Below are 57,060 nucleotides of genomic sequence, written 5' to 3'. Positions count from 1 at the left end.
TGAAGATGGTGCACAACGGTATCGAGTACGGCCTGATGCAGGCCTACGCCGAAGGCTTCGAGCTGATGCAGAGCAAGGGCTCCGAGGACCTTCCGGAAGACCAGCGCTTCGACCTCAACCTGGCCGACATCGCGGAAGTCTGGCGTCGTGGCAGCGTCGTCTCCTCCTGGCTGCTCGACCTGACCGCCCAGGCGCTCGCCGGCGATGCGCGCCTGGATCACTACAGCGGTGCCGTCTCCGACAGTGGCGAAGGCCGCTGGACCGTCGATGCCGCCGTCGAGCAGGGCGTTGCCGTGCCGGTGCTGGCAAACGCGCTGTTCTCGCGCTTCAGCTCGCGCAAGGAAAACACCTACGCCAACCGTCTGCTGTCCGCGATGCGCTTCGGCTTCGGTGGCCATGTCGAGCCGCCCAAGCAGGACTGATCTTCCGCTGACGCGTCAGACGTGAAACGCCCCGCTCATGGTCTCCCATGAGCGGGGCGTTTCGTTGGCGAGACCATCGTTGGCAAGACAGCATGAGCATCAGAACCTGTCAGTCTGACTATCTGGCCGGCCTCTCCTGCCCGGCAGTCTCGTCAGCCGCCACGCCCCGCAACCGGCGTGAGTGTCATCTGCTGCCCCCGCATGTTGATATCGAACTCCCCCAGAAAGCTCATTCCCAGCAGCACCACCTCATCATGCATGCCCGGCACGATGGCCCCGCGCACCTCGCGCTGGTTGAGCCCCGCCAGACTGACGACATCCAGCGTGGTCAGTGCGCCATGGCTCACCCCATTGGCGGTGGTGAAGCGGGCATCGCGCCCGCGCGGCAACGCCAGACGCTCGGCCAGTGATTCGGACACCGAGACATAGGTGGCGCCGGTATCCAGCAGGAAGGTCACCGGCTCACCATTGATCTCGCCGGGGGCCACGAAGTGCCCTGAGCGGTTGCGCGTCAGGGTCAGCGGCTCCCCCTGGGACAATGCCTGACCGGCCAGCGAGGCATTCGGGCGGGTACGCTCCTCGAGCTGCCCCTGGAACCACCACACCAGCATGCCAAGTATCAGCCCCCAGCACAGCACCAGCATGCCGATACCGTAACGCCGGGTTGTCCCCTGGCCTTCAGAATCCTTCATTCACCCTCACCTCTGACAGCCGGTTGCCAACATGCGCCCCCCTCCATGCCACCGGCCCTCTTAATGCTACCGGTCTTATTCATGCTACCGGCCCTCTCAACAACAGACGCAGCGCCACCAGACACAGCGCGACCCCCAGCGCCAATGGGACGCCGATCAACCAGCCGCGCGTGCCAGGCAGACTGGCCTCGTGAGGCGCACTGCGTCGATAGTTCACGGCCACGGTCTCGCCGACCGCAGGCGTCGGCGTCTGCACCGCCAGCGGTGATACATATTCATGCCAACCGCCACGCCTGTCCTGATAACGCACGATGGGCGCGTACTGGATCGACTCGACATTGAAGCGCCCCCCCGGCGGCAAGCCTGCCATCGCCAGGGCCTCGTCCTCACTCAACTCACCGCCCTTGGGCAGATGGATGCGGCCGCGCCCTTCCACGTTCAGGGCGCGATCATGACTGATCACCTCTCCCATCACCTGGACGCTTTCCCGTGCGAGTGATTGTGCGTACTGCCAGCGAAGCGCACCCAGCAACAGCAGCGCTACGCCGATGATCAACAGCCCCCAGGGTAATACCATGCGCTGCCTCCTGCGTAGGTTGGCCATCATGTCTGGCGAGAACTCGCCGAGCGGGCTGCCTGAAGCGTCTCGTCCGACACGACATGCGCCACGCCCTGCTCCCGACCACCAGCCGCTTCCAGCATGTCACTCAAGGTCTCGAACTTGCGCCAGCGGGCGTGCGCCAGAGGTGTCACTCCCTCGGCATCCGCGAGATTGACGTCAGCGCCGTGATCCAGCAGCTGCTTGACCACCTGTTGATAGGCATCCCCGCCGTCCCCCAGCAATACGGCTTCGATCAGCGCCGTCCAGCCAAGGCGATTCTGATGATCAGGCGGCACGTCCGTCTGCTCCAGCAACACGCGACAGATATCCGCATGGCCGCGCTCGCTGGCGGACATCAGGGCCGTGGAGGAGAAACGATTGAGCACCGTGGCCGAGGCACCGTGCTCAAGCAGGCAAGTCAGGCAATTGCCATATCCCAGCGCCGCGGCAGCCAGCAAAGGCGTGTCATGCAGGGCGTCGGTCTGCTCGCTGTCAGCTCCCGCGGCCAACAGCACCGCCACCGCTTCGGGCTGATTGGCCTGCACGGCCACCATCAACGGCGAGCGTCCGCGATAATCGACATCATTGAGGCGCTCACGCGCCCCGGGCTCGGCAAGCGCTTCCCTGAGCCCTTCCAGATCCCCACGCTGAGCGCACATCGTCATGTCCTTCATGCCCACCTCCTGACGCCTGAGAATTCACACGACTCCTGTCTGACAGCCTATGCGATCCTGAAGACGACCGTTAGCCTCCCTGCGTTCAATCTCCGCCTTGCACACCCGTCAACCCTCTCCCGGGGTCACTGACAGGCGCGCATCTCGCTGCCGGAACAGGGAGATAGCAGGCATAAAAAAAGCGCCCCCGAAGGAGCGCCAGTTCGTCATCACCGCAGGGCGCGGCAGACGAGACTCAGAAACGAAGCCCGTCCGGCTGCCAGCCGAACCCACTCAGAATACGGTGCGGCCGGCGTGACGCCCAATCGTCTCTCGGGATCGAGATGATAGCCAAGCCCTATGAATTGATATCTTTCAATAGACTTATGTCAAAGGACTGCAGGACACCCCACTTCCCATCAGGCCGTGGGCTTGGTCCCCACCAGCGGTGAGCTGGGCAGCCAGACATGCGCCGCCAGGCCGCCCAGAGCGGAGCGCTCCAGCCTCAGCTCGCCGCCATACAGCGCCATCAGGTCGTCCACGATCGCAAGCCCGAGCCCTGAACCGGAGCGCCCCTCATCGAGACGTGCACCACGCCCCAGCGCGGCGGCGCTCTGCTCGTCGCTCATGCCCGGGCCATCATCCTCGATGACCAGCAGCACACCGCCATCGCGGGACTCGCTGGTCACACGTACCTGCTGCTGCGCCCATTGCAGCGCGTTCTCGAGCAGATTGCCGACCATCTCCTGCAGGTCCTGCGGGTCGACGCGCACACCGGCATCATCCTCCAGCGCGAGACTGAGGGTGATGCCACGCCGGCTCGCCAGGCGCCCAAGGCCATCGAACACCGGCCCGGCGGCCTCGCGCAGACTGACTCGCCCACTGAGATGCGCACCGCCCGCGGCACTCGCCCGCGCCAGATGGTGACGCACGGCCTCATCGATACGTCGCAATTCGGCATCGATGCGGGCGCGGTCCTCGCCATCAAAGCGCTCGGACTGGGCCTTGAGCACACTGACTGGCGTCTTGAGCGCATGCGCCAGATTGCCCGCCGCGGCACGCCCACGCTCGATCAGGCGTTGATCTCGCTCCAGCACTGCATTGATCGCGCGCGTCAGCTCTGTCAGTTCAGGCGGCAGGCGTGTTTCCTCCAGCCTGTCCGCCTCCCCCTCCGCGACCCGCTTGAGGCGTGCCCGCAACCGCCGAAGCGGTGCCAACCCCCAGCTGATCTGCGCGGCGGAGCCACACACCAACAACGACGCCAGCGCGACAAGCGCTCCCGCCAGCAACCATTCGAAACGCGCGACCTCGGCGTCCACCTCGCTGCGACTCGCCGCCACCATCACATGCAGTGGCTGGCTGCGGCCCGGCAGGCGAATATCACGCTCGATGGCGCGCAACGACTGATGACGCGGCCCGTCGAGATCCCGGCTCAGGAACCCGTCGGCACTGATCTCATCGCGAATCGGCAGGCGTTGATCCCACAGCGAGCGCGAGGTCAGCACATTGCCGTGGCGATCGGAAATCTGCCAATACCAGCCGGAGTAGGCCTGATCGAAACGCGGATCACCCAACGAGCGCGTAAGCCCCGGGCGGCCCTTCTCGCGATCGAACTGGATCGCGGCGATCAACACCTTCGACAGCGACAGCAGCCGCTGGTCAAAGGCCGTCGTCACCGCATCCCGAAAGCTCCACGCCAGCCCCAGACCGGTCAACGGCATGACGATCAAGGCGATGACCAGCGAGCCACCCAGCAGTCGCCGGCCGACGGACAATGGCTTCATGCGTCGCGGCCGTCCGCTCCCGCTGCGCCGGCCCCGTCTGCGCCACCCGATTCGGCATCCGGGTCGCGCAGGCGATAACCGCGACCGCGCAGCGTCTCGATACGCTCAGCCCCCAGCTTGCGACGCAGGCGGCTGATCTGGACATCGATGACATTCGAGTCGGGTTCGTGGTCGCGGTCATAGACATGCTCGACCAGCTCCGAACGGCTCACCACGCCGGGCACGGCATGCATCAGGTGCATCAGCAACCGCGTCTCCTGTGCCGTCAGTGACACGGGGCGCCCCGCCAGGCTGACAGTGCCGCCATGCGTATCACAGGCCAGATCCCCCAGCTTGAGCACCGGATGGGCATGCCCGCGCGAGCGACGCACCAGCGCGCGCAGGCGGAAGATGACCTCGGCCGTCTCGAAGGGCTTGGTCACGTAATCATCCGCACCGGCAGAGAAGCCGGCCGCCTTGTCCGACCAGCGCTCACGCGCCGTCAGCACCAGCACCGGGACTTCGATGCCGGCCTCACGCCACTGGGCCAGCCAGCGGGTGCCATCACCATCCGGCAGGCCAAGGTCCAGCACCACCGCATCATAGCGCTCGGTCTGCACCAGAAAATCGGCATCGGCACCATTGACGGCATGCTCGACCAGCACATCTGCCTCACTGAGGCGTGCCATCAGCGCTTCGGCCAACGGCATGTCATCTTCCACCAACAATATCTTCATGAATTCTGGGCACTCCTGGGCAGTCGCTATCCGGTGACGGATACCGCGTCACGGCATCACACGAGGACACTGCTGCAAGCATAACGGTCCTCAGGGGTCTTCGGCACCCTCAAGACCGCCCGTTGGCTGACGCTCGCTCAGGGATGGCGACGGGCCTGCCGGGCTCTCGGGAGCATGACGGCGCATCGCGTCCAGATTGACGCCACGCACCTCACGCAGCTCTCCATCCGCGGCCCGTACGGTGAACTTGGCCATCTGACCCTGCGGCCCGAGCATCTCGACCTCGTAGATCAACTCGCCATGGATGTCTTCAAGCTCCACCTCGACCACCTGCCCCAGCCAGTCACGCTCGAGACTGTCCAGCAGTTCAGACAGTGAAATGACACGGCCGGCAGCCACCTCATCGTGCAGGCTACGCCAGCGCTCACTGTCACACAGCGCATGCGGCGGCATGGCCAGGACACCGATCAGCAAGCCGCCCAGCCCCAGGCACAACCATCCATAGCGTTGCCGCCATTGGCTGACGCGGGATGCGCTGGCGCCTGTCTGGGCCTTGCGGGGAGTCGGCATGACGGAAAACCTCTTGAATTGCGGCGGGTCTGGTGCGCCGCGACGGGCGCTGATGCTCGACAAGCATCCTGGCAATGGAATGTGCAAGCAAACCTGCGTTGGAACAGCGCGGACGCCAGCGGATGCGCACGGATGACCGCATGCCGCAAAGACTGACAGGCAGCAATGAACCTCAGATGAATCCCCCTCTCAGTGTCATGCAAGGTCGCATGTCTCACAGTGAGGCCATGTTCCACTGCCTTGAGGAGGCGTCCATGCCGTCATCTCCTGCCTCTACCAGTGTGAAGGAGGCTCGCTCTCGGGCCATCAGCATCCGGCTGGCGGGGCGCTCCATCGTGAACCTTCGCCAGCGTCTGGGAGCGGGCGCTCTCGGCCTGATGCTGGGCTCGGTGCCCGCCTATGCCAATGGCATCGAGGATCTCCCTCCCCAGCATCGACTGAGTGCTTCCACGCTGGGCACGGGGTTGGATGACACTCGTCGCGAGGTGGCCGCGCTCGCCACGGCGAGCGGGCACAGTCCCGACAGCTCTGGCAGTCCTGACAGCTCTGGCAGTCCTGGCAGCCCTGACAGGCGTGCTGCGGGGATGGGCAATGACAATGGCGATGCCACGTCAGGGCAAGCGGCACCGGACTCGCAGCGCGATCACGGAGGCTCTCGCCTCCTGTCCACGGGGCTGGCCCCGGAACTGCTGACCCAGCTGATGATGCGAGCCAGCCACAGCGGGATGCGTCAATTCAGTGGCATGGACATCGTGGCGAATCAGGTCCGTTTCACCGGCTGGGGGCGAGACGGCTGGGAGATGGAACTGTCCATCAATCGCGCGGATGGCGAGCTGATCGATGAGGCGCTACGCCGCCAGACCCGCCAGACGGAGGAAGGGGCAATGGGGAGAAACAGCCTGCGTCAGACCTTGAATTTTGCCGCCAGCGACGGCATTGAAAGAATACGCAGTGTCGACGTGGAGGCGCATGCCATCCGAATCGTCGGACTGGACGGGCAAGGCCGACAGCAGACCCTGTCCTTGAGCCTGCCCACCCTTGCCAGCACGATGCCGGGCGGATGACGCTCGGACCTGACGGCCTCCACCGCGCCCCTGCGGACACGACAATCGCCTTGACGACAACGCTGCCAACCTCGATGCTGAGATCATGAGGCAGCCAAAGGCATGACGAATCTCGCAGGGGCCTGCAGTACCGCCCTGGCTCAGGTGCTTCAGGCGCTGACAGCCAAATGAGACACCCCACTTTCCAGACCCGATACCCCCGACCATCCACCTTCACACATCGGGTCTTCCCTGCCCGGCCCATCGGCCCGGCAACCATTGCGGAGAATCAACATGCAAGGCCAACAGCACAACACTCTCTGGAACCAGGCTCGCCAATGGCAGGCCAACGCCGGCAACCAGCGTCCTTCTCAAGGCCTGTCCGGCCTCAAGCTGGTCGCTGCCTGGCTGATCGGCGGTGTCGTCATGATCTTCAGCCTGTTCGCGGCACTGATCATGATGGTACTGGGCATCATCATGCTGCCCTTCATCCGCCGGCGCATGAAGAAGCGCATGAGCGAGATGCAACAGCGCATGCAGGAAGCCCAGGACAAGGCCAACGGCCGTCAGAACTATTCGCGGGATGCGACACGCGAAGACGGCACCAGCACCGCGACGCTGGATGGTGAGTACCAGGTCAAGGAATAAGCCCCGACACCGATGACCGATGACCGATTCAGGGTCACACGACGCAAGAAGGCCGCCCCACGGGGCGGCCTTCTTCGTTTCAGCGACCTGACGCTACACAGGCAAGCTCAGGTGCCTGACCCTCACACGCGATAGACGCTGGCGGTCATCACCTTGGACATCAGCCGCATGGCGCTCTTCAGCGGCCCCGGGAAGCGATGTCCTCCGGCCTCCAGCGCCCATTGCTCATGATGCGCTTCATCGATCTCCATCTGCCGCAGCACCGCGCGTGAACGCTGATCGCCCTCGGGCAGTGTCTGCTGGTGCTTCGACAGATGCTCGCCTACCAGCTCCTCGGTCGCGGCCACGAACCCGAGGCTGACCTTGTCGTTGATGGCGCCGGCCGCTGCCCCGAGCGCAAAGCTCGTCATGTAGAACAGTGGATTGAGCAGGCTGGTATTGGCATCCAGCTCGACGAGACGTGCATCGCACCAGGCGAGATGGTCGATCTCCTCCTGAGCGGCAAGCTCCATCTGGCTGCGCGTTTCCGGCAGACGCGCCGTGAACCCCTGGCCCTGGTACAGCGCCTGGGCGCAGACTTCACCGGTGTGATTGATGCGCATCAGACCGGCAGCATGCTGACGCTCCGCATCACTGATCTCGCTGTCCACGATATCGCCTGCCGGGGTAGGTCGTGACGGCTGAGCCGCATGAGGGACCAGCGTGCGCAGAATGGTATCGAACTGATGGATCAACTGGTCGGCGCGACTGTGGTGACGTTGTGCCTGACTGGCGGTGGGGTGCGTCATGTAAGAACTCCTGCACGGCGTGAGCAATGCCACCATCTTACGCAAGGCCCCCACTCACGGTAAGGGGCAGAGTGACGCTGTCGTCGTCGGCACGTCTGAATCTCGCATCGCTCCGACATCTCCTGCCTGCAGCCTGCAGAACAAGACCGGGCATGACGCTTTCACGTCATGCCCGGTATGCGCCCGTGTGCCGCACGCTTGTATATCGCTAGCCGCTACCTGCCCGCAAACCGCCGGTACAGGCGCCTGCTCTACGCCGGCTCAGCCAGCCGGCCAGGTGAAGCGGCGACCACCCATCAGGTGCATGTGAATATGATAGACCGTCTGGCCGCCATCTTCATTGCAGTTCATCACCACACGGTAGCCATCGTCGGCGAAGCCGTATTTTTTCGCCAGTCTGGCGGCGGTGTACTGCAGGCGTCCCACCGTGGCCAGCTGGCTTTCCTCGATATCATTGAGCGTGGCGATGTGCTGCTTGGGAATGATCAGCACATGGGTCGGCGCCTGAGGGTTGATGTCATTGAAGGCCAGCACCTCCTCATCCTCATAGACGATATCGGCGGGAATCTCGCGATTGATGATCTTGCAGAACAGACAGTCCATGACACCTTCTCCCTCGACAATGACGTCGCCGCCAACGGCAGCGCAAGGTGCAAGCGTAGCGTCAGCACCGCAATGGGCCAAGCCCCGAGACAATGATCACCGAGACAATGATCACCGAGACGTCCCCGATACCGACAGGCGCCTGCGCATGAGACGAGTGTCGCTGGATGGGCAACAGAATGATTCACTCACGACGGTGGGCGGACTCGCTAAATGATAGGATAATCATTGTTACCTCGCTAACAAGAAGCCTGCCGTCATGCGCCTGCAAACCTCCTTGATCCCCTCCCTGCACAAGGCGACTCACGAGCTGGACGCCTCCGGCAGGGCCACCACGGGTACAGTGACACCCAAGGCATCAGTGGCCACGCCTGACGCGGACACTGCCGGGACGCTGTCACGCGAACCGGCGGCAGAGGACTTTCTGCAGCGCGCCAAGGGCTTTCTCAAGGCGGAAGTCTATCTCACGCACCTCGATGGCCAGACGGTGGTATGCAAGGACTACCGTCGTTATGCCGGCACCCCTGCGGCACTGGTCGCGCGCTGGCTGGTCCGTCGAGAACTGAAGATGCTGAGCCGCCTGGCCGGCTGGACGCATGCACCGCGCGCCATTGCACGCGTCTCCCCGCTGGCACTGGCCATGGAATACATTCCCGGCCCTCTGCTGAGCGATGCACAGCTGGATCCCGCGGCGCATCCAGGACTCTGCCAGCAGCTGATTCTCGTCGTGCAGCAGCTGCATCAGCGCCGCATGGCACACAACGACATCCGCGGCTCCAACGTCATACTGCGCGATGGCATACCGGTACTGATCGATTTCACCTCGGCGGTGCGGCTGCCGCGACTGCCGGGCACGGCCGGTGTGATGCGCATGATGCGTCGCTTCGACCTGCGCCACTCCCTCAAACTCAAGCAACGTACGCTGGGGCTGCCGCTGCGGCGACGCGAGGCTCGCCTGCTGATGCGCAGCGGTCGCCTGAATCAGGTATTGCGCCTGTGGAAGAAACGCATCCTGCCGCGTCTCAAGGGCCGGTGACGCGTCCTGCTCTCGCCGACTTCACGTCTCAGCGGAAACGGCGCTGGGCCAGCAGACTCCTGACCAGCGGCGTGATGATCAGCTCGATGGCCAGTGCCATCAGGGCACCCGGCACCACCAGCGTGTGCGGGCGCGACATGAAGGAGCCCTGGATCATCGCCAGCAGATAGGGGAAATCGACGCTGCCCGGATCACGGAAGTGCACGACGACCATCGACTCGGCATCGGTGGGAATGTCCTGCGGCTCGAAGGGGTTGGAGGTATCCACCGTCGGTACGCGCTGGAAGTTGATATGGGTACGCGAGAACTGCGGCTGGATATAGCGGACGTAGTCATCCATGCGGCTCAGGATGGTATCAACCACCGCTTCCTGGGAGTGCCCGCGCAGCTTGGTGTCCCGGTCGATCTTCTGGATCCACTCGAGGTTCATGGTCGGTGCCACGCCGATCAGCAGATCCACATGACGCGCGATGTCATGCTCGGGCGTCACCAGCCCGCCATGCAGGCCCTCGTAGAACAGCAGGTCCGTGCAATCCGGCAGCGACTGCCATTCGGTGAAGGTCCCGACCTTGTAGCCCGCCTCGATCATGCGCTTGTCTTCGGCATGGATATAGTGGCGATGCGTGCCGGAGCCCTGCTCGCCATACTCCAGAAACAGCGCTTCCAATCGATCGAGCTGGTTGGCCTCGACCGCGAAGTGTGACAGCTCGCGCTTGCGCTCCGGCGCCTCCTGGAACATGCGTACCAGTTCATCGCGGGTATAGCGGTGAAAGGCATCACCATCCACATAGGCGGCATGGATCGACTCACGCGAGAACATGCGCTCGAAGGTCCGCATGACCGTGGTCGTCCCCGCACCGGAGGAGCCCGTCACGGCGATGATCGGATACTCCCGCGACATCAGCGCGCCACCTCGCAGGCCAGCGCCGCGACCGTGCGCTCGATCTCGTCACTGACACGTGCACTCGGCACGGCCAGTCCGTCGGGGCCGGCAAACACCAGCCCGACCCTGACGGTGGCCAGAACGCTGCCGTCACCGACCCGCACCAGACGATGATGGACACCCAGTCCCTTGCCGGACACGGGGTCCATGGCGGTCTCCACCACCAGCGCATCGCCCAGCTTGCCTTCCCCCTGATACTGCACGGCCAGATCGGAGACGATGCTCATGAGGCCATCGACATCCCATTCCGGGAAGCCGAGTGCCTGCCAGGCCTGGCCGCGTGCCTCGTGCGCCAGGCTGACCACGCTATCGTGACCGAGATGCTGGCCATAATTGATATCGCTGACACGAATCGTCATCGCATGACGATGCACCAGGCGCTGCTCTGGGAACTCGAGCCGAATACGCTCCATGAGGACTCCTCGTCGGCGAGACGGAAATGGACGATGACGGCGGAGTCGCCATGCTTCCCCGATGCCATGCTCAAGGCCGGGGAGACCCATGGGCCGCCGTTCATGCGTGAACAAGTGATGATGAAGGTTATCGCACGGCCGACACCGACATGACCAGACTCTCGACACGATGGTCGTAGAATGGCCGACGCGAGAATCACGGTGCGATAACGACAAGACCCGGCCAGAGGCCGGGTCTTGCAGACAATGCGCTGATGCCGGACAGGCTCAGGCGTCGCCACGCTCACGGGCGATGGCACGCCAGGCGATGTCACGTCGCACCAGCACGTCCTGCCAGTCGATGGCGTCCACACCCTCGTAGGCACGCTCGGTGGCAGCGGCCACGCTGTCGCCCAGCGCGGTGACGCACAGCACGCGACCGCCACTGGTGACCACCTGCCCGTCCTTTTCGGCGGTGCCGGCGTGGAAGACCTTGCAACCGGTAGCCTCGGCAGCATCGAACCCGGTGATGACATCGCCCTTGCGGTAGCTGGCCGGATAGCCGCCTGCCGCCAGCACCACGCCGACCGCCGCGCGGGAATCCCACTCGCAGGTCTGGGTATCGAGGCGCCCGTCTTCGGCGGCCAGACACAGCGCCACCAGGTCGGACTTCAGACGTACCATGATCGGCTGGGTCTCCGGATCACCGAAGCGGCAATTGTATTCGATGATCTTCGGCGCGCCCTGGGCATCGATCATCAGGCCGGCGTACAGGAAGCCGGTGTAGGGATGTCCCTCTGCCGCCATGCCACGCACGGTGGGCAGAATGATCTCGTCCATCACGCGCTGGTGCACATCGGCGGTGACCACCGGTGCCGGAGAATAGGCCCCCATGCCACCGGTGTTGGGGCCGGTATCGCCTTCACCGACCCGCTTGTGGTCCTGACTGGTGGCCATCGGCAGCACGTTCTCGCCATCGACCATCACGATGAAGCTGGCTTCCTCGCCGTCGAGGAACTCCTCGATCACCACGCGTGCACCGGCATCACCGAAGGCGTTGTCCTCGAGCATGTCACGCACGGCGGCGCGAGCTTCCTCGTCGGTCATCGCGACCACCACTCCCTTGCCCGCCGCCAGGCCATCGGCCTTGATGACGATCGGTGCCGGGTGGGCGGCCAGGTACTCAAGCGCCGCATCGACCTCGGCGAAGGTGGCGTAATCGCCGGTCGGGATGGCATGACGCGCCAGGAAGTCCTTGGTGAAGGCCTTGGAGCCTTCCAGCTGGGCAGCGCCGGCCGTCGGACCGAAGCACTTGAGCCCCGCCTCGCGGAAGCGATCGACCACGCCGATCACCAGCGGCGCTTCCGGGCCGACGATGGTCAGCTCGATGGCGTTGTCCCGCGCGAAGGCGACCAGAGCATCGAGATCGTCAGCGGCAATCGCCAGATTGGTCAGCTTGGACTCGCGCGCCGTGCCCGCATTGCCGGGGGCCACGAAGACCTCCTCGACACGGGAGGACTGGGCGGCTTTCCAGGCCAGCGCATGTTCGCGGCCACCGCCGCCGATGATCAGGACCTTCATCTTTTCAACCTTCATGAGCCAGTGAGGATCAAGGCTGCCCGCAAGACACGGGCGACCGAGGAAATGTCAGGCTGCGCATTATGGCAGAAAGGGGCTCCCCTCGGGACGCCCCTTTTCACATCAACGCGATTTCATGTGATTTTCATGCCGGCCGACCAGGCATCACTCAGCGTGTGCCCTCGGGGTCGTGAGCCTCGCCGTCGTCGTTCGTCCCGCCCTCCTGGGCATCATCGGCAGAGCGTGAGCTCGTCCGGCCCCGGTTGATGCCGCCCCCCATGGCCTGCTGCCAGAAGCGCAGATTCTCTTCGGCGACTTCGCGCATCATCTCCATGGGCGAGTGGCGCATGGCCTGGGACCATTGCTCCTGCATGCGCTGCTGTTGCTCCATCATCAGCCGCGTGCCCTGCTCCAGATACCCCGCCAGCGGCAATGGCTTGGCCATCGCATAGATGCGGATGAACTGCTCCAGCAGCTCGTTGGAGAAGACTTCGGCCTCACCATCGCCCTGCTCCTGCTCGATAATGATGGTCAGCAGGATGGTACGCGTGAGGTCCTCGCCGCTCTTGGCGTCCTCGACCTTGAAGACCTCTTCCGCCAGCACCAGGCTGCGCAGGTCCTCGAGGGTCACATAACGGCTCTGCTCGGTATCGTAGAGACGCCGATTGGCGTATTTGCGGATGACTCTCACGGATCAAGCTCCTGTCGATTTTTCTTCATTGTGCACTCAAGGGGGGGCACTGCAAGGAAAGCCGCTTCCACGCGCCTGATCCACTCCCGCCACGCCCCGGGCAATCGCCCCCTTCGCTGTCATTTCGCCGGAGCCGAGCCATCTGGCGTCCATGCTAGAATGCCGCCTCTTTTCCTCCTGTCTGTCTACGGTATCGCCATGAACCTTATCCTGCTCGGCGCTGATGACCTGCTCGCCTCCGACCATGCACGCGTGACGGACCCGCGCAGACTGCGCCATCTGCGCGAGGTGCATCGTGCCGCTGTCGGTGACGAGATGACCCTGGGAATCGAAGGCGGGCTGATCGGTCGTGGACGCCTGGAGCGACTGGACGCCGAGGTGGCCGAATTCAGTCTGCGTCTGGAGCGTCAGCCGCCGGCACCACTCGATGTCCATCTGCTGCTGGCGCTGCCACGCCCACGCATGCTGGCGCGCTCGCTGGAACACGTCACGGCGCTGGGCGTGAAGCACATCACCCTGCTGCATACGCGGCGCGTGGAGAAGAGCTACTGGCAGTCGCCGGAGCTGAAAGAGGATAAGATTCGCCAGCATCTGGTGCTGGGACTGGAGCAGGCGCGCGACACCATCATGCCGACGGTCACGCAGGAGACATTGTTCAAGCCATTCGTGGAGGACAGACTGCCGGGCCTGATGGCCCCGGAGAGCGCCGTGAAGCCGCGCGGCATCATCGCGCACCCGGGCATGCCGCAGGAGTGCCCGCGCGCGGTGAGTGAGCCGGTGATCCTGGCCATCGGCCCGGAGGGTGGATTCGTGGACTATGAGGTAGAGCAGTTCATGAAGGCCGGCTTCGAGGGCGTGCACCTCGGCGAGCGCATCCTGCGCGTCGAGACGGCAGTCACGGCGCTGCTGGCGCGACTGGGCTGAGACCTCACACCGGCTGACCCGCCAGATGCCGCCACTCCCCCCAGTGGACGGCGGCATCGAAATCCAGCAGACAGTGCTCGAACCAGCGCGCCCCGAGTCGCCAGTCTCCCCCGGCGGCAAGCCATGCACGGGCCAGATGCTGGCGCTCATCCAACGGCAGCCAGCCTTCCCGGGTCAGCCTGTGCATGGCCCGGTCCACCCGTGCGTCGCCCGTGCGCCCTTCGCGCCAGCGCTGGAATGCCACATCGCAGGCCGCCTCCTTCTCAAGCGCCTCGCCATACCAGCCCATCAGCGATTCCTCGGGCTGCGCTTGCAGGACCCGCTGCCAGTACTCGCGCTGGAGCAGCACGGCCATCAGCTGATGCGCCGCGAGAGACTCCCCCATTTCCCGTCGATGTTCCGCCAGTGCCTGCAGGATGCGCCGCGGACTGATGCAGCCCTGCGCCAACCAGGCGGACAGGCGCCAGGCAGCCTGCACCTCGGCATCCTCTGATTCCGGACGCGACCAGACGAGGGAAGACAGCTGCTCGCGCGCCGGCTCCTCTCCGCCTTGAAGCGTGGCGATCTCCCCCACCGGTTGCCAGGCGCTGGCCGTGGCGCACACTGCCTCCAGCGGCGGGAAACCGCGTGATGCCGATTCCGGCCATGGCGGCAAGGAACACGGCAGCCCCTGCAAGGGATTTCGCGAGGCATGGCGCGTCCACCACTGGGCATCATCGAGACGCAGAGACATCGCCCCGCATGACGCCAGCGCTGGCGAGAGCCGCGAGGAAGCGGGCAATTCCGGGGCGGCGAGAGACATCGCCTTCGCACCATGGGCCGGGCTTTCCATCACCTGCGGAGGCGTCCACAGGGCCGTGGGCTCCTGCGCCGCATCCCGCTCGTCCAGCGGCTCCAGCACGAGCCCTTCACGTGGGTGGCAATGCAGCCGGGTACTGGCAGGAAGTTGCGCGGCAAGACGCTGAAGATTGCCGGCATCATCCGGGGTGCGGGAATGACTGACTTCCAGGCAGTCCACGTCATGCTGGCGGACCTGGGCCAGCACCTCGCTGACGGGATCCCCCACTCGCACCAGCAGATCGCTGCCGCGGCGCAGCAACATGCCACGCAGGTTCATCAGGCTCTGCCAGAGGAGGCGAAGGCGGGCAGGTCCCAGGCGAGGCAGACCCTCGACAGGCGTCAACCAGCGCTGGTCCAGCACGTACATGACCAGAAGTTGATAGGGGCGACGGACACTGGGCAGCGCGAATACCGGGTTGTCTTCCAGACGCAGGTCATGACGCAGCCAGACAAGTGACGTCTCCGGTGGGCCGCCCGAATTCGTGCTGATGGCCTCTCGCATGCGAGCTCCAAAGCGTTATCGGCGTATAATATTTGTACAATAAATAGCCCGCTCTGTACAACACGCTGTCCGATCAGGGACCTCATCCGACCTGCCGCCCGTGCGCTGGCGAGGGGTGCAAGTGCGTGATACATTCGAGAGGTTAGGTCACGATCCACCAATGTTTTCAACAAGATCGCGCAAGTGTCTCTACCCGCAAACACACTTGTCATCCAGGGGCTTCAGGAGGAATACGGCCATGCTCGCAAGACATGACATGACCGCACCAACCCGGCATCTTCGCCGTCTGCCCATCGCGGGCAGCCGAGGGCGCGCTGCGGACCTCATCCCCACCTGGATGCTGGCACCTCGTGCCGTGCGCCTCCCCTTTCTGACTGATCCGCCCGCGGCGGTGACGTCTCATCCCGAGGTACCTGCGTCCCTGCCGGGCGCCTGAACCTCTGAGCCGCCATCGGCTGCCACTGCCACCCATTCCCGCCACTTGATGGCGGCACGCACCTCCCGAGCAGGCGTCGACCTGACACGGAAGCGTGATCCAGAGGTGGCAACCTCGGCAGCCTGCAAAGCGCTCGCCTATCCTATCGGCACCCAGTGGCCGAAATCCGCGTCCCGACCTCGAAGCTGATGGCCTGGCCCTGAGCCCGTGTCCGCTCCGCTGACGACAGAGGGACAACGCCCTACAACGACTGGAGCGAGTCTTCCATGACCCTGCTGTTGATCGTGCTACTGCCATTGCTCGGTGCCCTGGTGCCGTTGATGGCCAGAGACCTGCCCCGCGGCCGCCTTGCCTGGCTGACGGCGGTTGCCCCTGCCCTGGCACTTGGTATCGCCGTCTTCCATCTCGGCGATGTCTTCGCCGGCCAGATAGCCCAGTTCCACCTGCCGTGGATCACCGAACTGGGGCTGGATCTGGCGCTACGCTTCGATGGCCTGTCAGCTCTGTTCGTCCTGCTGATTCTCGGCATCGGGCTGCTGATCATCCTCTATTCTCGCTACTACCTGTCGAGCGAGGACTCGCTGGCACGCCTCTACAGCTTCCTGATGCTGTTCATGACCGCGATGCTCGGCATCGTCATGGCGGACAATCTGCTGTTGATGTGGGTGTTCTGGGAGCTGACCAGTCTCAGCTCCTTCCTGCTGATCGGTTACTGGTATCAGCTGAGCGAGGCGCGCAAGGGCGCCCGCATGGCGCTGACCGTCACCGGTGCGGGCGGGCTGGCGCTGCTGGCCGGCATCCTGGTCATCGGTCATATCGTCGGCAGCTACCAGTTCGATGACGTCCTCGCGGCGGCAGACCAGATCCGCTCCCACGAGCTGTATCCTGTCGCACTGGTACTGGTGCTGCTGGGCGCCTTCACCAAGTCCGCGCAGTTCCCGTTCCAGTTCTGGCTGCCCCACGCGATGTCGGCGCCGACACCGGTGTCCGCCTTCCTGCACTCCGCCACCATGGTCAAGGCCGGGGTCTTTCTGCTGGCGCGCATGCACCCGGTGCTCTCGGGGACTGATCTCTGGTTCTACATCGTCAGCCTCACGGGCCTTGCCACCCTGCTATATGGCGCCTGGTTCGCCTTGATGAAGCAGGACCTCAAGGGCGTGCTGGCCTTCTCGACCATCAGTCATCTGGGTCTGATCACGCTGCTGTTCGGCTTCAACAGCCAGATGGCCGCCGTCGCGGGCCTGCTGCACATCATCAATCACGCGACCTTCAAGGCCTCGCTGTTCATGGCAGCCGGCATCGTCGACCACGAATGTGGCACGCGTGACATCCGCAAGCTCAACGGCCTGTACCGTTACATGCCGCATACCACGGTGCTGGCGATGGTCGCCTCGGCCTCGATGGCCGGCGTGCCGCTGCTCAACGGCTTCCTGTCAAAGGAAATGTTCTTTGCCGAGAGCCTCGATGCCCAGCTGCTGGGCGGTCTTTCCTGGCTGATTCCGGCGCTGGCGACCCTCGGTGGCATCCTGTCGGTGGCCTACTCGCTGCGCTTCATCCACGACGTCTTCTTCAATGGCGAGCCGAAGGACCTGCCCAAGACCCCGCATGAGCCGCCGCGCTACATGAAGCTGCCCATCGAGGTGCTGGTGCTGATCTGCCTTCTGGTGGGTATCCTGCCGTCACTGGTGATCAAGGACCTGCTGGTGAGCGCCTCCGCCAGCGTGCTGGCAGCGCCGGTGCCGGACTTCAGTCTCGCCATCTGGCACGGCTTCAACCTGCCGCTGCTGATGAGCGTCATCGCGCTGGGTGGCGGTGTCGCCGTCTACGCCCTGCGACATCATCTGTACGCCTTCCAGCGCCAGTTCCGGGCGCGCAACGCCCTGCTGGTCTTCGAGGCCAACGTCCAGCGAGTCGTGAAACTGTCCGAGCGTTTCATGGACAGCTTCGAGAACGGTTCGCTGCAGCGCTATATGCTGTGGCTGCTCCTGACCGCGCTGGTCTTCGTCGGCATCGGACTGCTGGCCGTGCCGCGCCTGGGTGGAGAGCTTGAGCAGCAGCCCTTCGATGGCATGCTGCTGACGGGTGCCGTGATCACCGGCCTGGCCGGCCTGGGCACCGCGATCACTCACCGCAAGCGCCTGATCTCCCTGCTGATGCTGTCAGTGGTCGGCCTGATGACCTCGCTGGCGTTTGCACGCTTTGCCGCTCCGGACCTGGCACTGACCCAGCTGGCGGTGGAGGTGGTGACGATGATCCTGCTGATGCTGGCACTGTTCTTCCTGCCACAGCGCACACCCAAGGAATCCAGCGCGCGACGCATCATGCGTGACGTCCTGCTCGCCAGCGCCTTCGGCGTGGTGGTCGCAAGCCTCAACTTCGCCATCCTGACCCGCCCGGTCGAATCGATCTCCGACTTCTTCATGGCCAATGCGGTCTCCGGCGGTGGGGGCCACAACGTGGTCAACGTGATTCTCGTCGACTTCCGTGGCTTCGATACGCTGGGCGAGATCACCGTACTCGGGATTGCCGGACTGGCGATCTTCAAGCTGCTCAACCGCCTGCGCCTGTTCATGCCGTCCACTGACCTGGATGGCCGCAACTGGTCGCCGGACCGCCACCCGATGATTCTGGCCACCGTGTCCCAGACCCTGCTGCCACTGGCGCTGCTGGTCTCGGTCTACATCTTCCTGCGCGGCCACAACGAACCCGGCGGCGGTTTCATCGCCGGTCTGGTGACCGCCGTGGCCATCATCCTGCTCTACATCGCGCGCGGCGTGGACTGGACACAGCGCTGGCTGCGCTTCCCCTACCAGCCGGTCGCGGCGGCCGGGGTGTTGATCGCCGGCCTGACGGGCGCGGGCAGCTGGGTCTTCGGCTATCCGTTCCTGACATCATCGTTCGGCCACTTCACGATTCCCGTGATCGGTGAGATAGAGCTGGCCACCGCGCTGCTGTTCGACCTCGGGGTCTATCTGACCGTGGTCGGCGCGACCCTGATGATTCTCGCCAACCTCGGCAAGCTGACGACACCGCACCGTCCGACCAAGGAGAAGAGCTGATGGAAGCCCTCTACGCCACTACCACCGGCCTGCTGGCCGCCTGCGGTGTCTACCTGACCCTGCGCGGGCGCACCTTCCCTGTCGTGGTCGGACTGACGCTATTGTCCTACGCGGTCAACCTGTTCCTGTTCTCCATGGGGGGGCTTGCCATGCACGGCACCCCCGCCGTGGTTGGCTCAGGCTCGCCCACGGCGGACCCGCTGCCCCAGGCGCTGGTGCTGACCGCCATCGTGATCGGCTTCGCCATGACGGCCTTCGTGGTCATCCTCGCCATGCGCGCGCGCGGTGACCTGGGCAGTGACCACGTCAACGGCAACCGTCTGGACGACTCGAAAGAGGATGGCAAGTGATGCTGCAACACCTGATTGTCCTTCCGATCGTCCTGCCGCTGCTGGTGGGCGCCTGCCTGCTGCTGAGTCGCGGCTCATCGCCGGTACTGCGCCGCAGCATCAGCCTGATCACCCAGGCCATCATGGTGGCCATCGCCATCGCGCTGGTCGTTCAGGCCAACGACGACACCATACGCTACTACGCGCTGGGCGACTGGCAGCCTCCCTTCGGGATCGTGCTGGTGCTGGATCGCCTGTCGGCGACCATGGTGCTGCTCAGCTCGGTGCTGGGCCTGCTGGCCTGCCTGTATGCCACGGCGGGCATCGATGAGACAGGCTCCAACTTCCATGGCCTGTTCCTGCTGCAGCTGATGGGGATCAACGGCGCCTTCCTGACCGGTGACCTCTTCAACCTGTTCGTGTTCTTCGAGGTCCTGCTGATCGCCTCCTACGCTCTGCTGCTGCACGGCGGCAGCAAGGCTCGCACGCTGTCGGCCCTGCATTACGTGGTGCTGAACCTGATGGGGTCGGCGTTCTTCCTGATCGCGCTGGGCATCCTCTACGGCGTGACCGGTACGCTGAACATGGCCGACATGGCCGTCATCGTCACCACGCTGGACCCGGGGCGTGCCGGCCTGATGGAAGCCGGCGGTCTGCTGCTGCTGGTGGTATTCGGCCTCAAGGCCGCGATGCTGCCGCTGTATTTCTGGCTGCCCCGCGCCTACGCCGCGGCCTCGGCGCCGGTGGCGGCGCTGTTCGCGATCATGACCAAGGTCGGCATCTATTCCATCCTGCGCGTCTACTCGCTGATCTTCACCGACAACGCCGGCACCCTGGCAGATCTTGGTCGGGACTGGCTGTGGTGGGCAGGGCTCGCCACGCTGGTCGTGTCGATGCTCGGCGTGCTCTCGGCACGTGACCTGCGCACCCTGGTGGCCTATCTGGTGATGATCTCGGTCGGTACGCTGCTGACGGCGCTGGGCATGAACAGCATCGCGGCGGACAGCGCCCTGCTGTTCTACCTGATCCACTCCACCCTGGTCACCGGCGGCCTCTTCCTGCTGGTGGATGTGATGGCAGGCCAGCGCGGCAAGGCCGGCGCCCGTATCGTGCGCTCACGGCCACTGCTGCAGGCGGGCCTGCTGGGCGGACTGTTCCTGATCGGCACGGCGGCCGCGGCGGGCCTGCCGCCCTTCTCGGGCGCCATCGGCAAGGCGCTGATCCTGTCGTCCGCCTCACTGGAGCAGCAGGTATGGCTGTGGCCAGTGCTGCTGCTGGCCGGGCTGTGCTCGATCGTGGCCTGTTCGCGTGCCGGTTCCAGCGTGTTCTGGCGCACCGGCAACAGTGAACCCAGCGGTGAACGACTCGGTGTCGCGCGCGGCATCGCGACCTGCGGCCTGATCTCCGCCGCACTGGCACTGGTCGTCTTCGCCGGCCCTGTCTCGCAGTGGACCAAGGCCACCGCACAGCAACTGTCGGACCCGGCACCCTATCTCGATGCCCTTCTGGGCAAGGACGCCGCACCGGAAACCGCTCTGCCGCTCAAGGGAGACGCTCAATGATCAAGTCTCGTTCTCGCGTTCTGCCCACCCCGATGCTCTCGACCCTGCTGCTGGTCGTGTGGCTGATGCTGCAGAACAGCGTCTCGCCCGGGCAGATATTGCTCGGCGCGGTGCTGGCCATCGCCATCCCGGCACTGACCTATCGTTTCTGGGAGCCGCAGCCGGACCTCCAGAAACCGTGGCGACTGATCGGCTACCTGCTGCGCGTCATCCTGGACATCATCATCGCCAACCTGCAGGTCTCGCGACTCATCCTGAATCCGCGTGCGAAATTCCGCCCGGCCTTCGTGCGCTATCCGCTGGAGCTCGAGCAGAAGTTCCCGATCACCCTGCTGTCGAGCACCATCACGCTGACACCGGGGACGGTCTCTGCCTATCTCACGCTGGATGGTCGCCATCTGATCATCCATGCACTGGATGTCGAGGATGAACAGGCATTGATCGACGAGATCCGCCAGCGCTACGAGCGCCCGCTGAAGGAGATCTACGAATGCTAGACATCGCCCTGTGGATCAGCATCGCGCTGTTCGCGGCGTCCCTGATGCTCAACGTCTTCCGGCTGGCCATCGGCCCGGACCTGCCGGACCGCATCCTCGCCGTGGACACCATGTACGTGAACTCCATCGCGCTGATCGTGCTGTTCAGCATCCAGCTCAACAGCAAGGCCTACTTCGAGGCGGCACTGCTGATCGCCATGCTGGGCTTCGTCAGCACCGTGGCAGTCTGCAAGTATCTGCTGCGCGGCGACATCATCGAATGACCTGAGCGGAGAGTCTCCATGCCCACCTGGTTCTATCCTGTCCTGGAAGGCGTCATCGCCTTCTTCCTGATCGCCGGCGGCCTGTTCGCCTTCATCGGGTCGCTGGGGCTGACGCACCTCAAGGACTTCTACATGCGTCTGCACGGTCCCAGCAAGACCACCACCCTGGGGGTCGGCTGCGTACTGATGGCGTCGATGATCTATTTCCGCGCCACTACCGGTCACTTCAGCTTTCAGGAGATGCTGATCACCATCTTCCTGTTCATCACCGCCCCGGTGACCGCACACCTGCTGTCCAAGGCCGCGCTGCATCAGAAGCTGGTGGCGGACATCCGTACCCGCAACGTGCCGGAACGTCTGGAGGTATCAGACGAACCGGATGAGGCAAATGCCGAGGCCTCGGAATCGCGCCTGCCCTGAGCGCTCGTGTTCGCCTGACGCTCTGACCTGCCCCGGTCGGCCCCACTCCTCTCGCGAGGCGAGACGGCAGACCAACGCAAAGCGCCCCCACCAGGAGACTGGTGGGGGCGCTGTCTTTCCAGCGTTTCACTGCGTATCTGTCACTCGGACTGCGGTGCTCAGATCATTCAGGCGGGCCTCATGCCTGCCCTGCTCGTCACCAGCCCTGAGCATGCTGGCGGCACAGTGCCTCTAGCAGATCGATATGCTCACGACGGTCATTGAGCGCCGGAATGTAGCGGAACTCGCCCCCGCCGGACTCGGTGAAGTAGCCGCGGTTTTCCTCTTCCAGCTCCTCCAGCGTCTCGAGACAGTCGGCCGCGAAGGCCGGCGAGATGACGTCGACGCTTTCCAAACCTTCAGCCCCCCAGGCCTTGAGCGTCTCATCGGTATACGGCTTGAGCCACTCGGCCTTGCCGAAGCGTGACTGGTAGGTCATCGCCCACTCATCGTCCCCAAGCCCCAACGCCTCGGCCAGCAGCTGGCTGGTGCGCTCGCACTGGCGTGGGTAGGGGTCGCCCGCCGTCGCATAGCGCTTGGGGATGCCGTGATAGCTCATCAACAGACGCTTGCCGCGATGCCCTGCCTTTTCCCAGTGTTCACGGACACTGGCGGCCAGCGCGGCGATGTAGTCGGGATGATCATGGTAGTCACGCACGAAGCGCAGTTCCGGCAGGTGCGGACACGGCTTGAGCGCGCGCGCCAGGCGATCGAACACTGCGGCAGTCGTGGTCCGCGAGAACTGCGGATAGAGCGGCAGCACCAGGATGCGATCTGCCCCACGACTGGCCAGCTTGCGCCCCACCTCTTCCATGGTCGGCTTGCCGTAGGTCATCGCAAGCTCTACCGGAATCTCCTCGCCCAGCGATTCGGCCAGACGCGCCTCCAGCGCGGCACGCTGACGCTTGCCGATGGCCATCAGCGGCGAGCCGTCTTCCGTCCACACCGAGGCATAGGCCTCGGCGACCTTCTTGGGGCGAGTCGTCAGCACCAGGCCATGCAGGATCGGCAGCCAGAGCGGGCGCGGCAGGTCGATCACGCGTACATCACCGAGAAACTCCGCGAGGTAGCGGCGCACCGCCTTGGGTGTCGGGGCTTCAGGGGTGCCGAGATTGACCAGCATGACGCCGAAACGCGGGGTGCTCATGGGCGATGAACTCCTGACAAGGGGCAAGAAAAGGGGTGAAGCGGCAATCAGCCACCCTCACCGACAGCGCAGCCATGTTACCAGCTCGCCCTGTGCGTGAGGGATGAAGTTATACTATCATCACGATTTGTACAGCTTTACGACAATTATTGTCACAACCTGACGCAAGCCGTGCTTGCGCCCCGCCGCAGGAGTCAGTGTGCCCGAAACCTCCACTCTGCAACTTGCCACTCGTCACGACTTCGCGCGCCCGCTGGTGCTGATTCTCGGTGACCAGCTCAGTCACGAGCTTGCGAGCCTCAAGCAGGCACCTGCCGAGAGCCTGATCGCCTTCTGCGAGGTCGAGGAGGAAGGCCGCTACGTGCCACACCATCCGCACAAGATCGCGATGATGCTGGCCGCGATGCGCCATCACGCACAGGAGCTGCGCGACTGCGGCTGGCAGGTGCATGAAAGCCGCCTGGATGACCCGGACAATCGTCAATCGCTGATCCTGGAAGCCGAGCGGCTGGCCGCGCTCCATCAGTGTGACGGCATTCTGGTGACTCGCCCTGGGGAATGGCGACTGCTGGAGGCCTTCCTCGCGCGCCGCGAGGAAGGCGAGGTTCCTTGGGTGGTGCTGGAAGATCACCGCTTCTTCACCACACCGGCACAGTTCGCGACCTGGGCCGACGGACGCAAGCAATTGCGCATGGAATACTTTTACCGTGAACAGCGTCGTGACACGGACCTGTTGATGGAAGGCAGCGAGCCCGCCGGCGGCAAGTTCAATCATGATCATGACAATCGCGAACCGATTCCCGCCGACTTCCAGTCACCGCCACCACCGCAGCATGACCACCGCCAGGATGCGCTGACGCGCGAAGTGCTGACGCTGGTGGACACCCGCTTCGGCGAGGGAGCCGAGGGCGAGCTGCGTCATTTCGGCAATCTGGACAACTTCAACTGGGCCGTGACCCGCGCCCAGGCGCTCGACGATCTCGCTCACTTCCTCGCGCACTGCCTGGCAGACTTCGGCCGCCATCAGGATGCCATCGATGACAGTGACCCCTTCCTGTTCCACTCCCGACTTTCCGCGGCGCTCAATATCGGGCTTCTGAGTCCCCACGAAGTCTGTGCTGCCGTCGATGATGCCTGGCGACGTGGCGAGGTACCGGTCAACTCCGCCGAGGGCTTCATCCGGCAGATTCTCGGTTGGCGAGAGTATGTGCGTGGGATCTACTGGACACGCATGCCCGGCTACAAGCAGGAGAATCGCCTGAGTGCGACACGGGGTCTACCGGAGGTCTTCTGGCGCGGCGACAGCGGCATGCGCTGTGTGGATCAAGCCATCCTCAGTACGCGTGATCATGCCTATGCCCACCATATCCGCCGCCTGATGGTCACCGGCAATTTCGCCCTGCTGTGCGGCGTGAAGCCCGAGGCGCTATGCGACTGGTATCTGGCGGTCTACGTCGATGCCTGCGAGTGGGTGGAGCTGCCCAATACCCTGGGCATGGTGCTGCACGCCGATGGCGGCCTGATGGGCTCCAAGCCCTATTGTGCCTCGGGCAAGTACATCGATCGCATGTCCAATCACTGCGACAGGTGCCAGTACTCGCCGAAGAAGGTCACCGGCACGCATGCCTGCCCCTTCAACAGTCTCTATTGGCACTTCATCGAACGCCATCGCGAATCACTGTCACGCAACCCGCGCATGTCGCTGGTCTATGGCAGCTGGCGACGCATGAAGGACGACAAGCGCGAGGCATTGCTGCAACAGGCCGAGGCCTTTCTCGCCCGACTCGACAGCGCCGCTGACTATGGCAGCGGTGCCCATCGCGCGGGTTACCATCCCGCGCCCTCCAGTTCCACGACCGACAAGGAATCCTCATGAGTCGCATCTGGCAGGCCAGTGCACCGGTCACGCTCTATCACGATGGCAAGTGCCCCCTGTGCCAGCGCGAGGTCGCCTGGCTGGCGAGACACCCGAGGCGGGAACGGGTCAGGACGGTCGACATTCGTGCAAAGGACTTTTCCCCAGATGCTCTGGGGCTGAGCTTCGAGACGATGATGGGGCGCCTGCACGTGCAGGATGCGCGCGGGGAGTGGTATGTCGGCATGGACGCCAGCCGAGCCCTCTATGCGGTGCTCGGCTATCGGCGCCTGGTGAGGCTGTCATTGCTGCCGGGGCTGCGTCCGATGCTGGATGTCGGCTATCGGGTCTTTGCCCGCCACCGTGAGCGTATCGGCCGCTGGGTCCCCCAGAGGAGACGCTGACTCAGAAGCTCAAGGGGATGCGCGAGCTCAACGGTTGATGGTACTGAGGCGGTCGGCCGATCATCTCGTCGTTGGCCACCTGGGATACCAGCCAGGCGCGTGACAGACCGGCGCGCCTGAGCTCGCTGTAGACATCCTCCAGCGAGCGGAACAGCATCGGCTTGCCACGTTTCATCAACAGTTCACTGCGCTCATCGTCTTCATCGGCACCCGCTTCCAGTACCAGCTGGACCTGATAGAAGCGGCTGGCGGCATGACTGATCACGCGCGCCTCCAGTGCCGGATACTCGGCGATCAGCGCATTCAGGTTGCTGACCAGCAGGCCAGCAGGTGTGAAGGCAGCGGCAATTCTGGACATGGTGTCGGCTCCTGGACCTCTGTTGTCTGAGGTATCCATCATCGTGAAGGTGGCGTCAAGGCTTCACGCCAGCTTGCGGGGGGACGATGACGATTGCACGGCACCGCCATGACGATTGGATGACGTCATGTTCAAGGCCGCCGCTCCGGAGAGGCTCACGGACACTGAGCACGAACCGCCAGCTGACGTTCCGCGAGGATACGCAGCAGATCCAGAGGACGCCCAAGGCCGCGATAGCATCCCCCTCGCATGATGATGAAGTCCTCGTCACGATGAATGTCCCGGCGCCCGAGCAGCTTGGCCGACAGACGCTCGAGCGGCTCATCTTCCTCGACACGCAGTGAATGGGTCTGCATGACCTCATGGATCGCCCGTCGTCCATGCAGCTCCGGTCCGAAGCGCTGATTCAGCAATCCCAGCAGTCGATGGCGGATGATCATGCCGATCGGCCGCTGCTGCGCGTCCACCACTGCCAGCGCCATCAATTCCGGCTCGGCATGTAGACGCTCGGCCACTTCCTCGAGACAGGTATCCTGCAGTACCGGCGCCACCTGCCGCAGCAGGCTGCCGGTACCGAGTGCCAGAGGCGCGGCATGCCGGCGGCGACTCAGACGATGCAGGCGCTGCTCGAGGCCGGCACGCTGGCCAGCGGGGTCCACCTCGGCGCTCGCAAACAGCCAGCCTTGCAGATACTCAGCCCCCAGCTGGGACACGCATTCCATCTCGCCTTCCTGCTCGATGCCTTCCGCGATCACCTGACTGCCACTGCCGTGGGCGATGTCGATGATCGAGCGCACGAAACGCCGCTTGAGCGAATCCTGATGAATACCGCTGATGAAGTGTCGGTCGATCTTGACGAAGTCAGGCTGAACCGCCGACCACAGCTTGAGGCTGGCGTACCCTTCACCGAGGTCATCCAGCGCGATGGCGAAGCCCATCGACTGGTAATGGCAGACGGCCTCACGCATCAGTGCCGGGTCCAGCCCCGGGGTCTGCTCAGTCAACTCGATGACGACCTGATGCGGGTGCAGCCCATGGCGATGCAGGAGGTGACGTGTCAGTCCCCGAGAATGCGCACTGTCCAACAGCACCTCCGGCGACACGTTCAGGAACAGGCGCTCACTCAGGCCCTGCTCGGCCCATTGCTCAAGCGCCAGCTCACGACAGAGGCCGTCCAGCTCGGCGAGGCGCCGATGCTGGCGAGCCGCCTCGAACATCGCCATCGGTGAGCGCAAGCTGCATCCTGCAGCAGCTCGCGCGAGTGCCTCGTAGGCGAAGACCTCACGGCCATCTGCCGCCACGATGGGCTGGAAATGCATCCGCAACTGGCGAAGACGCAGCAACGCCTCCAGCGCCTGGCCGGATTCGGGAGTGGATGCCTCAGCTAAAGCGGGATGCGGGGATGGCAGCATGCCAGAATCAAAGCATGCTGATATGACAGGAAAATGACATGGGGCGGTGATGTGTCAGCGAAGGGTCGGGCACATCACCGCGGTGCTGCCGTGCAAGGACGCCTTGCGACGAGCCTGCCCGGTCGCGGCTGGCCAATACGCTCATGCCACGCCGGAGGTGGACGCCTTACAGCGAGTTGGGGTCGATGGCCTTGCCGAGGGAATTGCGGTCGATCCACTTGCCGGCCTTGGTTTCCTTGTAACGGAAGACCACCATGTCGCCCGCGACGACCGGCACTTCACTGTCTTCGGTCTGATAGCTGTAGCTCTCGCCCTCCACGACCAGCGTGAAGCGATAGAGATCCGGCATGCCCAGCCATTCCTTGAAAGGCCCTTCGCGCTCAAGGCTCTCCAGCGTACCGCGTCCCTGAAGCTTGGGAGTGCGTGCGCGTCCGCGCCCAAATCCACCTGCCATGCTATCTCCTCCCCGTCAGTGCGGGTCTTGCGGGGCGACGTCGCTGCCGCCGCCCGGGTACATGTTTGATGCGCATGCGCATCACGTCATTCAGCGAAGGCCTGGCCATAACTGTCGGGCGCCAGGTCCTCGAAACGGGTGTACTTGCCGATGAAGGCCATGTGAACGGTACCGATGGGGCCGTTACGCTGCTTGCCGATGATCAGCTCGGCCAGTCCCTTGTTGTCGGGATTGTCCTTGTTGTAGACCTCATCACGGTAGACGAAGGCGATGACATCGGCATCCTGCTCGATGGCGCCGGATTCACGCAGATCCGACATCACCGGACGCTTGTTGGGGCGCTGCTCAAGCGAGCGGTTCAGCTGCGAGAGCGCCACCACCGGGCAAGCGAATTCCTTGGCCAGCCCCTTGAGCGAGCGCGAGATCTCGGAGATCTCGGCAGTACGGTTCTCGGACAGTCCCGGCACCTGCATCAATTGCAGGTAATCGATCATGATCAGGCCGATGCCGCCGTGTTCGCGCGCCATGCGGCGACAGCGTGAGCGCATCTCGTTGGGCGACAGGGCCGCCGTGTCATCGACGAACAGCTGCTTGTCCTTGAGCAGGTTGACCGCCGAGGTCAGCCGCGGCCAATCCTCGTCATCCAGCTGACCGGTACGCACCTTGGTCTGGTCGATGCGGCCCAGCGAGGAGATCATGCGCAGCATCAGCGACTCGGCCGGCATCTCCATCGAGAACACGGCCACCGGCTTGTCGCCGGAGACCACGGCATGCTCGACCAGGTTCATGGCGAAGGTGGTCTTGCCCATCGAGGGGCGCCCCGCGATGATCACCAGGTCCGATGGCTGCAGACCGGAGGTCATGTCATCCAGGTCCCGGAAGCCGGTCGAGAGGCCGGTCATCTGGCCCTTGAGATTGAACAGCTCATCGATGCGGTCCACCGCGCCGGTCAACAGCTGACTCATGCCCTTGGGGCCGCCGCTCTTGGGGCGTGATTCGCTGATCTGGAACACCAGACGCTCGGCCTCGTTGACCAGCTCGTCGGCGTCTCGCCCCTGAGGGCTGAAGGAGCTCTCGGCGATCTGGTTGGCCGCCTGGATCAGCTTGCGCAGCGTCGCGCGCTCGCGAACGATGTCGGCATAGGCCTTGATGTTGCTGGCCGAGGGCGTATTGCGCGCAAGCTCGGCGAGAGTCGCAAGCCCGCCGACCGACTCCAGCTGGTCACGGCTTTCCAGCAACTCGGACAACGTGACCACATCCAGCGGCCGGCTGCTGCCCACCAGCTGGGACATGGCGTTGTAGACCAGACGATGCTCGTAGCGATAGAAGTCGTCGGCCACCAGTCGCTCGGACACCGTGTCCCAGGCGCTGTTGTCCAGCATCAAACCGCCGAGGACCGATTGCTCGGCCTCCAGCGAATTGGGGGGCACCTTGAGCGCCGCCGTCTCGCGATCCTGATCCTGCATCTCGCTCATGCCTGGCTGACTCCTGCTAATGACTGACACGCCCGCGGGAACCTCCATTTTCGTGCATCGCCGCGAGCCTGCCAACCATCGCGACCGCACATGATGCTCTACCTCACGGGGGCAAGCATTCTACCGGATTTTGCCTGTCATCGCCCTGCCCGCGTGCAGAGGATTTTCCCTGTCACGCCCGACAAAGAAGCGCCAGACACAAAAAAACCGCCCCCGCATCCAGGATGCGAGGGCGGTTCGAGTACCACCTGTGGTGACAGCGCCGGATCACCGGGCAGCCACCACGGATCAGCGATTACTCGCCGACCACGACCACACGAACAGTGGCAGTCACTTCAGCGTGCAGCTGCAGCACGATGTCGTATTCGCCAGTGTTGCGCAGCGGGCCTTCCGGCATGCGGACTTCGCTCTTGGCGATGTCGATGCCGGACTGTGCGATGGCTTCGGCCAGATCACGCGGACCGATGGAACCGAACAGCTTGCCTTCTTCGCCAGCCTTGGCGACCAGGGACAGTTCGATTTCGTTCAGCTGAGCGGCACGCGCTTCAGCTTCGGCCTTGCGCTCTGCAACCTGTGCTTCCAGCTCAGCGCGCTGAGCTTCGAAAGCCGCCTGGTTTTCGGCAGTGGCCGGAACAGCCAGACCGTACGGCAGCAGATAGTTGCGACCGAAACCAGCCTTGACGGACACCTGGTCACCCAGGTTGCCCAGCTTGCCAATCTTGTCGAGCAGAATGACTTGCATCTCGTAAACCTCTTATCGATGACTGCCAGCAAGACGTGCGCGAAGATCCGCAAAGACGTCAACAAGAGCCAGCAGCAGCAAAATCAGAATCGTGGGCCAGGTCGTCAGCAGCAGAAAGTAGACGCCGACCAACCATAACCCGCTCATCCCCTTTAACCCGATATAGCCATGCACCAGGGCAATGCCGGCCACGAACAACGGTATCCAGATCAGCAGGAGCACTGCAGGCACATCGAGGAAGACCCCGATGATGCCGCAGGCTGCCAGTATCAGGACTTCTCGCGGGCTCAGCCGGAAGGCATGAAACTCGTGACGAAATCCACCCGGATTGTAGAGCCCGGACTGCCAGCTGCGCGCCAGGGCCAGACAGGCCGTGGCGGCCAGCAGGACCACCAACCCGGTAATACCGCCGATGACCAACCCTGCGAGCTGTTCAGTCGGCACACCTTGAGCGGCAAAGTCGCTCAAGCGTGCATCAAGCTCAGGGGCATTCTGACGAATGCTCTCAAGCAGTGGACCAGCCCCGCCTGGTGGCAGGAATATCCCGGACTGCACCATCATTGCCGCTGTCAGGCTGGCGCCAATCAGCGCCTCCCCCCATCGCATGCGAGCACGCAGCAGGGTTGCCATCAACGTGACCAGCAACACGGTCGCCAATGGCACCGGGTCGCCTTGTGTCCACCACCAGCCTGCCGGAATGGCAGCGGCGATGAACACGGGTGCGGCTGGCGCAAGGCCACGCCGAAGCGTGACCAGCGCACTGATGGAGGCACTGAACCAGAAGAACCAGGGCAGAAGACCCGTCAGCAGTGCAATCGCGATGCACTGCAACGGTCCGCGCATGGCCCAACGTGCCAATGCCAGCATCATGGTGTCGCCTTACTGGTGGCTGTCGCTGTACGGCAGCAGTGCCAGGTAGCGCGCACGCTTGATGGCAGTCGCCAGCTGACGCTGATAACGCGCCTTGGTGCCGGTGATGCGGCTCGGGACGATCTTGCCGGTCTCGGTGATGTAAGACTTCAGGACTTCGATGTCCTTGTAATCGATCTGCTTCACGCCTTCAGCGGTGAAGCGGCAGAACTTGCGACGACGGAAAAAACGTGCCATTGCAATGACCTCCTGGGGGTGCGGTATCAGTTAGCGTCTTGAGTTTCGGCTTCGTCACGCTTGTCTTCGCGACGCGGACGCTTCTCTTCAGCCGGCTTCATCATCGGAGACGGCTCGATGGCCGCTTCCTTTGCACGCACAACCAGGTTACGGATGACGGCGTCGTTGAAACGGAAGATGGTCTCGAGTTCCTCGACCACTTCACCGGTAGTTTCGACGTTCATCAGCACGTAGTGGGCCTTGTGGATCTTGTTGATCGGGTAGGCCAGGTGACGGCGACCCCAATCTTCCAGACGATGCACAGTACCGCCGGCTTCGGTCACGATGGAGGTGTAACGCTCGATCATGGCCGGAACCTGTTCGCTCTGGTCCGGGTGGACCATGAACACGATCTCGTAGTGACGCATGGCTTGGCTCCTTTCGGTTTGACAGCCTCCACGGCGCGTCTCGGGCCGGGAAGCAAGGAGTGGAGTGATTACTACGGTTGTGTCATTCGGGCTCGAAAGCCACGTACAACGCGCGCGGGCGAGGACAGGTGCCCCCATGCCGCGCATTCACTGCAGACTGCACTTCACAGAACCGCAGTATTGTAGAGAGGTGTCAAGGGCTTGGCAAGCGACACGTCGCGAGGCACGCCTCATGCCCTGACACCCCCATTCTCGCTGTCAGCCGTTGCGGCGCTGACGAACGGCTTCAAACAGGCAGATACCGGCCGCGACCGAGACATTCAGACTCGAGACACTGCCCGCCATCGGCAGCTTAATCAGGCTGTCGCAGTGCTCGCGCGTCAGACGACGCATGCCCTTGCCCTCAGCGCCCATCACGATGGCCACCGGCCCGGTGAAATCGGCCTCGAAGGCCATGGCCTCGGCTTCGCCAGCCGTACCCAGCACCCAGACACCGGCTTCCTTCATGGCATCCAGCGTGCGGGCCAGGTTGGTGACCTGATAGACCGGCACCACTTCCGCTGCCCCACAGGCGACCTTGCGCACGGTCGCGTTCAGGGAGGCGGACTTGTCCTTGGGCACGATGACACCATGGGCACCGGCGGCATCGGCGCTGCGCAGACAGGCCCCGAGGTTGTGCGGATCCGTGACCGAATCCAGCACCAGAAACAGCGGCGCTTCCTCATGGGACCAGCCATCGAGGCGCAGCTTGAGACCAGTCTCGTTCTCGGTGGCGAGCGGCGCGCACAGAGCGACCAGCCCCTGATGGGCACCACCGCCGGTGGACAGCGCATCCAGCTCCTCACGCGCCTTCAAGGTGACGCGTGAACCAGCGGCACGCGCCTGCTCGACGATCTCGTTCAGACGCAGCTCGGCCTCGCCTGCCTGCACCCACAGCTCGCTCGGCGCGCGGCCGCGTGCCAGCAAGGCTTCCACGGCGTGCACACCATAGACGGCTTCCAGGCCACCGGGGATCTTCGGTGCGCCAGTGCGAGCGCCACCTCTGCGGGCCCCGCCACGTTCCTGGCGCTGAGCGCCACCACGCTCACCCCTTGAGTGCTCGCCTCGAGAGTGCTCACTTCGAGAATGGCTACCGCGCTCGCCGGCGGGCTTGCCGCGGCCGGGCTTGCGCCCCTTGTCCTGACTCATAGTGCCTTCCTGCCTGATGGCCCTGACAGGGCCCTGTCACTTGGACGGAAACTGAGCTGTCGCCATGGCGACAGCCATGAAATCCTGCGAACTCACGGCCGTGCAACGCATCAGCCCCGACCATGGCCGGGGCTGATGAATGCTGCGCGGTGAATCTTGCCGGCGGTCAGCTGCGGCCGTTGCCGCGACGCCCGCGAGAACGGGAGCCGCGCTTGCGCGACGGATCATCCTTGCCAGCGGCACCCATCGGCGCGACTGCCGCGAACGGACTGTCAGCAGATTCCGGACCGCTCGGCACCGCCGGGCGCGCCGCTGCCAGAGACTCAGGCGCAGACGGACGCTCATTACCGGTGGAGGGCTTGCGCTCGCCGCGACCGGAACGCTCATCACGCTCGCTGCGCGGCTTGCGGGCAGGACTCTCCTGCGCAGGCGTCTCGGACGCTCCGTCCGTACCGCCACCCTGGCCTTCCTGACTGACTTCTTCCGTCAGGGACTTGAGGCGCTCGCGCTCACGCTTGCCGGGACGACCCTTGGGGGCAGTTTCCTTGCCGGAGGCTGCACCGCTCTTGCCGCTTGCGGGCTTGTCAGCATCACGCTCGCTGCTGCGTGCCTTGCGCGGCTTGCGCTTGGGACGCGGCGTCGGGTCACTGAGCATGAAGTCGATCTTGCGCTCATCCATGTCAACGCGAGCCACCTGGACGGTGACGCCATCGCCGAGACCATAGCTGACGCCGGCACGCTCACCCTTGAGACGATGCTTCTCGGCCTCGTAGTGGTAGTAGTCGGACGGCAGCGAGGAGATGTGCAGCAGACCTTCGACGTAGTAGGCATCCAGACGCACGAACAGGCCGAACTGGGTGACCGCCGCGACGGTACCCTCCAGCACTTCACCGACCTTGTCCTTCATGAACTCGCACTTGAGCCAGTCGTTGACGTCACGCGTCGCCTCATCGGCGCGGCGCTCGGTCATCGAGCAGTGCTCACCCAGCTCGAGCATCTGCTCGAAGGTGTACGGGCACCATTTGGTCGGACGCTCGGTCACGGCATCTTCGGCGCGCAGCACGGTGTCGGTCTTGCGCGGACCACGGATGACGGAACGGATCGCACGGTGCACCAGCAGATCGGGATAACGACGGATCGGCGAGGTGAAGTGGGCGTAGGCATCGTAGGCCAGACCGAAGTGACCTTCGTTCTGCGGCGAGTAGACCGCCTGGGTCATGCTGCGCAGCATCACGGTCTGGATGATGTCGAGGTCCGGGCGCTCGGCGATCGAGGCACGCAGTGCCTGGAAGTCCTTCGGCTGTGGCTCATCGCCACCTTCCAGCGTCAGACCCAGCTCACCCAGGAAGGCGCGCAGGTTGTTGAGACGCTCAGGTGCCGGCTGCTTGTGGACACGATAGAGGGCCGGCAGATCGTGCAGATCCAGGAAGCGCGCCGTGGCGACGTTGGCCGCCAGCATGCATTCCTCGATGAGCTTGTGCGCGTCATTGCGCGTACGCGGCACGATCTGTTCGATCTTGCGCTCATCGTTGAACAGGATCTGCGTCTCGGTGGTCTCGAAGTCGATGGCACCACGCTTGTCGCGCGCCTTGCGCAGCACACCGTACAGCGCGTGCAGGTTGTGCAGCGATGGCAGCAGTTCGTTGTACTGCTGACACAGCGCCTGACCTTCCTCACTTTCCGGGTCCGTCAGCATGGTGCCGACCTTCTCGTAGGTCAGACGCGCATGGGAACGGATCACGGCTTCGAAGAAGCGGTAGTCGAGCATCTCGCCATCGGCGGCGGAAATGGTCAGCTCACAGACCAGCGTCAGACGATCGACATGCGGGTTGAGAGAGCACAGACCATTGGAGAGCAGCTCCGGCAGCATCGGCACGACCTGGCCCGGGAAATAGACCGAGTTGCCGCGCACGTAGCCTTCCTGATCCAGCGGACTGCCGCCACGCACGTAATGCGATACATCGGCGATGGCGACCAGCAGCTTCCAGTTGCCGTTGTCGTCCTGCCAGGCGCAGACGGCGTCATCGAAGTCCTTCGCGTCTTCGCCATCGATGGTGACCAGTGGCGTCTCGCGCAGGTCGATACGCCCCTTCTTGTCCTCTTCCAGCACTTCGGCGGAGATGGTCGAGATCTGATCCTCGACTTCCGGCGGGAATTCGCTGGGGATGTCATGCGAGCGGATCGCGATGTCGATCTCCATGCCCGGGTCCATGCGCTCACCGAGCACCTCGACCACTTCCCCCACCGGCTGCACGCGTGTCGCGGGCTGCTGGGTAATGCGCACGGACACCACCTGACCGTCCTTGGCACCATTGGCCACACGGTTGGGGATGATCACTTCCTGCGCGATGCGCGAATTCTCCGGAATCAGTACCCCGAAGTCCGGCTCGGATTGGCGATAGATGCCGACGAGCGTCTGGGTATTGTGAGCCAGCACCTCGACGATGGTGACTTCATCACGACCACGGCGATCACGGCCGCTGACGCGCGCCAGCACCTGATCACCATGGAAGACGCGGCGCATCTGGCGCGGCGGCACGGCAAGGTCCGGCTTGACGCCATCTTCGCGCGCCAGGAAACCGAAACCATCGCGATGGCCGACGATACGGCCACGAATCAGGTCCAGCTTGTCGATCAGTGCATAGGCACCACGACGATTGCGCAGCACCTGGCCATCACGCTCCATGGCATTGAGGCGACGGCGCACGGCTTCCTGCTGCTCGTCGTCCTCGAAACCGAGCATGCGGCTCATGTTCTCGTGGGTAATGGGCTTGCCATACTCTTCCAGCTTGTCGAGAAGATACTCGCGACTGGGGATGGGCTTGTCGTACTTATGGGCTTCGCGTTCCGCGTGCGGGTCGTCGCTGAGCGTCCATTGGGTCATTAATCAGGATTCCTTGACGATGAATTCGAGACGGGCAGCGGGCGCGGCACGGAATGACTGGTTGTCTCTCATGCGCGCATTATAGCCCCTACCATTGGGCCGACCCAACCATTCCCCAACCTTCCGACTCCCGGAAGCTCGTCAGAGTGATGCAGGTGGCCTCATTTCATGGCTTTCTTTCATGGCTTTGCCAAGCGCTTGTTTTTCCATCGGGTCTTCCAAAGCTTGCACCATCTCGAAGTTCCGGCCAGCAAGGCAGACGACCGAAATGCGTCATGCAGCCCCTGACGTCACAAATAAAACAGAAACCTCTTGCATTCCCTCAGAAGATCCGTATTATTCGGCACCACTTGCCCAGATGGCGGAATTGGTAGACGCGCTAGCTTCAGGTGCTAGTGTCCGTATGGACGTGGAGGTTCAAGTCCTCTTCTGGGCACCAATTTCAGGTTTCATGTTGACGTGACACACGTTAGGATGGATACCGGAAAACGGGTAAAGCATTCAAGTTTCAACAACTTGGACTGCTGATCCGGGTCCTTGGACCAAAACGAGTTCTGATGTCTGCCCAGGTGGCGGAATTGGTAGACGCGCTAGCTTCAGGTGCTAGTATCCGTAAGGATGTGGAGGTTCAAGTCCTCTCCTGGGCACCACGGACGTCAGACTCACGATGAACGACCCCTGTATCGCGCTTCGCCCAGATGGCGGAATTGGTAGACGCGCTAGCTTCAGGTGCTAGTATCCGTAAGGATGTGGAGGTTCAAGTCCTCTTCTGGGCACCACGATGCGCACTCGAACAGGGAACATGGTATCCACTACCAAGGATGTCATGATCGTTCCGCTGCAAGGCTCTGCTCTTGAGACTTCAGCACACAACTTGATGCCCAGATGGCGGAATTGGTAGACGCGCTAGCTTCAGGTGCTAGTGTCCGTATGGACGTGGAGGTTCAAGTCCTCTTCTGGGCACCATCAAGTTGTCATCCGATGTACTTTCTCGCAGCGCCCGCTGCTCACATCGCGATACTCTCCCCCCTGCTATCAGCTTCATTGCTTTATCCAGACCTGCAGCGCCCTGCGTTGTCTTTCGCGTGCTCCCAGAAACACAGATCCCCCCCCCCGACGCCTGCTGACTTGTCCACACCCGCTTCCACTGCCTGGCCTGTGGATGGATTTCCTGCGACTGCGCGACGAATATCCCCGGACGCATCCTTCTGCACGACCCATTGCCTCCCCTGCGCCATCAGAGTCATCAGACACTCAATAGCGTGACGGGATGCGGCTGAAACTCTCGACCTGCCATCCATCACGACGTACCGAGGCTTCCAGGCGCTGCTCGATATCGTCCGGCAACTCATGGAAGAAATCGAAACCGGTGAGAGATTCGATTCTATCGATGCTGACCAGAAAGCGATCCAATGGCTCATCCCCTCTTACCTGCTGAGGAAAGAGAAACGCCAGGGCGCGAGGCGCCTGCCGAGCAGTGCCGGGCGAGACGATGATCTTGTAGAAACCATCCGGAATCTCGATCAGATTCGGCAGACGCTCGATCTCTCCCGTGAAGACCGGACCTGCGGTGATCCACAGCGCCTCTTCCCGCGGCAGAATCCTGTCCATGATGGCCGCCTCGAGTCGCTGCCACAGCTTGCGATTGAGCGCCGGTGTCTGTGGCGAGATATTGGTCATGCGAAACGTCTGATGCTGGGCCTTGACCCCGTAGATCTTGCCGATGGCGTAGTTGGGCGCCAGGTGTCCGCGGTCGTAGCCACTGTTGCGATAGCTGTCCGGCGTGACGGGCCATAGCGAGCGCCAGTCGCGCTCGAACTCGTCAGGACGCTCCCCCAGCCGCGACCCCTGGGTATTCTCGAGACGCCATGTCACCCATAACGGATTGGCGCGCAGATCCGACCACCCCACCAGGTAGGCATCGCTGCGCAAGCCACGCGCCAGCGTCTTCCAGTCAAGTTCACGTGCCTCAGGCACTCCCTGCCAGGCGTAGAACTGCTGGTAATCACGCTCCTGCCACCACCACAGCCCACCTCCAACCAGCGCGAATGCCACGCTGACGCCAAACCCTCGCCACAGCTTGCGACCGGCCGAGCGAATATCCTCCATCACATCCAGCATCCCGCCATTTCCTTCTTGTCGTTGCCATTGCCTCGGCAAGGCATGCGCTCGTCATTCCGTCACGACCCGCAAGCCGCAGCAACTTCATTCACGTTCTACCGTAGCATTCCATCATGCCAGAGTTCCGTTCGCGAGGCTGACGACCGCCCCAACTCAAGCCACAATAAGCAGGCAGCACTTGCTTCATGCACCATCAGCGAGCAGATATCCACGAGGGGGATCATCCCGACGGCGGATACCGCAGAATCTGACCGCATGATCAGTATCTGGCATGCCACCTGCATCTTCCCGTACCAGGATGCTTGCGACCAGCCGCGCCACACAGAGCGCTCATCAAGACGCCCGTGGCACGAGTGACACTGCAACGATCGACATGAAAGCGCCTCCTGACAGGCGCGCCGTGACCGCAGCACATCCCACCGGCTGTGCTCCAACGATGAGAAGGAATCTGACCATGGCTGATCAAAGCCGTCGTAACTTCATGCGCAACAGCCTGCTGGGGCTTGCCGCCCTGCCACTGGGCGCTGCCGTGCTCTCGCCGCGCGCCCTTGCCGCCGACCTGCCCCCACTGGATACCGACAACCCGCAGGCAAAGGCGCTCCACTATGTGGAAGATGCCAGCGAAGCCAGTGATCACCCCGCCTTCAAGCCCGGCTCCGACTGCACCAACTGCATGTTCTACAAGCCGGAGAACAAGGGCTGTCAGCTATTCCCCAGCAATAGCGTGGCACCCGAAGGCTGGTGCCAGTCCTGGACCAAGCGCCCGGCATGATACCGGCGGCGCCTCGGACCTGATACGAGAAGACCGCCTCGGGAACCAATCCCGAGGCGGTCTTTTTCATGGCTGTGTTACCGGGACCAGACGTCAGCTCGCAGTGGAGCCGGAAGCATCCTCCGGCAACGGCCACTGGTAGCGGCGCGCGATCTCATCCTGCTCCAATGATTCGAGATGCACCGGGAACCCCCACAACTGGTGCAGATAGCGCATCACGGGATAGACGCTGCGTGACAGCGGGCGACGATCATCCTGGACATGGCGCAGCGTCAGCGAGCGATCTCCCCGGATATTCGCGGCCCACACCTGGATGTTCGGCTCGCGATGGCTGAGCGCATATTGCACCGACAACGCCTCTCGAATGCGCTTGTAGCCTCGACTATCGTGAATGGCATCGATGAGAAGATGCTCATCACTGTCGTCATCCACCAGCGAGAACAGCTTGAGATCACGGATCACCTTGGGCGACAGGAACTGCTGGATGAAGGACTCGTCCTTGAAGTTGCGCATCGCGAAATGCACCGTCTCCAACCAGTCACTGCCGGCGATGTCGGGGAACCACTCACGGTCCTCGTCGTCAGGATTCTCGCAGATGCGCTTGATGTCCATGAACATCGCGAAGCCCAGCGCATAGGGGTTGATGCCATTGTAATGCGGGTGATCGAAGCCCGGCTGCTGCACCACCGAGGTGTGCGACTGCAGGAACTCGAGAATCACCCCCTCGCCGATCAACTGCTCATCATAGAGTTGATTCATGATGGTGTAGTGCCAGAAGCATGCCCAGCCTTCATTCATTACCTGGGTCTGGCGCTGCGGGTAGAAGTATTGCGCCAGCTTGCGCACGATACGCACCAGCTCCCGCTGCCAGGGCTCCAGCAACGGTGCATTCTTCTCGATGAAGTAGAGCAGGTTCTCCTGCGGCTCCGGCGGGTAGCGACCACGACGATGCAGACCCAGTGGGTCGTTGACCTCATCGATCAACTCATCCTCCTCCTCGGCCTGCGGAATGGTGGTCCACAGCGCATTCACCTGAGCCTGCAGATAGGCCTCACGCTCCTGCTGACGCTGGATCTCCTCTTCCGGCGAGATGGGCGAGGGACGCTTGTAGCGATCGACGCCATAATTCTGGAGCGCATGACAGGCGTCCAGCAGCTGCTCGACCGCATCGACACCATGGCGCTCCTCGCATTCGGACACGTACTTCCGGGCGAAGACGAGGTAATCGATGATCGCCGAGGCATCCGTCCAGGCACGAAACAGGTAATTGCCCTTGAAGAAGCTGTTGTGGCCATAACAGGCATGCGCCATGACCAGAATCTGCATCATCAGGGTGTTCTCTTCCATGAGATAGGCGATGCAGGGATCGGAATTGATCACCAGCTCATAGGCCAGCCCCATCTGTCCGCGCCGATAGGCCTGCTCCACCGAGAGAAACTGCTTGCCGAACGACCAATGGTGATAGCCCACCGGCATGCCGATGCTGGCATAGGCATCCATCATCTGTTCGGAAGTGATGACTTCAATCTGATTGGGGTAGATATCCAGCCGATACTGCGCAGCGATACGCGCGATCTCGTGCTCGAAATGCTCCAGAAGCTCGAAGGTCCAATCGGAGCCACTGGCCGGTTGCTGATTTTCCAGTCGATTATCACGTCTCTGGCTCATGGGGCCTCCCGGCCCGGCAGATGGCCGGGCGCGTCACATGATGCGATCAGGCGCTGATGCGGCGCTTGAACAGCTCTCGAAATACCGGGTAGATATCGCCCGCCTCGACAATCTGCTGCATGGCGAAGCGATCCGGAAATTCGGCTTCGACTCGCTCATATTCTTCCCACAATGCTTGGTGCGCATGCGGAGTGATCTCCACGTAGGCGTAATATTGCAGACGCGGCATCAGCTTCTTGATCATCAGCTCGCGACAATTGGTGGAATCGTCATCCCAGTTGTCACCATCGGACGCCTGAGCCACGTAGAGATTCCATTCACCCGCCGGATAGCGGGATTCGATCACTTCATCCAGCAAGGTCAGAGCACTGGAGACGATGGTGCCGCCGGTCTCTCGGGAGTAGAAGAACTCTTCCTCATCCACTTCCTTGGCGGCGGTGTGGTGGCGAATGAACACCAGCTCGACCTTCTCGTAGTTGCGCTCCAGAAACAGATAGAGCAACAGGAAGAAGCGCTTGCCGATATCCTTGTGCGCCTGGGTCATCGACCCCGAGACATCCATCACGCAGAACATCACTGCCTTGTTGGACGGCATCGGCTGATTGATGAGGTGGTTGTAGCGCAGATCATAGGTATCGAGAAACGGCACCGCCTTGAGGCGCGCTTCAAGACGCTCGATTTCCGCCTTGAGTTCGGCAATGCGCACCTTGTTGCGCAGCACCGGATCCTTGCGCTCCTCAAGCTCCAGCGCGTCAGTGGCCTCCTTCAGCGCCCGCTTGATGGGGGATCGCATGGCGATACGCCGCGCCTGGGCTGAACGCATCGAGCGCACGATATTGATCCTGGCGGGAGTGCCATCGCGAGCGATGCCCGCCCGCACCGGACGTACTTCATCCATGTCCGCGATCTGCTTGCGCTCCAGATGCGGAAGCTCCAGACCATCGAACACGAATTCGAGAAACTCCTCGCGCGACAGGGTGAAGGCAAAATCATCCTCGCCCTCGCCCTGGTTGGAGGCCTGACCTTCTCCGCCGCCGCCACCGCCGCCGCCGCCACTCGGGCGGCGCATGCGATCACCTTCCACGAACTCCTTGTTGCCCGGGTTGATGACACGCCGCTTGCCGCCCTGGCCATGCTGGAAGACCGGCTCCGAGATATCGCGAGTCGGAATGGAGACTTCCTCGCCACGCTCCATGTCGGTGATGGAGCGCCGATTGACGGCATCCTCCACCGCCCGTTTGATATGGCTGCGGTAGCGCCGGATGAAGCGCTGGCGATTCACCGCACTCTTGTTGCGCGCATTGCTGCGTCGATCAATGAAGTAACTCATTCGCCCTCCTTGCCGGCCCCGCGTTCAGCGAAAGACCGGATGGCAAGTGCCGGCGGCAATCACGCCCGCCGGCAGGCCTGTCGTCAGTCGGCAGGGCTTACTGCGACTTGCGCACCCGCAGATACCACTCGGACAGCAGACGCACCTGCTTCTCGGTATATCCGCGATCCACCATGCGCGCCACGAAATCCTCATGCTTGCGCTGATCCGATGCCGATGCCTTGGCATTGAAGGAGATGACCGGCAGCAACTCTTCGGTATTGGCGAACATCTTCTTCTCGATCACCGCACGCAGCTTCTCGTAGGACTGCCAGCCCGGATTCATCCCGTTGTTCTGCGCGCGAGCACGCAGCACGAAGTTGACCACTTCATGACGGAAGTCCTTGGGATTGGAGATGCCCGCCGGCTTCTCGATCTTCTCCAGCTCCTCATTGAGCGACTGACGATTGAGCAGCTCGCCAGTCTCGGGGTCACGGTATTCCTGGTCCTGAATCCAGAAATCAGCGTAGGTCACGTAACGATCGAAGATGTTCTGGCCATACTCGGAGTAGGACTCGAGATAGGCGGTCTGGATCTCCTTGCCGATGAAATCGACATAACGTGGGGCCAGATACTCCTTGATGAAGCGCAGGTAACGCTCGTGGGTCTCCTTGGGCAGCTGCTCCTGCTCGAGGCGCTGCTCCAGCACATAGAGCAGGTGCACCGGGTTGGCAGCCACCTCGCTGGCATCGAAGTTGAAGACCTTGGAGAGGATCTTGAAGGCAAAGCGCGTGGACAGACCATCCATGCCCTCATCGACCCCCGCACTGTCACGGTACTCCTGGATCGACTTGGCGCGAGGGTCGGTATCCTTGAGGTTCTCGCCATCGTAGATGCGCATCTTGGAATAGATACTGGAGTTCTCAGGTTCCTGCAGGCGCGACAGCACGATGAACTGGGACAGCATGCGCAAGGTGTCTGGCGCACAGGGCGCATGATTGAGCGACGAGTGCTCCAGCAGCTTGGCGTAGATCTTCACCTCCTCCGAGGCTCGCAGGCAGTAGGGCACCTTGACAATGAAGACGCGGTCCAGGAAGGCCTCGTTGTTGCGATTGTTGCGGAAGGCCTGCCACTCGCTCTCATTGGAGTGCGCCAGCACCACGCCATCGAAGGGAATCGCCCCCATGCCTTCGGTGGGGTTGTAGTTGCCTTCCTGAGTCGCGGTCAGCAGCGGGTGAAGCACCTTGATCGGTGCCTTGAACATCTCGACGAATTCCATCAACCCCTGGTTGGCCTTGCACAGCCCGCCGGAGAAGCTGTAGGCATCCGGATCATCCTGGGCATAGAGCTCAAGCTGACGGATATCGACCTTGCCGACCAGCGCGGAAATGTCCTGGTTGTTGTCATCGCCCGGCTCCGTCTTGGAGATGGCGATCTGGTTCAGGCGGGATGGGTAGAGCTTGACGACACGGAACTGACTGAGATCTCCGCCATATTCCTTGAGACGCTTGGCCGCCCAGGGCGACATGGCGCTGCGCATGCAGCGGCGCGGGATGCCATATTCCTTCTCGAGCACCTCGCCATCCTCTTCCAGCGAGAACAGCCCCAGCGGCGACTCGTATACCGGTGACCCCTTGATGGCATAGAAGGGAATCTGCTCCATCAACAGCTTGAGTCGTTCGGCCAGCGATGACTTGCCGCCGCCGACTGGCCCCAGCAGATAGAGAATCTGCTTGCGCTCCTCAAGCCCCTGAGCCGCATGACGGAAGTAGGACACGATCTGCTCGATGGCCTCCTCCATGCCATAGAACTCGGCAAAGCTGGGGTAGCGTCGAATCAGCTTGTTGGAAAAAATCCGGGAAAGACTGGGATCCTTGGCGGTATCGATGACCTCCGGTTCACCGATGGCCGCCAGCATTCTCTCGGCAGCGCTGGCGTAGGCAGAACGATCCTGCCGACATAACTCCAGGTACTCCTGGAGACTCATCTCTTCTTGCTGGACCCGCTCGTAGCGGCTCTGCACGTGATCGAAGATGCTCATGGAAGCCTCCTTGTCGCGACTCGGGGTCGCTGGGACCATCGCCGGGGCCACTCCTGTACGATGACAGTGGTACCAGGTCACTTGATGCCCCGCGCTGCTGGCGCTCAGGTGACTGCCTCGGCGTGTTTATCAGCATAGATCGATATAGGTAGCGAGTGTCCAATACATGGACCCACCGCATTCAACGAACTTTCGCCACCCGAATGGACAACCTCGTCCCTGCATGACAAGCGCGATCTGGAACGAGGCAGGAGTGACGCCTCCTCGAGCGCACCGTTGCGCAAGAATTGCCTCGCCTCGTGGCCGTTGAAGCCCCTCCTCCTGAAAGGCACCATGTCTGCCACGTCGCACTGCAGCACACGTTCAGAATAGGGACAGAGCGGCGAGTCTCGCCAGCCAGTCCTTGCACATATCCGGCCCCACGAGGTGTCGCCAGCGACTCGATGGCGGCCCGAAGTCGAATCGATGACATGCGAAACCGCCAGCATGGGCGGCCACGAGGCGACTGCTGACAGAAGCCTTGGCCGTAGCGATCACTGACCTTGTCACACCCCCGCAAGGGCATGGACGCATCGCAACGTCCTGAAAAATCTTCATGAAAAAAAAGCCCACCGGATGGCCGATGGGCTTTTTTACACTTTTCAGTACGCGCTACGAGAGTGTCACTCTCAGCCCCCTTTCTTACAGGGCGCTCTGGATATCAGAGAGCAGAGCATCCAGAAGATCCGTACTGGTATTCCAGGAACATACGAAGCGTGCGCCGCCTGCGCCGATGAAGGTGTAGAAGGTCCAGCCACGCTCACGCAGTGCCGTCAGCACATGCTCGGGGAAGCTGGCAAAGACGCTGTTGGCCTCACAGGGGAACAGCAGTTCGATGCCGTCCAATGCCTCGAGTCGCTCGGCCAGATACTGCGCCATGGTGTTGGCATGACGTGCGTTGTCCAGCCAGACGTCATTCTCGAGCAGCCCCATCCACGGCGCGGCGATGAAACGCATCTTGGAGGCAAGCTGACCGGCCTGCTTGCAGCGATAGTCGAAGTCACGAGCCTGCTCGCGATCAAAGAATATCACCGCCTCCCCCATCGCCAGCCCATTCTTGGTACCGGAGAAGCACAGCACGTCCACGCCGGCCTTCCAGGTAAGCTCGGCCGGAGAGACGCCCAGCGAGGCACAGGCATTGGCAAAGCGCGCGCCGTCCATGTGGATCTGAAGATCATGACGGTCAGCCACTTCGCGAATCGCCTGAAGCTCTTCCAGGCTATAGACGGTGCCGACTTCGGTGCACTGGGTCAGCGAGATGACACGCGGGCGCGGATAATGGATATCACTGCGCTTGGTGACCAGTCGCTCGATGCCTTCAGGCGTCAGCTTGCCATTCGGACCCGGCGCATTGAGCAGCTTGGAGCCATTGGAGAAGAACTCCGGTCCTCCGCATTCGTCAGTCTCGATATGGGCCAGTTCATGGCAGATGACGCTGTGATAGGACTGACACAGATGCGCCAGCGACAGGGAATTCGCCGCCGTGCCATTGAAGACGAAGAATACCTCGCACTCGGTCTCGAACAGCTGACGGAAGCTGTCCGTCACCTGTTGAGTCCAGCGGTCGTTGCCATAGGCGAGATCATCATCCTGATTGGCTCGCATCATGTATGCCATCGCCTCGGGGCAGATACCGGACGTGTTGTCACTGGCCAGAAAACGTGATGTACAGGTGTCATCGATGTCAGTGGCCGCGGAGCGGGTCGTGGCGAGGGCGTCAGTCGTCATGGGAGTATCCAGAGCAGAGCAAGGGGTCACCTTGCCCGATGAAACGAACGCGGTACCCGGGATGGCAGGCACCACAGTAGAAATCCCATCATAACAGCGCTGCATGCCGCCGCCAGCCATGATCCGACGCGACCATCACGACGGGACGGCCATGCAGGAAAATCCCTCAGGCAGCATCGAGAGCCGGGTACCCTCTGCGCCCCTGCAGACCGCCCGTATGCAGAACCCGTACACGAGTCCCGGGGGCGATCATCCCGTTGGCGAGGTGGTGGGCCAGTGAGGCAAACAACTTGCCGGTATACACCGGCTCGACCTGCAACCCGGTCTCGGCCTCGAAGCGTTGGATGAAGTCGATCAACCAGGCGGGTGCCTTGGCGAAGCCGCCCGCCTGCGCTCCCAACCACAGCCCCCACTCCGGTGTCTTCTGCTCACTGCCGCCGCTCCGGGCCAGCAGACGACGCACACGGTGATAGAGCTGATCTCCGTGATTCATGGTCGGGACGCCAATCACACGCAGACCATCACGCTCCCCCAGCGCGCTCAGAACACCCGCCAGCGTGGTCCCGCTGCCGCAGGCCATCAGTACCAGCTGGGGCGCTGGCTCTCCGTTGCAAGGTGTCACCAGCACCTGTGCCAACGGCTCGAGCCCCGCCCCCCCCTCCACGCTGCCCCCACCTTCCGGCACCCACAGAGCATCACTGAAGCGGGCGGAGAACCCGGGCTGGTCGCGCTGTTTGTATTCCGCCCGTGAGATGAAGTTCAGGTGCATGCCGTTGGCCATGGCATCCTTCAGCGTCGGCGTCAGCGGAGCTTCCGGATGCCCACGCACCAGGCCATGCGTCGCCACCCCCAGACGCGCCCCGGCAGCCGCCAGAGCATGCAGGTGATTCGACCAGCCGCCGCCACAGCTGATGATGCCTCGCCCCTCGCTGAGCGCTCGCGCCAGTGGCAGACGCAGCTTCCATGCCTTGTTGCCGGATATCTCGGCATCCAGGGTATCGGCCCGCAGGCATTCGACCACCACCCCAGCCTCGCGGGCCACGCGCCAGTCAAGACGCTCCACCCGTGGCAGGGTGAACAGCTCGAGCAGTGCTTCCAGGCCGCCCTCTGCCGATGAGGAGTCGGCCTCGAGCGAGACGATCGGCGAGGCCGCGACAATCGCTGAAGACGCGACAGCAGCAGGAGAGGAGAGCGCGCCTTGAGGCGCGGACAGGACCGTGGCGCCATCCGGCGGCAGAGTCTCGTCGGTGGATTGGCGAGAAGCGGCTGCGTGCGATGACATGAGCGAGTCCCATCGTGGTGATGCGCCGTGAGAACGGCAGAGGGCGGAGAGACGACAAGGCCATCACGGCCGTCATTGTCACGCAGACACGACGGCCGTGATGGCCACTCTCAGTCTAGGCAGAGCTTCGGCTCAACTCAACGCTGAATATCCCCATCTCGCCGACACTCGCTCCGCCACGAAAGGCGCCCCGGCCAGCCGAGACTCCCGGGAGCGGGCTAGAGGGCTGCGGCCGCCATGGTGCCCTGCGCGATGGCGCGCTTGGCATCCAGCTCAGCGGCTTCATCGGCGCCACCGATGATGTGCAGCTCGATCCCTGCCGCCTCCAGGGGCGCCTTGAGCTCCAGCACCGACTCCTGGCCGGCACACAGCACGATACTGTCGAGCGCCAGATGCTGGACCTTGCCATCAATGCTGACGGTCATCCCCTCGGCATCGATGGACTGATAATCGCAGCCCGCCACCATCTTGACTCCGCGCTGCTTGAGGGTGGCCCGGTGCACCCAGCCGGTCGTCTTGCCCAGATGCTTGCCCGGCTTGGAGGTCTTGCGCTGCAGCAGCCATACCTCACGAGGGCTCTCGCCGGGCGTCGGTGTCTTGAGACCGCCGGCGGTGCTGACCGAGAGATCCACCCCCCACTCCTCGCACCACAGCTCGCCATCCAGCGAGGGTGACGGCTCACGATGCGTCATCAACTCCGCCACATCGAATCCGATGCCTCCCGCACCGACCAGCGCCACACGTCGCCCCACTCGCTCCGGAGCACGAATCGCCTCGCCATAACTGAGCACCTGGCCACGCGAGATGCCCTCCTCGATACCGGGAATCGCGGGCGTACGCGCACGCACGCCACTGGCCAGGATCACGGCATCGAACGCTGCCAGCATCTCCGCGGTGGCACGCGTATTGAGCCGAACCTCGACACCATTGCGTGCCAGCGCCTCGTTGAAGTAGCGCAGTGTCTCGTCAAACTCCTCCTTGCCCGGAATGCGGCGCGCGAAATTGAACTGCCCGCCGACTTCCGCCTGCGCCTCGAACAGCACCACCTCATGACCACGCTCTGCCGCGGTGACGGCCGCCGACAGACCTGCTGGACCACCTCCGACCACGGCGACACGACGCACGCGGCGGGCAGGCTCGATCACCATCTCGGTCTCGTGGCAGGCTCGCGGGTTGACCAGACATGAGGTCAGCTTCATCTGGAAGGTGTGATCAAGACACGCCTGGTTGCAGGCGATGCAGGTGTTGATGATCGCGGCATCATCCGCCTGCGCCTTGCTGACCCACGCCGGGTCAGCGAGGAACGGACGCGCCATCGACACCATGTCGGCATGTCCCTCCGCCAGTACCGACTCGGCCACGTCCGGCATGTTGATGCGATTGGTGGTGATCAGCGGCAGACTGAGCTCCGCCTTCATGCGCTGGGTCAGTCCGGTGAAGACGGCACGCGGCACACTGGTGACGATGGTGGGCACTCGTGCCTCATGCCAGCCGATCCCGGTATTGATGAGGCTGGCACCGGCCGCCTCGATGGCCTTGCCCAACGCGACCACCTCGCTCCAGGTGCTGCCCTCATCGACAAGATCCAGCATCGACAACCGATAGATGATCAGGAAATCCTCGCCCAGTGCCGCGCGGATGCCCGCGACGATCTCCACCGCCAGACGGATGCGATTCTCGAAGCTGCCACCGTATTCATCCTCACGCTGGTTGGTCCGTCGACAGATGAACTGGTTGATGAAGTAACCTTCGGACCCCATCACCTCGACACCGTCATAGCCCGCTTCGCGTGCCAGGGTGGCACAGCGTACATAATCCGCGATCTGGCCTTTCACTTCCTCGGTGCTCAGCGCCCTCGGCATGAAGGGGTTGATCGGGGCCTGAATGGCAGATGGCGCGACCTGATCCGGAGAATAGGCATAGCGACCGGCATGCAGGATCTGCAGGCATATCCGCCCGTCCTCGGCATGCACGGCATCGGTCACTTCACGATGACGCTGCGCCTCCTGCGAGGTGGTCAGCTTGGCCGCCCCCTGCATGACCGCGCCCTCCGGGTTCGGGGCGATCCCTCCCGTGACGATCAGGGCGACACCATGACGGGCACGCTCGCGATAGAAGGCCGCCAGGCGCGTGAAGCCATTGGGAGCTTCCTCGAGCCCGGTATGCATCGACCCCATCAGCACGCGATTCTTCAGCGTGATGTGTCCCAGCTTCAGCGGACGGAAGATATTCGGATAGGCAGTCATGGCGCTTGCTCCTTGCCGTCGCACTGGCGTGGCCGTCAACCGGACCCCGGGACACCAGCACGCGGAACTCATCAGGTCGTCATTGTCATCTTGTCGCCTTGCGTTGCTCGTGCACGTTGGCGGTAGACACGTCAGGGCGACGCACACCCAAGGCAAACAGTCGTATGAATCTCGATACGCTCAGTGTAGTGCATCATCGCTTGCACTCAATGCGCCTGGAGGACACATTGATATCCTTGCAGGACATGCCCTGAGCAATATCCGGCCGACGGCAAGCCTCGCGCTTGTCTCCCCGACCTCTCGACACGAGCCAGCCCCATGCAATTAGGAGAAGTCTCGGTCAGCCTGGCGCACCTCGTTGCACGTGCCCTGGACGCGCGCAACGTGCACGCCGAGCCCATCATGCAGCCCTACACGGGCTGGCCGCTGCCGGACGACGGAGATGCCCGGATCGGCATCGCTCGCTACATGCGTCTGGGCCACGCCGCCATCACTGCCAGCGGTGATGAACTGTTCGGCCTGGAGATGGCCGCTCAGATTCGCCCGGGAGACTTTCTGCTCCCCGGACTTGCGTGTGCCTGCGCCCCCACTCTGGCGGCAGGGCTGACGCTGCTGTGCGAGGCTGAGGCACTTTACAGCGACAACAGTCGTGGGTATGTCCATTTCGAGCGCCAGGCCACCGGCGGCTGGCTGAACTTCTACTCCCTCGCTCCCTACAATGCCTACAACCGCTTCGTGGTCGACAGCGTGCTGGGAGGCTGGTGGCATCTGGCTCGCCAGCTGAGTGGCGATGCCTTGAGCGATGCATCGCTCGAGATCGATTACACGACCCCCCGCTCGCCGGAGGACAGCTCTCCGCTCACCCCCTCACCAGACGATATGCATGAGCAGACGGAGAAGCGCTGGCGCTGGCGATATGCCCGACGCCTGGGCCTGCCTGCGAGCCAGTTGCACTTCGCGACAGGGCGCAATCGGCTGTGGCTGCCAGACAGAGTATTGAACGCCCCTACCGTGCAGGCAGCACCGGTTGCCTTTGCCCAGCTTCGTCAACAGATCACGGAGCGACTGGAGAGCCGTCAGGGCCCTCATGACACGCTGTCACGCACACGACGTGCCATTGCCATGCGGCTTTCGGGGCGCGCACCCGGACGCGACGAGATCGCAGCGGCCCTCAATCTGCACCCGCGTACCCTGGCCAGACGACTCGCCGCCGAAGGCTGGCACTACGAGGGGCTGCTGGATGACACACGCCGCGCACTGGCCGAGCGTTATCTGCGCGACACCCATCTGAGCCTGAAGGAAATCAGCTGGGTACTGGGATTTGCCGGTCCGGAAAGCTTCCAGCACGCCTGCAAGCGCTGGCACGCCAAACCACCGGGTGCATGGCGCAGACAGCACCGCGCATCAAGCCGAACGGGTAGCTCACGGACCTGAAACACGAAGAAACGTCGAACGGGGGACAAGGGGCGCCCAAAAGGAAGGCAACAGCGAGGAAGGCAACAGCGAGGAAGGTAACAGCGAGGAAGGCAACAGCGAGGAAGGCAACAACGAGCATCTTGCTGGCCAGAAACGCGAAAACCCGAGCACGAGGGCTCGGGTTTCACGAATTCTGTAGATCGAGTGGCGGACTGGACGGGACTCGAACCCGCGACCTCCGGCGTGACAGGCCGGCATTCTAACCAACTGAACTACCAGTCCACATTGGTGGGTGATACTGGATTCGAACCAGTGACCCCAAGCATGTGAAGCTTGTGCTCTAACCAACTGAGCTAATCACCCAACACATACGATCCGTGCTGCAAGCAGCGGTGACATCGCGTCATTCTGAATGGCGGACTGGACGGGACTCGAACCCGCGACCTCCGGCGTGACAGGCCGGCATTCTAACCAACTGAACTACCAGTCCACTGCAACGTTTGCTTCTGCTGACGAACCAGGCCATTTAATCAAGTAACGCTTTGATAAGCAATAACTTTTTTCAAATGGTGGGTGGTACTGGGTTCGAACCAGTGACCCCCAGCTTGTAAGGCTGGTGCTCTACCAACTGAGCTAACCACCCCTGTCTCGTTGGCGCTGCATTCTACGGAATCCGCCCCATGAGTCAATACTTTTTTTACAGGAAGTTTCAGAATACTCCTCGACAGGGTCTTGATAAGACTGGATTTTCCCAGCACCACTCACCTGTAGCCCAGCAACCATCAGCATTGTGTCAACATTCTGACATCAGGATGCCACGAGGGAGAAAATTCGTGTCGCTCATGGATTGACACCCATCAGCGCAATGCAGGGTGTGCAAGGATCGCTGCCACCGCTGAGCGAATCAGTCCCTCACGCGTCTTGCCGCTCGCCTTGCGAGGCTTGAAATCATGCTCGCCATCCTCCAGCCAATGCAGGCTGATGGTGCATGGCAATCCGTAACCTTCGACTTCCTCGCGATGACCAAAGGGATCTCGCGTGCCCTGGCAGATCACGCCCGGGGCATTGATGGCCGCCAGATGCCCGGTTCGCAGCGTGTCCGGTTTGCCGGTCGGGTGAAAGGGATAGCCCAGTGCATACCAGCCCAGGGGCGACATCCGGCGCGGGCCTGATGAGGGGGCTGGCATGCCTCGCCCCTCCAGCTCCTGCATCACATGCGAGGCCACGCGACTCCCCATGGACTTGCCACCAAGCAATACCGGGCATGTCGCCAGAGACGCCCTGGCGGCAAGACTGGCGGCCAGCGCCTCATGCCAGCGCGTCATTTCCTCGATCAGCCCGGGCAGCCGCGGCGGCGGACGACGGCGCGCCTCGCAGCGCATCTTGACGAGATAGGCGAAGTCGAATCCCAGCCATGCCGCCCCCTGGTGCACACAGGCCTTGCCGAACTGCTGATGGAAATCGGTCTCGCGTCCGGCGCCCGCCCCATGGGCATGCAGCAGAATCACCTGCCGAGGGCTGCCATGAATCTCCAGCGGACCGAACGAGGCCACCCAGCCTCGCCAGGGGCCGCGCGCCGCCAACGCCTCCTCTGACAGCTCCAGACGCTTTTCCAACTCATCGGCGATGGCGTCAAAGGAAGCGACCTTGAAACCTTCCTCGGCGTAGGGGGTGGGAACGGCCGCCACATTGGACGCATCCCGATCTTCGTCCGATGATGAAGTGACAAGAGACACTCAGTGTCCTCCCTGGTAGCTGAAATGAATGCTGAATCGTCTCGTGAGTCGTGCTCTCTTCAGGAGAGCACATCGCTGTTCACTGCATGATGAGGTCATGACATGGGCACAGCACCTGATGGAGCAGGCGCCTCTCACGAGGTGATTCGCCAATTTGGCACGACGGCCATTCTTTCAGGCGCCGTCAGTCTATTGCTGGCGGTATGGCTGACCGCCGTGCAGTTGTGGCCAACCCTGGCCCCGCCCATCGCCTGGCTGAGCCATGGCCGTCTCGCCATTGTGCAACAGCATCTGCTGCTCTTCGGCCTCGGCGGCTCGGCATTGATTGCCAGCCTGTATTCACTGGTCAATCATGACACGCAAGCCCGGCCGGGCCAGCGGCGTCTCCAGCGGTTCACGCTGCAGGCCTGGCAGACGATTCTCGTGCTTGGCAGCATATCGATTGCCGCGGGCTTCGCGTCGGGGCATGGCCAATCCGAATATCCCTGGCCACTCAACCTGTTGATGCTGGCAGTGTGGATCGCGGTCGCGTGGCTCTTCCATGTCAACTGGAAGGCAGGACCGACAGCGCGCCTGCCCGTGGCTGGCTGGTGCTTCATTGGCTGTCTGGTGATGATACTGATGCAGCATACCCTGCTGTCACTGGCGGTGCCCCTGGGCCCGCTGACATCGTTACCCATGTTCTCAGGCAGTCTGGACGCGCTGCTGCAGAGCTGGCAGAAGGGAATGCTGCCCGGCGGCATGCTGGCACTGGGCTTCATTGCCATGGCGTATCAGGCACTCTCGGGACTGACCCGCCAGCCCCTTCACTCTCACCGTCTGGCCATCATCAGCTTCTGGCTGCTGGTATTGCTGCTGCCCTGGAGCGGTGCGGTGCTGCTGCACGCCAGTGCCCTGCCCCAGTGGAGCCAGGCGCTGGGAATGGCGATGGGGCTCCTGCTGCTGGCGCCGGGACTGGCCATTCCTCTCAACGGCCTGCTGACTCTCAAGGCGGACTGGCCCTCCCTGCGCCATCATCCTCAGACCTGCCTGCTCGGCGCGGCCCTGCTCTTTCTGGCCATCAGCGTGATAGAGCATGTGGCACTGTCCATCGCTCCGCTCAACGACATGACCTTCAGCGCCGCCGGCAGCCTCTCGCCGGCCGGCACACTGGGCGTCATCGGTCTGGTCAGCGTGCTCATGCTCTACCGTGTGCGGCTGCCTGAAGCACCCTCGGCGCTGATCATGACCCACGCCTGGCTGGCCATCGCCGGCACGTTGCTCTGCATCGCTGCCAGCTGGACCACCACCCTGCTGCAGGGCAGCCTGTGGCATGCCGTAGACGCAGAGGGACAACCGCTGCACTCCCTCGCCGACGTCCTGGCGGTGGCTCGCCCGCCGATGCTGATGACGCTGGTGGGGCTGAGTTGCTGGGCACTCGGCCTGCTGCTGATGGCAGCGTATCTCCTGCGCGCCTCCCGCCGTCCCATCACGCGCCCCTCTACCCAGCGCGCTCATCACCACATCGGGGATTCACACGCTCGGGGGAGGACACCGGCATGAGACACGTACTGCTCGAACGGCATCCGGGCCTGATGGCCGCGCTCTGCGTGATGGCGGCAAGTGTCGGCGCGCTGGCCCAGTTGCTGCCTCTGGGGTTTCAGGAGGCAGGGCAAGAAGTGACACCGCTGGATGCGCTGGCGCTGGAGGGACAGCGCCTTTACCTGCGGGAAGGCTGCCAGCAATGCCATACCCGAATGGTGCGGGATCTGCCGGGAGACCAGGCGCGCCATGCAAGCCGGGACGCCGCCTCCCGCCACCTCATGGAGCGACCGGCCCTGTGGGGCAACGCTCGTCAAGGCCCTGACCTGAGCCGCCTCCCGGCGGAACATGATGAGGCCTGGCAACGCCTGCACCTGTACTCGCCGCGCCACAAGGTGGCGGATTCCAGCATGCCGGCCTACCCCTGGCTGTTCGAGCACGCCCTGAGCGGCGAGGGTGTCGCCGAGCGCATGCAGGCCCTGCAGACGCTTGGCGTACCCTACCGAGACGACGAGATCCTCGCGGCGCCCGCCCAGGTACGCGGCAAGGCCGAGGCGACCGCTCTGCTGGCCTATCTTCAACAGACGGATCCCCCTCGGCACTCATCCGCGACAGCACCCGACCCGACAGGGGAGACACTCGCCACACTGACACTGACGACAGGAGCTGCACCATGAACCTGCTGGCAAACGTCGATCTGCCACTGTTCTGGCAGGCATGGATCAGCATGCTCACGCTGGGCAGCCTGGCCTTCTGCACGCTGTTGCTTGTCGGGCTTCGCTCGCGCAGCACCTCACCCGATGATGACCTGCAGGGAGATGGGCCAGGCGACGAACACCGCATTGACGGCACCCCTCAGCCGGACAGGCCGCTGCCGCTGGTCTGGAGTCTGCTGTTTCTGCTCACACTGCTGGTCAGCATGGGGCAGATCGTCATGTCCTTGAGTGGATGATGTCACCTGGCTCTCCCGAGTCGGATGAGGCAGGGCGTCGCAACCTGCCCCTTCGGGAGGTTCTGCGTCTAGAGTCATGCAGGACATCACGACACAATCAGAATTATCTAATATAATGCGCGCGATTCACGGAGCACTTCACATCCCGCCCCACAGGACGGGAACCCGTTCTGGGAAGTGCGCCTGACAGGTATCATTGACGGACAGCACCGACAGGCAGCAGCGACTCAGTCCATGAGGATGCTGCCTCTCCGTACAGGACCATGGAATCGCCCTGTACCAGGTGTCGCACCCGGACACCCCCACCCGAAACCCGCTCCCCACGAGTTTCGGCGTAATGCCCCAGGAGAGTCACCATGACGGCCCAGACAACGGCATCCCATCGATTGCGTGCGCATGAAGCACGCTGTCAGACCTGCTCGCTCAGCTCACTGTGTCTGCCGCTGGCACTGAACATGGAAGCCATCGACCAGTTCGACTCCATCATTCGGCGCCGCGCGCCGCTCAGAAAGGGCGAGGTTCTCTTCACCCAGGGCGAGCCCTTCGACTGCGTCTTCACGGTGCGCTCAGGCAGCCTGAAACAGATCAACACCGAGAACAGTGGCACGGAGCAGCTCACCGGTTTCTTCCTGCCCAGCGAGCTGGCTGGACTGGATGCCATCGACAGCAATGCCTACCCCGGCAGCGCCGTGGCACTCGAGACCACGACCGTGTGCGAGATTCCCTTCGATCGCCTCGATGCGCTTTCCGCCCAACTGCCGGAACTGCGCACCCAGCTGTTCAAGAGCCTGAGCAAGGAGCTGCATGAGGATCGTCGGATGATGATGCTGCTGTCGCGCAAGACGGCAGATGAGCGCCTGGCCAGCTTCCTGGTCAACCTCTCTCAGCGCTTCCGTCGCCGCGGCTATTCGCCATACAGTTTCCGTCTTTCCATGTCCCGCGCCGACATCGGCAATTACCTGGGACTGGCCGTGGAAACCATCAGCCGTATCCTGACGCGTTTCCAGGCTCAGGGGCTGGTGGATATCCAGGCGCGCGAGGTCCATATCCTGCACCTGGATGGCCTGATCGAGCTGGCAGAAGGAGAGTGTCAGGGCGGTCGCTGACCCCCGTGATGCCATCTCTCTCACCACGAAGGCCCGCCACATCCTCATGTGGCGGGCCTTCGTGTTTTCCAGACAGCGCCAGGCGGCTCGGAGACGCTCAGCGATTCTGCAGACGGTTGTAATCCAGCAACCCGGCCTCGACGGGACGATCCGAATAATTGGCACGCAGCACGCTGTCCGAGAACTGCCAGAAGCGTGGATCGGTGCGCCGCATTCCGATATCGGCCATCAGCTGTCGATAGTCCGCCTCATCCTTGAGCACGGCGACCCGCCGAGCCAATCCCTGCAGCGACTCGGGTGTCAGATGCCAGAAGGCATTCGGATAATCCCCGGCCACGCCGCGCAGCACATCCAGCGTATCGCGCTCAGGACGCCGATTGGCTTCCTCGTCGAACAGACTGGTGATGTTGGCATGAGCCGAGTTGCGCAGCACGCTGAACAACTGTGGGTGCTCGCTTCCCTCACGTTCCAGCGCAATGATGGTGACTTCCGGCAGCAGGCTGGCCGCCAGACCACTCACCTCGCTCAAGGCCTTCAATTCGCGGCGCACGGCATCATCCTCCAGCGTCTCCAGGCTACGCTCGTGGACAAGTTCCGGCGCCAGGCGCTCGCGCAGGCGGCGCATCAGCCCAATGCGCGCCTTCTCCGGTGAGGAAAGCTCTCCCGGTGTCCAGACGATATCGCTCGGGGCATCAAACTGGGGCGGCTTCTTGAACAGCAGCTTTTCCAGCCCAGAATCCACATCCTGATACCAGCTGTCATGCACTGCCTGACGCTCGCCGGCAGGCAGAAGCGCCAGCAGGTTGTTCTCGCCTTCCATGCGCAGGAAGTCCATGTACAGGCGCGTGGTCAGCTGGTGGCCGAGGTTGCCATAGACATCGAAGCCGGCCACCAGCAGGTAATGGATGCGCTCAAGCATCGGGTAATCGATCACCCAGGCCGTCTTGGGCACATTGCCGACCAGCCCTTTCATCACGGCAGCGTTGTCGAAGTGACGATAGACCGTCAGGGCGGCATTGGGGTTGTGATCGCCACCCTCGCCGCCTTGCCAGCCGCTGCCGTCCCACAACAGCTGCATGTCGAGACGCAGATTGCCGTCCTCGTAGGCCTGCATCATCAGCTTTTGCTTGGCCTGCAGATAGGCCTGCTGCTTGCGCTCGAACTTGATCCACGAGGAGATGGGCAATGCATTGCTGCTCTGCTCGGCAGGCAGGCTGAGATTCTCGCCCTCCCGTGCCAGGGTGCGCTCGACCTGCGGCAGGCTGAACAGTGATGGATCGGTGAAACTGACCCAGAAGTGGTCATTGATGACGTCCACGGCCACCTGGCCACGACAGACCGGCCCCTTGATGAAGCCCATGATGGTGTTCTGCGATTCATCCAGCATGAAGCGGTAACGTGACTCGGCAGGGATCGCCTCGAACGTCAGGAAGGGATTGGACGCCGTCTTGAGGTCATAGCCAGGCAGGTCATCCACCGTATAGTCCGGCGCGAGGAACAGCGACTGCCAGCGCTCCAGGCGCGCGTCACTCAGCGAATAGGGCAGATGATTCTTGGCCAGGATCGTCGAGCGCTCCTGCCATAGACGGTAATAGACGCGAGGACGCCCGGCCTCGTCATGCGGCATGACGTCACGACCATCTCCGGGATAGGCGGCGT

The 57,060-nt window shown here is 63.0% G+C and carries 52 protein-coding genes and 8 tRNA genes (2 of these 60 running past the window's edge); 23 read left to right on the top strand and 37 right to left on the bottom strand.

Annotated elements, in window-relative coordinates; all coding sequences use genetic code 11:
- Positions 1 to 422, top strand: partial view of a phosphogluconate dehydrogenase (NAD(+)-dependent, decarboxylating) gene (gene gnd / locus OW493_RS04140; RefSeq protein ID WP_077378886.1) — the end only. Its footprint begins 562 nt before the window's first position; the window shows 422 of its 984 coding nt (coding positions 563-984); its start codon lies beyond the left edge, outside the window; it ends in the stop codon at positions 420 to 422.
- 152 nt (positions 423 to 574) lie between these two features.
- On the opposite strand, the gene OW493_RS04135 is transcribed toward gnd, so the two are convergent.
- The 6 genes from OW493_RS04135 to OW493_RS04110 all read right to left on the bottom strand — a co-directional run bounded on the left by OW493_RS04135 (position 575) and on the right by OW493_RS04110 (position 5,438).
- A complete protein-coding gene (locus OW493_RS04135; protein WP_077378883.1) occupies positions 575 to 1,114 on the bottom strand; it encodes a retropepsin-like aspartic protease in 540 nt (179 codons plus the stop codon).
- Between the two features lie 79 nt (positions 1,115 to 1,193).
- Complete coding sequence (locus OW493_RS04130; RefSeq protein ID WP_077378881.1) at positions 1,194 to 1,691, bottom strand: DUF3592 domain-containing protein; 498 nt, start codon at positions 1,689 to 1,691, stop codon at positions 1,194 to 1,196.
- Between the two features lie 26 nt (positions 1,692 to 1,717).
- The gene (locus OW493_RS04125; protein ID WP_077378878.1) at positions 1,718 to 2,389 is read right to left on the bottom strand and encodes an ankyrin repeat domain-containing protein; all 672 of its coding nucleotides are present in this window, start codon (positions 2,387 to 2,389) and stop codon (positions 1,718 to 1,720) included.
- Between the two features lie 398 nt (positions 2,390 to 2,787).
- Positions 2,788 to 4,152, bottom strand: coding sequence for a HAMP domain-containing sensor histidine kinase (locus OW493_RS04120; RefSeq protein ID WP_077378875.1), 1,365 nt, complete (start codon positions 4,150 to 4,152; stop codon positions 2,788 to 2,790).
- On the bottom strand, positions 4,149 to 4,868 hold the full coding sequence (locus OW493_RS04115; RefSeq protein ID WP_077378872.1) for a response regulator transcription factor: 720 nt from the start codon (positions 4,866 to 4,868) through the stop codon (positions 4,149 to 4,151). Before OW493_RS04115 ends, OW493_RS04120 begins: the two co-directional genes overlap by 4 nt.
- Before the next feature lie 90 nt (positions 4,869 to 4,958).
- Entirely contained in the window at positions 4,959 to 5,438 is a 480-nt protein-coding gene (locus OW493_RS04110) for a hypothetical protein (RefSeq protein ID WP_191236523.1), read from the bottom strand.
- 254 nt (positions 5,439 to 5,692) lie between these two features.
- Here OW493_RS04110 and OW493_RS04105 point away from each other — a divergent pair, with 254 nt between their 5' ends.
- Both OW493_RS04105 and OW493_RS04100 read left to right on the top strand, forming a co-directional pair.
- Positions 5,693 to 6,502, top strand: coding sequence for a hypothetical protein (locus OW493_RS04105; protein ID WP_289863346.1), 810 nt, complete (start codon positions 5,693 to 5,695; stop codon positions 6,500 to 6,502).
- Positions 6,503 to 6,775: 273 nt separating this feature from the next.
- Positions 6,776 to 7,129, top strand: a complete 354-nt coding sequence (locus OW493_RS04100) for a hypothetical protein (protein ID WP_084209397.1) — start codon at positions 6,776 to 6,778, stop codon at positions 7,127 to 7,129.
- 122 nt (positions 7,130 to 7,251) lie between these two features.
- Here OW493_RS04100 and coq7 read toward each other — a convergent pair whose 3' ends face one another.
- A complete protein-coding gene (gene coq7 / locus OW493_RS04095) occupies positions 7,252 to 7,917 on the bottom strand; it encodes a 2-polyprenyl-3-methyl-6-methoxy-1,4-benzoquinone monooxygenase (protein WP_176493688.1) in 666 nt (221 codons plus the stop codon).
- A gap of 261 nt (positions 7,918 to 8,178) precedes the next feature.
- Positions 8,179 to 8,520, bottom strand: a complete 342-nt coding sequence (locus tag OW493_RS04090; protein ID WP_141392266.1) for a histidine triad nucleotide-binding protein — start codon at positions 8,518 to 8,520, stop codon at positions 8,179 to 8,181.
- A 259-nt stretch (positions 8,521 to 8,779) separates the two neighbouring features.
- Between OW493_RS04090 and OW493_RS04085 the strand changes: the two genes are divergently transcribed.
- Entirely contained in the window at positions 8,780 to 9,556 is a 777-nt protein-coding gene (locus OW493_RS04085; protein WP_289863345.1) for an RIO1 family regulatory kinase/ATPase, read from the top strand.
- A 28-nt stretch (positions 9,557 to 9,584) separates the two neighbouring features.
- Here OW493_RS04085 and OW493_RS04080 read toward each other — a convergent pair whose 3' ends face one another.
- From OW493_RS04080 to phaR, 4 genes are all read right to left on the bottom strand, one after another.
- On the bottom strand, positions 9,585 to 10,457 hold the full coding sequence (locus tag OW493_RS04080; RefSeq protein WP_077378856.1) for a phosphoribulokinase: 873 nt from the start codon (positions 10,455 to 10,457) through the stop codon (positions 9,585 to 9,587).
- Complete coding sequence (locus tag OW493_RS04075) at positions 10,457 to 10,912, bottom strand: acyl-CoA thioesterase (protein WP_077378853.1); 456 nt, start codon at positions 10,910 to 10,912, stop codon at positions 10,457 to 10,459. The genes OW493_RS04080 and OW493_RS04075 overlap by 1 nt, the downstream gene beginning before the upstream one ends.
- Positions 10,913 to 11,179: 267 nt before the next feature.
- Complete coding sequence (purD, locus tag OW493_RS04070; protein ID WP_077378851.1) at positions 11,180 to 12,472, bottom strand: phosphoribosylamine--glycine ligase; 1,293 nt, start codon at positions 12,470 to 12,472, stop codon at positions 11,180 to 11,182.
- Positions 12,473 to 12,638: 166 nt separating this feature from the next.
- A complete protein-coding gene (gene phaR, locus OW493_RS04065; protein ID WP_077378848.1) occupies positions 12,639 to 13,160 on the bottom strand; it encodes a polyhydroxyalkanoate synthesis repressor PhaR in 522 nt (173 codons plus the stop codon).
- 198 nt (positions 13,161 to 13,358) lie between these two features.
- On the opposite strand from phaR, the gene OW493_RS04060 reads away from it, so the two are divergent.
- On the top strand, positions 13,359 to 14,084 hold the full coding sequence (locus OW493_RS04060) for a 16S rRNA (uracil(1498)-N(3))-methyltransferase (protein ID WP_289863344.1): 726 nt from the start codon (positions 13,359 to 13,361) through the stop codon (positions 14,082 to 14,084).
- 4 nt (positions 14,085 to 14,088) lie between these two features.
- Here the strand turns inward: OW493_RS04060 and OW493_RS04055 are convergent, their stop codons facing one another.
- Complete coding sequence (locus tag OW493_RS04055) at positions 14,089 to 15,426, bottom strand: deoxyribodipyrimidine photo-lyase (RefSeq protein WP_289863343.1); 1,338 nt, start codon at positions 15,424 to 15,426, stop codon at positions 14,089 to 14,091.
- 702 nt (positions 15,427 to 16,128) lie between these two features.
- Between OW493_RS04055 and OW493_RS04050 the strand changes: the two genes are divergently transcribed.
- Genes OW493_RS04050 through OW493_RS04025 form a run of 6 tightly spaced genes read left to right on the top strand, consistent with a single transcriptional unit; the run spans position 16,129 to position 21,992 of the window.
- The gene (locus OW493_RS04050) at positions 16,129 to 18,921 is read left to right on the top strand and encodes a monovalent cation/H+ antiporter subunit A (protein WP_136939080.1); all 2,793 of its coding nucleotides are present in this window, start codon (positions 16,129 to 16,131) and stop codon (positions 18,919 to 18,921) included.
- Entirely contained in the window at positions 18,921 to 19,271 is a 351-nt protein-coding gene (locus OW493_RS04045) for a Na+/H+ antiporter subunit C (RefSeq protein ID WP_077378839.1), read from the top strand. The genes OW493_RS04050 and OW493_RS04045 overlap by 1 nt, the downstream gene beginning before the upstream one ends.
- Entirely contained in the window at positions 19,271 to 20,812 is a 1,542-nt protein-coding gene (locus tag OW493_RS04040) for a monovalent cation/H+ antiporter subunit D (RefSeq protein WP_136939081.1), read from the top strand. The genes OW493_RS04045 and OW493_RS04040 overlap by 1 nt, the downstream gene beginning before the upstream one ends.
- The gene (locus tag OW493_RS04035; RefSeq protein WP_077378833.1) at positions 20,809 to 21,309 is read left to right on the top strand and encodes a Na+/H+ antiporter subunit E; all 501 of its coding nucleotides are present in this window, start codon (positions 20,809 to 20,811) and stop codon (positions 21,307 to 21,309) included. The genes OW493_RS04040 and OW493_RS04035 overlap by 4 nt, the downstream gene beginning before the upstream one ends.
- On the top strand, positions 21,303 to 21,572 hold the full coding sequence (locus OW493_RS04030) for a K+/H+ antiporter subunit F (RefSeq protein ID WP_077378830.1): 270 nt from the start codon (positions 21,303 to 21,305) through the stop codon (positions 21,570 to 21,572). The genes OW493_RS04035 and OW493_RS04030 overlap by 7 nt, the downstream gene beginning before the upstream one ends.
- Before the next feature lie 18 nt (positions 21,573 to 21,590).
- Complete coding sequence (locus OW493_RS04025) at positions 21,591 to 21,992, top strand: Na+/H+ antiporter subunit G (RefSeq protein WP_077378827.1); 402 nt, start codon at positions 21,591 to 21,593, stop codon at positions 21,990 to 21,992.
- 196 nt (positions 21,993 to 22,188) lie between these two features.
- On the opposite strand, the gene hemH is transcribed toward OW493_RS04025, so the two are convergent.
- Entirely contained in the window at positions 22,189 to 23,178 is a 990-nt protein-coding gene (gene hemH / locus OW493_RS04020) for a ferrochelatase (RefSeq protein ID WP_289863342.1), read from the bottom strand.
- A gap of 199 nt (positions 23,179 to 23,377) precedes the next feature.
- Between hemH and OW493_RS04015 the strand changes: the two genes are divergently transcribed.
- Together OW493_RS04015 and OW493_RS04010 are read left to right on the top strand one after the other, a co-directional pair.
- Positions 23,378 to 25,054, top strand: coding sequence for a cryptochrome/photolyase family protein (locus tag OW493_RS04015; RefSeq protein WP_289863341.1), 1,677 nt, complete (start codon positions 23,378 to 23,380; stop codon positions 25,052 to 25,054).
- Positions 25,051 to 25,437 carry a DUF393 domain-containing protein gene (locus OW493_RS04010; RefSeq protein ID WP_077378818.1) on the top strand — a complete coding sequence of 129 codons (387 nt, stop codon included), beginning with the start codon at positions 25,051 to 25,053 and terminating at the stop codon, positions 25,435 to 25,437. The genes OW493_RS04015 and OW493_RS04010 overlap by 4 nt, the downstream gene beginning before the upstream one ends.
- 1 nt (position 25,438) lies before the next feature.
- On the opposite strand, the gene OW493_RS04005 is transcribed toward OW493_RS04010, so the two are convergent.
- The 10 genes from OW493_RS04005 to rnr form a co-directional block, all read right to left on the bottom strand.
- Positions 25,439 to 25,795, bottom strand: a complete 357-nt coding sequence (locus OW493_RS04005; RefSeq protein WP_219815849.1) for a DUF6482 family protein — start codon at positions 25,793 to 25,795, stop codon at positions 25,439 to 25,441.
- A gap of 155 nt (positions 25,796 to 25,950) precedes the next feature.
- Positions 25,951 to 27,207, bottom strand: a complete 1,257-nt coding sequence (locus OW493_RS04000; RefSeq protein WP_289863340.1) for an EAL domain-containing protein — start codon at positions 27,205 to 27,207, stop codon at positions 25,951 to 25,953.
- 166 nt (positions 27,208 to 27,373) lie between these two features.
- The gene (locus OW493_RS03995; protein WP_043334752.1) at positions 27,374 to 27,661 is read right to left on the bottom strand and encodes a hypothetical protein; all 288 of its coding nucleotides are present in this window, start codon (positions 27,659 to 27,661) and stop codon (positions 27,374 to 27,376) included.
- Between the two features lie 86 nt (positions 27,662 to 27,747).
- Positions 27,748 to 29,127, bottom strand: a complete 1,380-nt coding sequence (gene dnaB / locus OW493_RS03990) for a replicative DNA helicase (RefSeq protein ID WP_077379359.1) — start codon at positions 29,125 to 29,127, stop codon at positions 27,748 to 27,750.
- A gap of 304 nt (positions 29,128 to 29,431) precedes the next feature.
- On the bottom strand, positions 29,432 to 29,878 hold the full coding sequence (gene rplI / locus OW493_RS03985; protein ID WP_065392637.1) for a 50S ribosomal protein L9: 447 nt from the start codon (positions 29,876 to 29,878) through the stop codon (positions 29,432 to 29,434).
- 12 nt (positions 29,879 to 29,890) lie between these two features.
- The gene (locus OW493_RS03980; RefSeq protein ID WP_084209830.1) at positions 29,891 to 30,745 is read right to left on the bottom strand and encodes a hypothetical protein; all 855 of its coding nucleotides are present in this window, start codon (positions 30,743 to 30,745) and stop codon (positions 29,891 to 29,893) included.
- Between the two features lie 12 nt (positions 30,746 to 30,757).
- Complete coding sequence (rpsR, locus tag OW493_RS03975; protein WP_024952281.1) at positions 30,758 to 30,985, bottom strand: 30S ribosomal protein S18; 228 nt, start codon at positions 30,983 to 30,985, stop codon at positions 30,758 to 30,760.
- Positions 30,986 to 31,011: 26 nt separating this feature from the next.
- Positions 31,012 to 31,392 carry a 30S ribosomal protein S6 gene (gene rpsF / locus OW493_RS03970; RefSeq protein ID WP_065392636.1) on the bottom strand — a complete coding sequence of 127 codons (381 nt, stop codon included), beginning with the start codon at positions 31,390 to 31,392 and terminating at the stop codon, positions 31,012 to 31,014.
- A gap of 258 nt (positions 31,393 to 31,650) precedes the next feature.
- Positions 31,651 to 32,406, bottom strand: coding sequence for a 23S rRNA (guanosine(2251)-2'-O)-methyltransferase RlmB (gene rlmB / locus OW493_RS03965; RefSeq protein WP_240704295.1), 756 nt, complete (start codon positions 32,404 to 32,406; stop codon positions 31,651 to 31,653).
- Positions 32,407 to 32,746: 340 nt separating this feature from the next.
- Positions 32,747 to 35,464, bottom strand: a complete 2,718-nt coding sequence (gene rnr, locus OW493_RS03960; protein WP_289863339.1) for a ribonuclease R — start codon at positions 35,462 to 35,464, stop codon at positions 32,747 to 32,749.
- A gap of 352 nt (positions 35,465 to 35,816) precedes the next feature.
- Between rnr and OW493_RS03955 the strand changes: the two genes are divergently transcribed.
- From OW493_RS03955 to OW493_RS03940, 4 genes are all read left to right on the top strand, one after another.
- Positions 35,817 to 35,903 (top strand) — tRNA-Leu (locus tag OW493_RS03955).
- A gap of 124 nt (positions 35,904 to 36,027) precedes the next feature.
- A tRNA-Leu gene (locus OW493_RS03950) sits at positions 36,028 to 36,114 on the top strand.
- A gap of 42 nt (positions 36,115 to 36,156) precedes the next feature.
- Positions 36,157 to 36,243, top strand: a tRNA-Leu gene (locus OW493_RS03945).
- Positions 36,244 to 36,343: 100 nt separating this feature from the next.
- Positions 36,344 to 36,430 (top strand) — tRNA-Leu (locus OW493_RS03940).
- Positions 36,431 to 36,718: 288 nt separating this feature from the next.
- On the opposite strand, the gene OW493_RS03935 is transcribed toward OW493_RS03940, so the two are convergent.
- Entirely contained in the window at positions 36,719 to 37,585 is an 867-nt protein-coding gene (locus tag OW493_RS03935; RefSeq protein ID WP_240704285.1) for a DNA/RNA non-specific endonuclease, read from the bottom strand.
- Positions 37,586 to 38,039: 454 nt separating this feature from the next.
- Between OW493_RS03935 and OW493_RS03930 the strand changes: the two genes are divergently transcribed.
- Positions 38,040 to 38,357, top strand: coding sequence for a high-potential iron-sulfur protein (locus tag OW493_RS03930; RefSeq protein ID WP_077378804.1), 318 nt, complete (start codon positions 38,040 to 38,042; stop codon positions 38,355 to 38,357).
- A gap of 93 nt (positions 38,358 to 38,450) precedes the next feature.
- On the opposite strand, the gene OW493_RS03925 is transcribed toward OW493_RS03930, so the two are convergent.
- The 6 genes from OW493_RS03925 to OW493_RS03900 all read right to left on the bottom strand — a co-directional run bounded on the left by OW493_RS03925 (position 38,451) and on the right by OW493_RS03900 (position 48,670).
- On the bottom strand, positions 38,451 to 40,025 hold the full coding sequence (locus OW493_RS03925) for a SpoVR family protein (protein ID WP_077378801.1): 1,575 nt from the start codon (positions 40,023 to 40,025) through the stop codon (positions 38,451 to 38,453).
- Between the two features lie 46 nt (positions 40,026 to 40,071).
- A complete protein-coding gene (locus OW493_RS03920; RefSeq protein WP_176502961.1) occupies positions 40,072 to 41,355 on the bottom strand; it encodes a YeaH/YhbH family protein in 1,284 nt (427 codons plus the stop codon).
- A 97-nt stretch (positions 41,356 to 41,452) separates the two neighbouring features.
- Positions 41,453 to 43,375: a PrkA family serine protein kinase gene (locus OW493_RS03915; RefSeq protein ID WP_077378796.1), complete on the bottom strand. Its 1,923-nt coding sequence runs from the start codon at positions 43,373 to 43,375 to the stop codon at positions 41,453 to 41,455.
- Between the two features lie 681 nt (positions 43,376 to 44,056).
- Positions 44,057 to 45,097 (bottom strand): low specificity L-threonine aldolase, encoded by a 1,041-nt coding sequence (locus OW493_RS03910; RefSeq protein ID WP_103751481.1) that lies wholly within the window; start codon positions 45,095 to 45,097, stop codon positions 44,057 to 44,059.
- Between the two features lie 211 nt (positions 45,098 to 45,308).
- Positions 45,309 to 46,424, bottom strand: coding sequence for a pyridoxal-phosphate dependent enzyme (locus tag OW493_RS03905; protein ID WP_289863338.1), 1,116 nt, complete (start codon positions 46,422 to 46,424; stop codon positions 45,309 to 45,311).
- Between the two features lie 218 nt (positions 46,425 to 46,642).
- On the bottom strand, positions 46,643 to 48,670 hold the full coding sequence (locus OW493_RS03900; RefSeq protein ID WP_084209413.1) for an NADPH-dependent 2,4-dienoyl-CoA reductase: 2,028 nt from the start codon (positions 48,668 to 48,670) through the stop codon (positions 46,643 to 46,645).
- A gap of 318 nt (positions 48,671 to 48,988) precedes the next feature.
- On the opposite strand from OW493_RS03900, the gene OW493_RS03895 reads away from it, so the two are divergent.
- Entirely contained in the window at positions 48,989 to 50,104 is a 1,116-nt protein-coding gene (locus OW493_RS03895; protein WP_289863337.1) for an AraC family transcriptional regulator, read from the top strand.
- A 187-nt stretch (positions 50,105 to 50,291) separates the two neighbouring features.
- On the opposite strand, the gene OW493_RS03890 is transcribed toward OW493_RS03895, so the two are convergent.
- The 5 genes from OW493_RS03890 to OW493_RS03870 form a co-directional block, all read right to left on the bottom strand.
- Positions 50,292 to 50,368: transfer RNA gene (locus OW493_RS03890), tRNA-Asp, on the bottom strand.
- 4 nt (positions 50,369 to 50,372) lie between these two features.
- Positions 50,373 to 50,449: transfer RNA gene (locus OW493_RS03885), tRNA-Val, on the bottom strand.
- Positions 50,450 to 50,499: 50 nt separating this feature from the next.
- Positions 50,500 to 50,576: transfer RNA gene (locus tag OW493_RS03880), tRNA-Asp, on the bottom strand.
- Between the two features lie 77 nt (positions 50,577 to 50,653).
- A tRNA-Val gene (locus OW493_RS03875) sits at positions 50,654 to 50,729 on the bottom strand.
- Positions 50,730 to 50,943: 214 nt separating this feature from the next.
- The gene (locus tag OW493_RS03870) at positions 50,944 to 51,774 is read right to left on the bottom strand and encodes an alpha/beta family hydrolase (protein ID WP_289863336.1); all 831 of its coding nucleotides are present in this window, start codon (positions 51,772 to 51,774) and stop codon (positions 50,944 to 50,946) included.
- Positions 51,775 to 51,924: 150 nt separating this feature from the next.
- On the opposite strand from OW493_RS03870, the gene OW493_RS03865 reads away from it, so the two are divergent.
- The 4 genes from OW493_RS03865 (at position 51,925) to fnr (ending at position 55,401) form a co-directional block, all read left to right on the top strand.
- Entirely contained in the window at positions 51,925 to 53,364 is a 1,440-nt protein-coding gene (locus OW493_RS03865) for a cbb3-type cytochrome c oxidase subunit I (protein ID WP_289863335.1), read from the top strand.
- Entirely contained in the window at positions 53,361 to 54,020 is a 660-nt protein-coding gene (locus OW493_RS03860) for a cbb3-type cytochrome c oxidase subunit II (RefSeq protein ID WP_289863334.1), read from the top strand. The genes OW493_RS03865 and OW493_RS03860 overlap by 4 nt, the downstream gene beginning before the upstream one ends.
- Positions 54,017 to 54,295, top strand: a complete 279-nt coding sequence (locus OW493_RS03855) for a hypothetical protein (protein WP_084209417.1) — start codon at positions 54,017 to 54,019, stop codon at positions 54,293 to 54,295. Before OW493_RS03860 ends, OW493_RS03855 begins: the two co-directional genes overlap by 4 nt.
- Before the next feature lie 356 nt (positions 54,296 to 54,651).
- On the top strand, positions 54,652 to 55,401 hold the full coding sequence (gene fnr, locus OW493_RS03850) for a fumarate/nitrate reduction transcriptional regulator Fnr (RefSeq protein WP_077378772.1): 750 nt from the start codon (positions 54,652 to 54,654) through the stop codon (positions 55,399 to 55,401).
- 97 nt (positions 55,402 to 55,498) lie between these two features.
- Here fnr and OW493_RS03845 read toward each other — a convergent pair whose 3' ends face one another.
- Positions 55,499 to 57,060, bottom strand: the 3' portion of a protein-coding gene (locus OW493_RS03845; protein ID WP_289863333.1) for a fatty acid cis/trans isomerase. It continues 937 nt past the right edge of the window; the window shows 1,562 of its 2,499 coding nt (coding positions 938-2,499); its start codon lies beyond the right edge, outside the window; the stop codon is at positions 55,499 to 55,501.

It is taken from the genome of Cobetia sp. 14N.309.X.WAT.E.A4, assembly GCF_030397495.1.
Lineage (GTDB): Bacteria > Pseudomonadota > Gammaproteobacteria > Pseudomonadales > Halomonadaceae > Cobetia > Cobetia marina.
The sequence above is the reverse complement of the archived record's forward strand: the minus strand, read 5'-3'. Positions and strand labels throughout refer to the sequence as shown.

Coding starts and splice junctions, on each gene's coding strand:
- OW493_RS04135 (WP_077378883.1), bottom strand. CDS start 1,114: ATGAAGGATTCTGAAGGCCAGGGGACAACCCGGCGTTACGGTATCGGC.
- OW493_RS04130 (WP_077378881.1), bottom strand. CDS start 1,691: ATGGTATTACCCTGGGGGCTGTTGATCATCGGCGTAGCGCTGCTGTTG.
- OW493_RS04125 (WP_077378878.1), bottom strand. CDS start 2,389: ATGAAGGACATGACGATGTGCGCTCAGCGTGGGGATCTGGAAGGGCTC.
- OW493_RS04120 (WP_077378875.1), bottom strand. CDS start 4,152: ATGAAGCCATTGTCCGTCGGCCGGCGACTGCTGGGTGGCTCGCTGGTC.
- OW493_RS04115 (WP_077378872.1), bottom strand. CDS start 4,868: ATGAAGATATTGTTGGTGGAAGATGACATGCCGTTGGCCGAAGCGCTG.
- OW493_RS04110 (WP_191236523.1), bottom strand. CDS start 5,438: ATGCCGACTCCCCGCAAGGCCCAGACAGGCGCCAGCGCATCCCGCGTC.
- OW493_RS04105 (WP_289863346.1), top strand. CDS start 5,693: ATGCCGTCATCTCCTGCCTCTACCAGTGTGAAGGAGGCTCGCTCTCGG.
- OW493_RS04100 (WP_084209397.1), top strand. CDS start 6,776: ATGCAAGGCCAACAGCACAACACTCTCTGGAACCAGGCTCGCCAATGG.
- coq7 (WP_176493688.1), bottom strand. CDS start 7,917: ATGACGCACCCCACCGCCAGTCAGGCACAACGTCACCACAGTCGCGCC.
- OW493_RS04090 (WP_141392266.1), bottom strand. CDS start 8,520: ATGGACTGTCTGTTCTGCAAGATCATCAATCGCGAGATTCCCGCCGAT.
- OW493_RS04085 (WP_289863345.1), top strand. CDS start 8,780: ATGCGCCTGCAAACCTCCTTGATCCCCTCCCTGCACAAGGCGACTCAC.
- OW493_RS04080 (WP_077378856.1), bottom strand. CDS start 10,457: ATGTCGCGGGAGTATCCGATCATCGCCGTGACGGGCTCCTCCGGTGCG.
- OW493_RS04075 (WP_077378853.1), bottom strand. CDS start 10,912: ATGGAGCGTATTCGGCTCGAGTTCCCAGAGCAGCGCCTGGTGCATCGT.
- purD (WP_077378851.1), bottom strand. CDS start 12,472: ATGAAGGTCCTGATCATCGGCGGCGGTGGCCGCGAACATGCGCTGGCC.
- OW493_RS04060 (WP_289863344.1), top strand. CDS start 13,359: ATGAACCTTATCCTGCTCGGCGCTGATGACCTGCTCGCCTCCGACCAT.
- OW493_RS04055 (WP_289863343.1), bottom strand. CDS start 15,426: ATGCGAGAGGCCATCAGCACGAATTCGGGCGGCCCACCGGAGACGTCA.
- OW493_RS04050 (WP_136939080.1), top strand. CDS start 16,129: ATGACCCTGCTGTTGATCGTGCTACTGCCATTGCTCGGTGCCCTGGTG.
- OW493_RS04045 (WP_077378839.1), top strand. CDS start 18,921: ATGGAAGCCCTCTACGCCACTACCACCGGCCTGCTGGCCGCCTGCGGT.
- OW493_RS04040 (WP_136939081.1), top strand. CDS start 19,271: ATGCTGCAACACCTGATTGTCCTTCCGATCGTCCTGCCGCTGCTGGTG.
- OW493_RS04035 (WP_077378833.1), top strand. CDS start 20,809: ATGATCAAGTCTCGTTCTCGCGTTCTGCCCACCCCGATGCTCTCGACC.
- OW493_RS04030 (WP_077378830.1), top strand. CDS start 21,303: ATGCTAGACATCGCCCTGTGGATCAGCATCGCGCTGTTCGCGGCGTCC.
- OW493_RS04025 (WP_077378827.1), top strand. CDS start 21,591: ATGCCCACCTGGTTCTATCCTGTCCTGGAAGGCGTCATCGCCTTCTTC.
- hemH (WP_289863342.1), bottom strand. CDS start 23,178: ATGAGCACCCCGCGTTTCGGCGTCATGCTGGTCAATCTCGGCACCCCT.
- OW493_RS04010 (WP_077378818.1), top strand. CDS start 25,051: ATGAGTCGCATCTGGCAGGCCAGTGCACCGGTCACGCTCTATCACGAT.
- OW493_RS04005 (WP_219815849.1), bottom strand. CDS start 25,795: ATGTCCAGAATTGCCGCTGCCTTCACACCTGCTGGCCTGCTGGTCAGC.
- OW493_RS04000 (WP_289863340.1), bottom strand. CDS start 27,207: ATGCTGCCATCCCCGCATCCCGCTTTAGCTGAGGCATCCACTCCCGAA.
- OW493_RS03995 (WP_043334752.1), bottom strand. CDS start 27,661: ATGGCAGGTGGATTTGGGCGCGGACGCGCACGCACTCCCAAGCTTCAG.
- dnaB (WP_077379359.1), bottom strand. CDS start 29,127: ATGCAGGATCAGGATCGCGAGACGGCGGCGCTCAAGGTGCCCCCCAAT.
- rplI (WP_065392637.1), bottom strand. CDS start 29,878: ATGCAAGTCATTCTGCTCGACAAGATTGGCAAGCTGGGCAACCTGGGT.
- OW493_RS03980 (WP_084209830.1), bottom strand. CDS start 30,745: ATGCTGGCATTGGCACGTTGGGCCATGCGCGGACCGTTGCAGTGCATC.
- rpsR (WP_024952281.1), bottom strand. CDS start 30,985: ATGGCACGTTTTTTCCGTCGTCGCAAGTTCTGCCGCTTCACCGCTGAA.
- rpsF (WP_065392636.1), bottom strand. CDS start 31,392: ATGCGTCACTACGAGATCGTGTTCATGGTCCACCCGGACCAGAGCGAA.
- rnr (WP_289863339.1), bottom strand. CDS start 35,464: ATGACCCAATGGACGCTCAGCGACGACCCGCACGCGGAACGCGAAGCC.
- OW493_RS03935 (WP_240704285.1), bottom strand. CDS start 37,585: ATGCTGGATGTGATGGAGGATATTCGCTCGGCCGGTCGCAAGCTGTGG.
- OW493_RS03930 (WP_077378804.1), top strand. CDS start 38,040: ATGGCTGATCAAAGCCGTCGTAACTTCATGCGCAACAGCCTGCTGGGG.
- OW493_RS03925 (WP_077378801.1), bottom strand. CDS start 40,025: ATGAGCCAGAGACGTGATAATCGACTGGAAAATCAGCAACCGGCCAGT.
- OW493_RS03920 (WP_176502961.1), bottom strand. CDS start 41,355: ATGAGTTACTTCATTGATCGACGCAGCAATGCGCGCAACAAGAGTGCG.
- OW493_RS03915 (WP_077378796.1), bottom strand. CDS start 43,375: ATGAGCATCTTCGATCACGTGCAGAGCCGCTACGAGCGGGTCCAGCAA.
- OW493_RS03905 (WP_289863338.1), bottom strand. CDS start 46,424: ATGTCATCGCACGCAGCCGCTTCTCGCCAATCCACCGACGAGACTCTG.
- OW493_RS03900 (WP_084209413.1), bottom strand. CDS start 48,670: ATGACTGCCTATCCGAATATCTTCCGTCCGCTGAAGCTGGGACACATC.
- OW493_RS03895 (WP_289863337.1), top strand. CDS start 48,989: ATGCAATTAGGAGAAGTCTCGGTCAGCCTGGCGCACCTCGTTGCACGT.
- OW493_RS03865 (WP_289863335.1), top strand. CDS start 51,925: ATGGGCACAGCACCTGATGGAGCAGGCGCCTCTCACGAGGTGATTCGC.
- OW493_RS03860 (WP_289863334.1), top strand. CDS start 53,361: ATGAGACACGTACTGCTCGAACGGCATCCGGGCCTGATGGCCGCGCTC.
- OW493_RS03855 (WP_084209417.1), top strand. CDS start 54,017: ATGAACCTGCTGGCAAACGTCGATCTGCCACTGTTCTGGCAGGCATGG.
- fnr (WP_077378772.1), top strand. CDS start 54,652: ATGACGGCCCAGACAACGGCATCCCATCGATTGCGTGCGCATGAAGCA.